The organism is Sphingomonas arabinosi, from assembly GCF_036663715.1.
Classification (GTDB): domain Bacteria; phylum Pseudomonadota; class Alphaproteobacteria; order Sphingomonadales; family Sphingomonadaceae; genus Sphingomonas.
Genome location: NZ_JAXOJN010000007.1, coordinates 1 through 57,671 on the forward strand (window position 1 = coordinate 1; position 57,671 = coordinate 57,671).

Sequence of the window (57,671 nt, forward strand, 5' to 3'; positions counted from 1 at the left end):
TCGCAGCTGATTGGCCAGCGGCGCGATGGGACGACCTCATGCCCTGGAACTGGGCCCAACAGCCTGCGAAGCCGGTAGCACAAGCTGCATAGTCCGCGGCCTGCCGGCCACGCTTACAGTTGCGCGACCTGCTGGCAGACGTGATAGCCTCTGCCATCAAGGGCGGGCGACTGGCACGGCAAAGCGGCATGCTCGTGCTCGGGTCTGCGAAGGCGGGGATTTGAGAGCGCTGAACTTGGCCTGCGTTGGGGACAGGCCATGGTAAATAGGACCGGAAGTTTCGCGCCCATCACGCCCATCTATCCAGTCAAGACGCTTAATCAGCTGGCCGAACGGTATTCGCAGATAACGAGCCGCTTTGAGGCAGTCGTTCCTTGTAACGCGTGGTCGAGCTGATCTTCGGATGCGTCAATTACCCGGATCGTCGACTGCCTCAGGTGTATCGGGATAACGGTGTTGCGCCGGCACGGCCTCTCCAATTGTTCGATTCCCCGGGGCCGAGACTTCCAGAACGCTCGCAATCGCCTCGGCTATCTGAGTGGCCAATAGCGGTGGAACTGCGTTTCCCACCTGTGTGTATTGTTGGGTCCGGTTTCCAAGAAAGAGATAGTCGTCGGGGAACGTCTGAAGCCGCGCGGCTTCTCGAACAGTCAGGCTTCGGCACTGAGCGGGATCGGGATGGATAAAATAGTGGCCATCCTTAGATATGTGGCTTGTTATGGTCGTCGCTGGCTCGTTCCACAGCTGCACACGAAATCGATCGTTGAACTTCCCAGAGGCCCAATTGCCGTGCGCCGGAGCAAGAGCGGCGGGAAAATCACGTGCCTTGGGGGTCCTGCCGAACGTTGCTGCATAGCAGGCCGCGAATCCGTAGCGTGAAAGGTCGGACGCCATGTGACCACGACTCTCATGGTTAGGTAAGGTCGTCATGCGCGGGTCGATCAGCCATGCCGACAGTCCCATGTCGTCAATGGGTGCGAGGCCGGTCGACGACCTTGGCGGTACCGGAGAAGAGGCAACAGCCGCCGCAGTTTCTCCAAGTTGAGCTGCAACGCTGTCCAAATCCTCGTCCTCCTCAGCGAACGCGGCATCGGCTGCGTCAAGAAGTGCCCTTGACACCGTATCGCGCCAAGTCACTCCATCGCCCAACGCTGCGCTAATTCCACTGCGGAGAGGCGGCATCTTGCCAATCGTTGTGCGCAGCGAGGGCACATCGCGAGGGACGAATGCACCAGTAAGCTGTTCCACCAAAATGGACTCGTCCGACACCAGGTCGCGTCGAAACCCGACAAGTATCACGCGATGGCGCCTCTGCGGCACGCCGTATCGTTCCGCGTGTACTATGTAGCGAGAGCCGCCCTTCCGGGTTTCCGGCGCAAGCGGCACGACGACGTAGTCAACTTCCCCACCGGTTAGATCCCGCAGGACCTGCTCAAAGATGAGTTCGCCCTCTATACTAGAGGAAAGGAAGCCTTTTACATTCTCCATCACGAATGCGGCTGGTCGCAGTCGGCCGAGGAGCCGTACGTACTCCCGGTAGAGGAAATGACGGTGGTCCTTTCCGGCAACGTAGTCCGCGTTCCCCCTGTTTCGTGCGCGACCCGCCAGCGAGTACGCTTGGCACGGCGGGCCTCCTATCATCACTACATGTCCGTTCGCCGATGCTCTCATCGCATCGACCAAGGGGTCAATGATGGCATCCGCACCCTCGACCGCCAGTTCCAAATGAAGCGTTTCCGCGCAAGCTGCCTCCCATTCCACCGGATAGCGGCAGGCGAGTTCCTCAACGGTTATGAGGCCAGCAAGCAGGTCATAATAGCTGTCGGGACTGCGGTCGAACCGCCGAAGGAAGCTGCGAAGCCGGAGGGTACTGAAGGCGGCCGCATCCTTCTCCACCGACAGCGCAACATCGAAAACGCGCCGCCCGTCGCGACGGACCGCCGCAAAGCCCTCTGCCAGCCCGCCTGGACCTGCAAAGACATCAAGAACCTTGTAAGGGCGGGTCATTTATTGGATCGTTTCATGTCTGATTGGGCCTTGCCAGGTCGGACCCGCTGAGGAAACACCTTTCGCATGGCTGATGTCGTCGATGTTGCCACGAGATCGCGAATGATGGCCGGTATTCGCGGACGCGACACTGCGCCGGAGGTTGCGTTGAGACGCGCGTTGCACCGCGCTGGCTTCCGCTTCAGGTTGCACGTCGCTGAGTTGCCTGGAAAGCCAGACGTCGTGCTGCCCCGATGGCGTGCTGCTGTACTGGTGCATGGCTGCTTCTGGCACCGGCACGTCGATTGCAGATACGCGACGAACCCGGGAACCCGGCCGGACTTCTGGGCTACAAAGTTCGCGGGCAACGTCGCGCGTGATAAGCGTAACCACGACGCCCTTCTCGATCTCGGCTGGCGGGCCGCAACTGTTTGGGAGTGTGCCCTGAAGAAGATAAAGGTGGACGACACCGTCGTCGAGTTGACCGAATGGCTGCGCTCAGACCGTGTCACCCTTGAGATCGGCTGATCAACAACCGATACCACTATGCTCGTCACAATGCCGTAACTGGAGCGCCCGCCTCGTCGAGCCGCTCGAACAGATTCTGGAGCGCCTTGCGCTCTGACGGGGAGATTGCGAACTGCGAGCGAGCGATCTTCTGTAACGCGCCACTGGACTTTGGCGATAGTAGCTGGCGCTTCGCCGCAACGGCACGAATTAGTTCTGCTTTCCCCGTCAGCTGGACGAGCAGGGTGTCGAAACCGACTTCGTAGTCGATCCGCTGCACGGCCGATGCCGCCTTTCCTTCCTCTCGCGCTTCTTCCTTGCCTAGCAATAGGTGCTCGGGCAGGTCAGGCACATCGAAATCGATCTTCGCTAATCGCTCCCAGCATATTTCCGATTTGCAGTATTCGCCGACATTGCGAGTGCTGGTTGGCGCGTCCCGTATTGCAAGAGCCACCTGTGGCGCCAATCGCTCAATTGCCTGTGCGAGTTCCTCGGGAACGTCTTGCGACGTCCATGCTGGGTGTAGGTTTAGACCTGCCCATCCTGCTTTGACCGCGCGTTCGACGAGCCAAGACAAAGTGTATGCCACCGTTTGCGACTTGTATCCGCGATCATCGGCGTACCACTGAGACGCACCAATGGAACGATCCGTCCAGCGGAACACGAGCGCTCGGGCGCAGGCATTGCGGTACCAGACCTCGTTATATCCCGCCTGTGCGATGCGCCAACGTTCCGCGGTCCTCGCCGCGAAGTGAATAAAACACTTTTGAGCTCCTCGGGAGACGATGTCCGGTCGCGGCTCGAAGGTTGTTTCAAACTTTGCTAGGTCGGTCTTGTCGATCAGCTGTGGGCGCGGGAACTCTAGTTCGTGTTTCCGCTTTTGTGCAGGCGTGGCGTAGGCGATGGCGTCTCGATACTGCCCGCGCGCGCGCTCGTAAAACCACTTCGATCCGGACAGCGCACCAGGCTTGGGCGGCGCGCCAAGCCGGCGTGAAATCTGCTCCATTGCGACATGAAATGGGTGGCTAGAAAAGAAGTCGGCTTCGCTGATGCGATTCTGTGTATTCGCATAACGGGATATTCTCGGAACCAGTTCCTCAACCAGCGCTGGATCGACCACCGACAGTTTCATTTGAACGTGGACGCCGGCGAGATCTGCTCGCGACCTATCTTTGGCGTATAGGATCGAGGCCGTGGTCTGCCCGCCATTCACGATTTGGAGATCGCGTACGCTAGAGATGGCGAGCTGCCCGTCCTCTCGGCGCGTCGTGGTAACCGCTGACGCGGTGGCGGTTAGGCCGTTGTTGAACGCAAAGAACATTTCAGGGCTGTCGCGCAAGGTGTCAATTATGCCACGATTAACTTTTGTCTTGGCTTGAAGGAAGGTGCGGACGTTCTGTTCAAGGAGCCGGGCCCCGTAGAGGCCATAGATGTCAGCGAGTAGCTGCCCCGGAAGTGCTACCAAGTAGGATACGTAGTCGTCTCCTAAGGATGCGAGAAGGCATGGTACCGGCTCCGCCCCGATCTCTAAGAAGTTGACTTCGATTGGCTGTGGCGCCGAGCGGGCGGAGGTCGCCTCCGCATAGCGGCCGAAATCGAATACGCTATAGGTGACCGGTCGCCCCATGATCTCCTCGGCCGCCTGTGGGGCCCGCTTCGTGGACATGCGAGCGTTCGAGAAAATTACGATGCGCACGCGCCTGATCGCGCCTGGCTGACTGAAAATGGGATAGGCAGCTCGGAATGCAGCTCCGGTATCCTCAAGCTCGTTGATGAAGGTGGGATCTGACGCCTGAACGATGAAGTTGCGCACGCGGCGCAAGATCGAATCAATTTGCCCCGCGTTCAGCGTCTGTAGTTTTGGATCAGAGCGGAAATCGCAGATAGCGACGTAGAGAGTGCCTCGATCGACGTCGATCGCGAAGCCATCGACCTGCCAAGCGTTGCGACCGCCTTCCCGCCTAGCGGGCGTGTGCTCAAGGTCGATCACTTCGCCGGCTTCGGATGCGACTGCGGCGTAAAGGTTGAAGAAGGCGTCCGCTTGCAAATCGCCAGAAGCGTCCGCCTCAAGCAGCAGCTCGTTGCGAAAGTCTTCAAAAATTTCGTCGAGCGAGCCCATTACGCGAACACCTCGGCCTCGTTGACGCTGAAGGGAAGACAGTCAGCAATCGACACTTGGTAGCGAACGCGTGACACGCCGGGTAGTAGGTCCGTGGGCACGATGCGCGGGAAGCCGTCGCTGATGCAGAAGAACGTCCGATCAGTGAGCGACCAGCACTGGTTGTATCCAGCTCCATCCGTCCATCCTGCCGCGTCGAGTCCTATGCGGAACCGAGCGTTAGCTGCCGGCAGGTCAGCTGTCGCGGTGAGGAACTGAAGAACTAATAGATCAAGACTTTCTCCAGCGCTTGCGGGTGCCATAGCGATGCGCTGGCGACATAAGAAGATCGGCCCGCTCGATGTGTCCAGCTGATCCTCTGAGGAGACCATTAAGCGGGCGTCGGAACTCGCGCCTTGGGTCTTAACTTCCACAATCGCTGACGGGAGTGCGAAGTCCTGCTCATCTCCGTACGGGCCGCGCCATGCGCCAATCGCTGTCGCGAGCCCCATTCGGATCAAAAGGACATCGCGTAGGAACAGTAGTTCGCCAAGCAGACCAATTTCCTCCTGCCGGGAGAGGCGCCCAGAGCGGCGTCGTGCCAATACCTGCTGCCAATGTCCGAGACGGCCGAGCAGCATCCGCATGGCTTTACCGGTCTCGTTAGCGCCGAGCGGGCGAGTCACTTCTAGCAGGTCACCGCACAGCACCCGGAAGATTGCGAAGTCCTCGGGAACGTGCAGAAGGAGTGTCAGTCGTAAAACCCCGTCATCTACTTCATCGAAAACGACGTCCATTCCTGCCGGGGACTCGACGCTACTGGCATCCGGTGCTGTGCCCTCGGCATCGAGCTGAAAGGCAAAGCGGCCTGCCGCATCACGTCCAATTCTGAAGTCCATCGGGTGTGTGGCGTCAGCCCGCAAGATATTGAGAATTGTAGAACCGCGCGGTGCGGGGATTGCCTCCCAGTTATCAAGCATTGTCGTCACCGTTGATTGCTTCGCCGTCGTCATCCTCCTCTGCCGCCTCTTGGGCGGCGAACAGTTCGAGCTGTCGCCGATAGACGGCGTTCACTTGATATACCCGGGTCTTAGCGGGCTGGGTTGAACCGGGTAGCGCTACGGAAATTGTAACGACCGGCGTTTTTATCTCCAGTGGGGCATCTGACTCGCTGTCGGTCGATAGCTCTGCGTTAAACATATGCACGAGGAGAAGCGGGCGAGACCGCGCGGCGCAAGTGGCGCGCTCGACGCCCATCTCGTCTTTAGCGACGATTTCGGGAACGCGTAGCCGCTCCTCGTCCGTCATGCCGAGCGAGGCGTCAGGTTTGTCGGCGACGCGGTTCTTCTGGCCGTTGACGCGATAGGTCCCGTTCTCAACACGCCCCGCACCTCGGTGCCGCAATCGCACTTGGACACCCGCCACCTTAGTTGGCAATCCGCTGCGCAATTGCGGGATCGCAACGTCCCATTCTGCAAGTTCACCGCGGAGGCGGTCCGAGAGGTAGTCGACAAGCAGCGAGGTGTCGCTAATTCGGCTGAGATCGGACTGTACGGGTGAGCACTCAAAGGCGCGCAGCAACTCCATAACAGGCGCTGCGGACACCTTGCTCCAGAGGAGGCCTCCTGGAACTGACTGCGGCTCCCCGATCGCATCGAAGAGCAATGCGGCAAGCTGCTCGTTACGAGAGTTAACCTCGGCGCTGTTGACCAGCGCATGTCCCTCGACGTGTCGCGCGCTGTAGTCCTGTGCAATCGTCATGACCGTTGCCGTGCGCATCTTGTTCGCCGCCGTTACGCGGATGGCAAGCTGGCTCTGTCTCACCTTGAGGCCAAAGTCGGCCGGGGTCATCCGCAGCCGCTCCATGCGTTTCACCTCGAGGCGAAGCTCCTCTGTTGCGGCGTCAACGTCCTCGTAGTGGTCAAGGGATACCTTAGGCAGGTAGAGTCGGCAGATCTCCTCGTAACCCGGGCGGTAGCCGAACCAGCGCGCCATCTGCATCAGTGTGTCGCTGGCGGCCGTGTTGCGCAAAATATACGACACCGTCAGCCCTTCGAGCGTCAGCCCGCGTGAAAGAGCTAGGCCGCCAACGGCGATCACGTGCAAGCCATGTTCGCGGTGCGCGGAGTAGTCGAGCAGACCGCCCCGCATGTTGATGACGCGGGTCTGGATGCTCGATACAGCCTCCAGTAGGACGGGCAGGACGTCGTCGTATTCTACATCTAAGCCTCCGAACTCTTCCTCGAACGTGTCGCGGAGTTCTTGCATAACCGGATCCGTTCCGCCGCCTGGCAGGCCGGCGTGAACCGTGACTGCCTCGCGAACCAACGTCAGATACTCGTAGAGGAGTCCGTGAACGACGTCTTGCACGGCGTTGAATCGGCTCACGTTCACCATCATCGAACAATGCTTGCTGCCCTGATCCCGGACGATGCGAACCGCGCGAGTCAGGCAGAACACCCGGGTGGCCTTCAGGAGCGAGGCAGGTAGAGTTGAGGGGAGTTCGTGAGCCTTATGGGCGAGCGGCAGAATAGAGCGGTAGTCATCAACTACCCTAACCATAGGCTGCCTTAGATCCCCCTGCTCCCAAAACACACGTCTAGAGCCGACGTAGTTCGTTGGCGGATCAAGCGCCTTAATGAAATGCCGAGGGAAGAGATCATCAGTCTCCATGTCGACCGGAGTGTCCGGATCAATGAATATGTTGGCAAAAGGTGTTGCAGTGTAGCCGACGTATGCCGAGCGCGGGAAGCGGCTCAAAATGTCACGGATAACACCGTTTATCGCCGTCGTCCGGCGTGGGTCCTTCGAAGTGTTGATCGAAGCATTGTCGGCCTCGTCGTCGATGAGTATTAGCGGAAAAGTAGCGGCATCCTCTTGGTCGCCAAGCCAGTCGCGAAGGCGCTCGAGAACTCCCTTATTCTTCTTCGTCACGAAGATGATCGGCTCGTTGTGCCCCGAAAGACTGAAAAACATACCGTCGCGCCCGCTTATGAAGTCGGCGTCGCGAGTCGTGCCGTAAGACGGTACGCGCCTTTTACTTGCGAAGTTCTGTATTGGCATTAACTCGGGCGCTACCGGTCCAAAAACGGACTTTTTACCAATGAAGGTCTCGTCAAGCCGTTCCTGAGTTTGCGTCCTTAGAGAATTAGTAATGCCGGCGAGAAGAATTATAACCTTGTAGCCCGCGTCGGCAGCCTTGCAGATTAGCGCCGAGTAGTTGGTGGTTTTGCCGGACTGAACGTGGCCCATGACCATGCCCCGGCGTGCGCCTGCTGGCGCCTCGGATGGGTCTCCACACTGATCAAGGACTTGATCTGTGTCGTGATCGAGCGTCGCAAGAACGTGAGCGGGAAGTACACCGGTCTCCATGTAGAAGCGGCGGAGGCGGCTCCAGTAGTAGAAGTCGATGTAAGGGCGTCGTGTTACCAGCCACGGCCTCGCGTTCGAGACGATAATGGATCCGCGCTTCTGTCGGGTTATGAAGGCGCCCTCTAGATCGCGGACAATGGTTGTCCTTGCCGCTTCGTCCAGATGCGAGAATGGGCCACCCTCCACGAGTTGACGGATGGCATCCTCGGGGAGGCCAACGCCTTGTGCCAAAGCCGTACCGTGCAACTCGTTGACGCGGCTTCGAAAGAACGCAAGCTCACTCTCGTACGGCATCTGTCCAGCCCTTTTTTCTAAGATGGTCACGAACCAGCGCACCGTGCGCCGACCACGGTTCGGTCACGACAAGCGCCTCACCAAGCTTCTTCATCGTGCCGGCCTGTGAGAGCAGAGCCGGCAATGCAGCATCAAACGTTTCCAAGAACGCGCGGGCGTCGAACTCGCCTTGGCTCATCGCGTCCGGCGTACTTACGACGTCTTCGCCGATCGTAACGGCGGGGAACTGCTGCTCGATTAGCGTGATCGCCGCGGCGGCCGCCCGGCCACGCTCTGCGTCGGGGTTTTGGAGCAGTGAAGCCACAAGCGGATGGTCGCGGTTGACGTAGTAGCGGATCCGGCCGCCCCTCGCATACTTGCTCCACACCGCGACGCTGCTCTTCGATGACAGCCTACCGCCGCGCGAGCGGAAGGCCTCAGCGGACCCGCGCCGCAACCCGGCAACCAGCGCGCGAAGACGGTCGCGAAGTAGTGAGGGTAGCTGCGCATCAGCTTTATCTACCGTGATCTTCCACATCGCATCGAGCGAGTTGGGGATGTCAATGGCGACACGGACGAGCTGTGAGAGCTCACCATGTCGGACCAGCCTGAACCAAGTGCCGTTGATGATTAGCCGGCCAGCGCGGTAGACGTAAAAACCCTGATTGCGCAGAAATCCTTCCTCGCCGCCGAGGCGATCGTAGTCCGACAATGCAAGCTTTGAAAAGTGCGGCAGTACGTAGCCGTGGATCCCGATCACAGACCCGTCGGGCAAATGGACCTCCTCCGGCGACAAAGCCTGTGTCGCGTTGTTCTCGCGGTGGAACGGGTCAAACGGCGCGATCGATTGGCCGTTCAAAAGAATTTTAAGCGAGCGGCCTCGAACATCCCCGGCCAAAAAACGATGGAACAGAAGAGAAAGGCGAGCCCGGGCATGCACCACGAGCGCGTTAAAGGCTTCTGAATTAAGCGTCCCGCCCTCGGACAGCCGGTCGCAGTGACGCCAGATCACCTCCGTGCCCGGTGCGGAAAAGATCAATGGATCGGCGACGTCCGCTAAGTCATCCTGTTCGAGAAGGGCCATGCTCCAACCCTCGATACGATCTAGATCCCATTCGGCGCCGGAAATGCCTTCCCCGGTGTTTGAGACGACGGTCAAGCGGCGGCACTGTGAGAAGGAAGCAGACTTGAGACCCCAGCCGAAGCGGCCAAGATCGTCTGGCGAGCGCTCATGTTCGGGATTAGCGCTTGCGGGCCGCATCGCCGCTGAGAGTTCGCTGGCGGACATGCCCTCGCCATCGTCACGGATTCTCACCTCGACAGACGTGTCCGACCGGACGCACGTTACATAGACGTTGTGGGCCCGAGCCTTGATGCTGTTGTCGATTAAATCTGCGAGGGCGCTGGGCAGGTCGTAATTGCCGAAGCTGCGCGCGGACATCATCAACGCCGCCGCGTCTGGCGGATTTGCCACGTATCTCAAGTTGCCCGCCCCTTTCCGAGCCCAAACTCGATTACCCGGTGCCTATCACGATCGCGTTAAACATGTCATCCGGGTATTCACCGGATATAAGTCGACAGGGGATTCAAACAGTGGCCACGTCCAACCATAGGACGATAGTTCGAGATGTCGATTCACAGCTGACGATCTATTTACATTGCGTGTATCGATTTCCGTTGCCGGCAAGCCTGCTTGGATGAACCTTCGCACGGCCGTCCGCCCGGAATGGCGCGGCGAGCCTGAGGCGCTGACCGGTCCAGGCATATACGGCGTGTTTCTAGATGGCAGCCTGTTCTACATTGGGCTCTATGCAGGCAAGGCATGCCGACCATTCGGCGGCTCTGTGCTGGAGCGCTGGAGCAAGCACGCGACCTATCACATCCTGCGGGCCCCCGAGGTCGTGTTTGCTAAAAGCCAGCTTGATAGGATCATTGCCGAATTGACGGGACCGGCAGCCGATATTGCCGCGTGCGTCGCCCAGGAAACGGATGCAGCGAAATCGCCGCTCCTCGAGAAGCATGGGGGCAGCTGTACCTTCAACAAGGCGCGCTTTGCCGCACGGCATTGGGAAACGCTTGGCCCGGGGAAGGAGGAGACGCTGCTCGCCCGCATCAGCTTCGTCTATCATCAACTGTCGCGCAGCTGGGCCACGCGCCGGGAAACGGTTGACGGCGAGGGCGGCAGCAGGTGGGTGAAGCGCCATTGGCTGCGTCCTGCGGAGAAAGCGTTGATCGAGGCTTTCAATCCCATCTGCAACGGTGAAACCACGCCTGGCAGCGAACGGGACGGGATTGGGCCTGACGAGGTCGAAAAGATGATGGCGGCGCTTTTCGGTGATGACGGGGACACCCGCCATGTCTCAGAAAATGACGGCGCTGACCTTGGGAATGAAGGTACATCCCTCGATACGTCGACGGCCAAGGACGACGACGATGCGACGGATGGCGAGCGTAAATTCCGCGCGCGCCTTTCGACCGATGGTGCGGCACTCGTCGAAGAATTGTCGACCCGTTGCCCACGAAGCATGACGATCGGTTTCACCGACACCCCGGACCTGCGAATCTACGTAAATCAGCCGCGCCGCCGTGTGTTGCTGACTATGAGCACGTGTGCCGATGGCCAGATCGCTTGCCACACATTAGCCAGCGTTGCCGTGTGTCGGGCGCTCGGCTTCGATGCCAAGGAAGAGCGTGGGGGCCCAATGAAGGCTGGCTTCACCCTTGATTCAAGGGCGGTCGATGTCACCGATCTGGTGGCCGTGGGCGGCGCCGCGGTGCAGCCTCTCGACGTCTGAATGTTTGAAGCCGGGACCATTCGCGAACGGTCCCAACTGCCCTTAAAGACTTCGATCGCGGTGGTTGAGCGCCGTCTAGCCGGGATGGACGTCGGTCTGGACCAGCTTGGCCGCTACGACCCGCATCGCCTCGACGTCGCGGCCGCAATAGATGCGCAATGCAGATGCCAAGGCGGCGCGACGCGCTGCTGTGCAATCGTCCGCTACCGCCGCGCGATACGCCTCGACGGCATCGCCGCCGTCCTTTACCTCGAGCGCACCATAATCGAGAAGTGACGCGATCGTCGGCAGCACCGCCTTAATCGACCAACTGCCACGCTGGTCGCGGTGGTACCAATGGTCTCGGGTGACGGGGAGTAGATCCACAACCCTGTCAGCCAGGGATCAAGCCCGGTTTGGCTGCGTGGATACGGAACGACGTTCGCAGTATTCGCAAAAGGGTAGAGCCCCCGATGCGATAGGGCAGGCGGCGTCAGCATCTGCTCATAGAACCAACCGGGGTCTGGTTCTATAAGGGTAAATTACTGGCTATGGTCGAATTGTGATCACAGCGGTGATCGTCGCTTGGCTGGTTCGCTCGAGGGCACGGCGAGGCGCAGCGGTGTCGAGGTGTGCCGCATCCTGGTATCGCGCTGGTATCGCAGGTGCGTCGATTTTGGCGTTTTGATGCCTATAACTAATGCTGACAATAACCCACGGTTTTCTGGAGTTTTTGCCAAAAGCTGTCGCATTCGTAATGCGGGGTAAGGTGATCGATTAGCCAAAGAGCCCAGCCCGGGATCTTTTGGGATGATCGGCTTGTGGGTGTAGTTTCGCTCATCGTTTCCTAATGCGCCAATGGAATACGGATAACGAAGGTAGTTATCTCGCTATTCAATATACTTAGACTGCCCCTTTGAACTTCAATCAGAGAACGGGATATTGCGAGCCCGAGGCCGGTCCCACCTGTATCTCGCTTCGTTGTGAAGAAAGGCTCGAACACCCGCCCTCGATCGGCGAGTGGAACGCCGGGCCCGTCGTCATTCACGCGAACTTCCAATTGCGTATCCGTGGTCGACAACTGGATCGTCACGGATTGGGCACCAGCCTGCCTACTGTTTTCCAGAAGTGTCGCGAGTACAGCTTCCAAAGTCGTTGCTGGTACAGTTACAATTGGCAGGATGGCCAAGCCCACGATTTCGATCGAGAAACGGGCCGTTCGCGAAGCATCTGCAACCCGCGTCACTACGTCGGCGGCGTCGGTTCTTTCTTCACCCGGCTCAGCCATGTCGGCGCGCGCGAGATCGAGCAAGCGCGTGACCAGCAACGTGAGACGGCGCGCGTCCGCATCGGCGTTGGCGAGAAAGCGACGTCGGTCTTCCGCTGCCATGTCCGGGTGATCCTGAAGCAATTCCACCGCGCCGCGGATGCCGGCGAGCGGGGTCTTGAACTCGTGGCTGACCGCGTGGGCGAAGTCGCGGAGATAGCGCGAACGACGCTCGATCGCCGCCGCCATCACCGCGAAATCGGCGTAGAGACCCTGGATCTCGATCGCCGCGGTCGGTGGCGGACCGGGGACGCGACCGCGTCCGCTCCCGACTGCACGCGTTGCTGCGCCGAGCTGTTCGATCGGGCGCGTGACGCCGCGGGAGATGAGGCCGCTGAGCACCACGAGCAACCCAAAGATCGCAGCGATCCCCAGCGCGATCTTGCCGCGGTCTTCATACAGTCCCCGGAACAGCGCACGGGCGGAACGCGACAGCAGGAGCACGCCAACCACGCGGTCGCCGACGATGATTGGACGCGTGTAATGGACGCGGATCGCGGCGGCTCGGGACAGCCATTCGAAGCGGTAGGTCGCGCGGTATGCTCCGTTGTGGCGGAGCACGGTCGTGGCGCTGCCGGCCAGTGCTGCGGCAACTTCGGGGAGAGCGACGTAGCTGCCGACGGCCGAACTCCCGGCGGCGATGCTGCCGTTGCGATCGAGGAGGATGATCGAGGCCAAAGTCGTGGCCCGCGTCGCGTCCATGATCGGCGAAAAACGCATGGCGGCGGCCACCGCATCGGGTGACGGTTTCGCGCCGGCCGCGACCGATGGCCGCTCCCCGCGGATCAGCGTCGTGCTGAGGTCGATACCGGAAGATGGCGCGTCTACGCTGTAAGGATGGTCCCCGCCTGAGACCTCGTGATGCGCAACCCGACCCGGCGGGGCGACAGGCCAGAGCGCTGCCGCGGTCGCGGACAACGCTGCTCCCTGCGCGACCAGTTCCGCCTCGGTCTGGCGGACGAGCGTGTTCTCGTAGACGCGCAGGAAGACCGCGCCGAACCCGGGTAGCGCGGCGACCAGGAACAATGTCGCAAACAGGATCGTCCGCAGTCGCAATCGGGGCCAATGGCGTTTCGCCCAGTCCTTAACCTTGCCGATCACGCGCCCGTGCACGATCCGAGGCGATAACCGATCCCTGCCCGCGTCTCGATCAGGTCGTCGGCACCGGCCTTCGCGAACTTGCCGCGTAGGTTGCGGATGTGGCTGTCGATTGTTCGGTCGGTGACCGCGAAACCGGGGCCGTGCAGCCGGTCTATGATCGCGTCGCGACTGAACACGCGGCCAGGCATCGACGCGAGCAGCCGGAGAATCTGGAACTCGGTCACGGTCAGCGCGATCTCGACCTCGCCCCAGAGCGCGCGCCAGCCTTCCAGGTCGAGCCGCAACCGACCGTGCGACAGGTCGCGCCCGTCCTCGGTGTTCGGTGCCCGCGCGGACGTGCGGCGCAGGATCGCCATGACCCGCGCCACCACCTCGCGCGGCGAAAACGGCTTCACCACATAGTCGTCGGCGCCGAGTTCGATGCCGAGCACCCGGTCGATCTCGTCGTCGCGGCTCGACAGAAAGAGGATCGGTATGTCCGCCCTGCCCTGTCCGCCACGGACGCGTCGACACACCTCCAGCCCGTCCATCCGCGGCATGTTGATGTCGAGCACCACAAGGTCGGGCGCATGCGCCTCGACGAGTGCCAGCGCGGCTTCGCCGTCCGCCGCCTCGATCGCCCCGAGCCCGGCCTTGTCGAACGCGAACACGAGCAGCTGGCGGATATGAGGATCGTCATCGACGACCAGGATAGTGCGGGGCATCGGGCACAGGATCATTGTTGCGCACCCGGCGTCAACGGCTTTGGTCCAAGCGTGGTAGGTACGGGCGTCTGTGGTGCTGGAGCGGACGGCGGTGCTGACGGAACCTCCACCATGAGGGCGGCAGAATCACCCCCTCGCAGCGCCGTCCGTCCGGTGCGGGCCGCAAACGCGGCGCCTTGGTGCCGAACATCCCGCGGACGGTCGCAAGCCGTCTCGCGTTGCGCGGGGTCCACAGACGCCAATCGGCCTGCGCATCTGCCGTTTCGGTCTGATTTTCCCACCGCAAATACGTCAGACGTTCGCGCAGCCGCGGCTCGCGTGCATGCTGCTCCAGCGTCGCCAGCGACACGAGTGACGACGGCCCCAGCCGCGCCATGTAGCACAGGTCGAGCGGCGGCCCCGCCCTACCCCTTGCGAGCCATGTCCGGACATTCCACGCCGCCGTGACTGCGCCGAGATCGACGACGCTCGCCGTCGCCAGCACCGTCGCAGCCGCCAGCGCATTGGCATTGATCAGCCACGCCGCCGACCTATCCGCAAGCAATCGCCAGCCGATCAGCGCCAGTCCCGTGGCGACCAGGCCCATCCATGCGAGCGCGGACAGTCGCAGCACCGTCATCCCGTAGGCATCGACATAATCGAGCGTTCGCAACGCACTCGACGCGACCAGCAGCAGGTTCTGGACTATCCAGACCGTCACCAGCTGCCGCACCAGCGGGCTCGCCGCGGCTGCGCTGCCCGGACGCAAAGCCAGCAGCACGAACGCCGCGGCGAGCAGTGCGGTCACGATCAACGAATACGCGCCACGATGCGCATAGTCCGCCATCGTCACGCCCGAGGGCAGTCCCGCGCCGCTCCAAAGGAACGCGATGTCGAGCGCATTTTCGATCGCGAAAATCGTATTGAACGTCACGAGCGAAAGAATCAGCGTCGCCATGCCCGGCTCGAACGCCGTGCCGATCGAGCGTTCGTTGATTCGCGATGCAAGCGTCGCGCGCGGACTTGGTCGCAAGCTTGTCCAGATCTTAACCAGCACACAGAGCCCGAACAGCGTCCGCCACGTTACCGCCCACGGATCCGGCAGCACGATCTGCGAAAACGCCCGGCCGATCAGCGGGTTGGCACTCGCAAACAGCGCGAGAAACACGACACCTCCCACCAAGGGCAACGCGACGACGGCCCCGATAGCGCGGAAGTCGCTCGAGGGCGGCCCTCGACGCTGGCGGACCAGCGACAGCCGCGCCGCATCCTTCAACGGCGCAATCACGGCGGACATCGCGTGCCAGCCAAGCCTGCGCGCCCAGGCGAGCGCATCGTCGAACCGGTGCCGCGGCAGGAGTGCGGCAAGCGAGACAGCCGTCCAGAACAGAACCCAGCCGAGGAAGCTTGGGTTGTCGACGAGCACCGCCGCCAATCCGGCGCCAGCAACCAACGCCAGTCGCGCCGATCCGTCGTTCCAGATCGCCCGTCGCGTCAGCAAAAGGGCGGTGATCCAGGCGAACGCGAACCCACCGACAACCGCGCCATTGCCGTCGTCGATCAATAACTCCGCCAGGACGATCAGCGCCAGAGCAGCGCCGATCTTGGCCATCAGTCTTCCATTACGGTTCATGTTTGCGCTCCCCGATTGTCGAGGACAGCTTTGTCGCGGTTCCGTGAGCGTCGGATCGCGAGGTCCGTGTGCGGTCCGTTCGCTTGTCGTGCAGGTCCTGTGCAGAGGATGAATCCAAACCCAGCCGGTTTCTCTCGACCGCGTTGCGAACGCCTCGGGGTAGGACTAGCCTCGGTCCGGGGGGTATCGACGCATGGAGTACAAAGACCGGATCGGCCGACGTTTCGTAACGAAGCGTTGTTGTCTGTCCGTTACCCGTTCGCCGATGCAGAACCAGAGTCCTCACCAGCGTCACGGCCCATGTTCGCGATCTTCCTGACGCCCGCCTACGCGCCGTTCGCGATCGCGTTCGTCATCATGATCGGGATTGGGCTGATCGAGGCGATCGGCCTTGGGCTCGGGCATCTCGATCTCCACGCAGACGTTCATGCCGAAGCGGATGGCGGCGGCGTGCTCGACTGGCTCGGGCTCGGCCATGAACTACCGATCCTGATCTGGCTGACCTCGCTGCTCGGCTGCTTCACGCTTTCGGGGATTGCCATTCAGCAGGGCGCGACCGCCTTTACCGGCGGCCCGCTGCACTGGAGCCTCGCCTCGGGTGGCGCATTGATCGCCGGCAGCCTGCTCAACACGCTTGCCGCCAACGGCCTCGCCCGGATCATGCCCGGCTTCGAAACCAGCGTGATCTCGACCGACGACTTCCTCCGCCGCCGCGGCACGATCCTCGAAGGCACCGCCCGCCGTGGATCGCCGGCCCGCGCAAAAATCGTCGACCAGCACGGCCAGGCGCATTTCATCATGGTTGAGCCGCACGACGACACCGACACGATCGCCGCCGGCGAGGTCGCACTGATCGTCCGCCGCGACGGCAAACTCTTCTACGCGCTGCCCGAAGCCAACGCGCTTCTGCGGTCGATCTAACCAACGCATAACCGGGGAGGGTTTCATGCCCGCACAGCTTCTGAACGTCCTGATCTACGCCGGCATCGTGCTGTTCGCACTAGTGGTGATCGGCATTATCCTGACCCGGCTCTACCGCCGCGCGACCAAGGACGTCGCGCTGATCCGCACCGGCTTCGGCGGTGAGAAGGTCGTGCTCAACGGCGGCATCATGGTCATCCCGGTGCTCCACGAACTGATGCAGGTCCGCCTGACTACGGTGAAGCTGGAGGTGTCGCGTCTCAACAAGGATGCGCTAATCACGCTCGACAAGCTGCGCGTCGACGTCGTCGGGCTGTTCCACATCAAGGTGAAGCCCGACGCGGAATCGATCGCCGCCGCCGCGCAGACGCTCGGCGATTCGGTCAACAGCCCCGACGCGGTGAAGTCGCTGCTCGACGGCAAGCTCGTCTCGGCACTGCGCTCGGTTGCTGCGACGATGACGATGGAGCACCTCCACGCCAACCGCGCCGACTTCATCCAGAAGGTGCAGGAGGCGCTCATGACCGATCTGGACATGAACGGTTTTCAGCTCGAATCCGTCAGCATCACGCATTTCGACCAGACCGCGTTCGAGCATTTCAACGAGAACAACGCGTTCGATGCCGAGGGGCTGACCGTGCTCACCCGGACGATCGAGGAGCGTAAGAAAATCCGCAACGACATCGTCGCTACCAACCGCGTCGAGATCGAGCAGCGTAACCTCGACGCCAACAACCAGTCGCTAGAGATCGCGCAGGCCGCGGAACAGGCGCGCTTGACGCAAGAACAGACGCTCTCCGCCCGCCGCGCCGAGCAGGCGACCGCGATCGCGACCGCCGAAGCCGAGCAGACCCGCCTCGCCGAGATCGCCCGCATCACCGCCAGCCAAGCGCAGACGGTTGCACAAACCGAGGCCGACAAGGTCATCCAGACCGCGACGATCGCCCGCGACGGCGCGATTCAGACGGCAACGATCGAGCGCGACCGCACCATCGAGATCGCGCGCATCACGACGGCGGTGCAGACCGCGCAGAAGTCCGAGGAGGAATCGACCGCCACCGCCGCCGCCAACGAGGCCCGTGCGCTTGCCGTCCGGGCGGAAGAAAGCGTTGCCACCGCCAAGGCGACCGAAATCGCCAACCGTAACAAGAACGTCGCGGTCATCGCCGCCACCCAGCGCGCACAGGAAGAGGCCGTCGGCATCACCGTCGCCGCGACCGCGGAGAAGGAAGCCGCAGAGGCACGCGCGAGTGCCCTGCGGACAGAAGCAACCGCCGAAGCCGATGCCGAAAAGGCTCGTGCCGAAGGTCGAGAGGCAGCGTTCAAGGTCGACGCGGCAGGTCAGGCATCGCTCAACGAGGCGACCAACCTGCTGAGCGACGCGCAGACAGCGCTGCTGATCCGCCGTGCGATGCTTGAAGCCCTGCCCGCGATCATCGCTGCGGCAAGCAAGCCGATGGAGAATATCGACAAGATCAGCATCCTCGATGCCCGAGGGCTGCACGGCGACGGCGGCAGCGATGGCGCGTCCGGCAGCGGTCAGGGCAATCTCGCCGATGCCGCAGTGGCGGCGGCGATGCGCTACCGCGTCGGCGGCCCGCTGATCGACGGACTGATGGCAGAACTCGGGATGACCGGCAGTTCGTTGAACGGCATGCTCGCCGGCAGCAGCGCTGATGCGGCGCCCGCCCGAACCTCCTCCACCGATGCCAATAAACAGCCCGCTGCACTCAACGGCGGATCGAGCAACCCGCCGGTCTGATCGAATGAACGCGAAGGCCCAGCCCTTGGAAATCGACCTGCACTTCGAGGAAGACGGCGCGCAGATGTTTGCCGGTGCCTTGGATACCGCCGCATGCCTTGCGATCGAACAGGCGATCGCAGACCTACCGAGCGACGTCCCAGGCGTGAGGATCGGGTCCGCCCCTGCCCTGCGCGCCATGCTCGCAGTGGACGGTCCCATCGGCAGCATCGCCGCATCGGCGTTGGGCCCCGAGGCGCGCGCCGTTCGAGCCGTGCTCTTCGACAAGACGGTAGCTCGGAACTGGGCGCTTGGCTGGCATCAGGATCGGACGATCGTCGTCGAGGAACGCGCGGACGCCGTCGGGTTCGGTCCCTGGACGGTCAAGGCCGGCCTGATCCAAGTCGAACCGCCCTTCGCGATTCTGGAGCGGATGGTGACGATCCGCGTCCACCTCGACCCGGTCGACGCGACGAATGCCCCGCTCCGCATCGTGCCCGGATCTCACAGGCTTGGTCGTCTGCCGGAAGCGAGTATCAAGCACGTCGTGGAAGACCGTGGCGAACGCGACTGCCTTGCGAACCGCGGCGATGTCTGGCTCTACGCGACGCCGATCATCCACGGTTCGCGCGCCGCCGATCCACCCCGTCGTCGACGCGTGCTCCAGATCGATTATGCAGCCGTCGACCTGCCCTCGCCACTTCGCTGGGGCGGGCTGTAAAGGTCCGCTCGGCCGGTCATTCTGGGCCGAATCCGCGTATCGCACGCGTATCGTAAACAGCGCTTTCCGCCCCTCGATCCGAGAATCGAAGGGCAGAAATCAACGGATTTCCGCCCTTTTTGAGTCACGCCCCTGCAATCGCACTGCAGAGGTCAGGGGTTCGATTCCCCTCGGCTCCACCAGCGCCAAAACCATGTAGAATTCGGTATGAGGCGGTTCGCCGCATCCGCACTCCGGTTAGTGCATCTCGGCCGTCCGACGTTCGAGGCTCCGCCCCGCGGAACCGAGTTATTTCGATGACAATTTTCCCAGGGCGGGGAAGTAGGATTGTGGTTCGACCGGGCGCAGCGGGGTGTTTTCGGCGTTGGCGTCGAACAGGTGGTCCAGCATCGCGGCCATCGCGGCCTGCCCCTTCGCCGTGATCCCGATATGGACGCGGCGGTGATCGGTCGGGTCGGGATGGCGAACCAGCAGCGCCGCCTCCTGGAGACGATCGATCCGTCGCATTGCGCTGGCGGCGCTCTCCCCCGACATCAGGATCAAGTCCTTGACGTGCAACCGCTCCCCCGTCGCGACCGCGATGAACAGGTCGATCATCATGTCCCAGGCGGGATCGACCAGCAGATCGCGCGGCAGGAATGCGCTCATCGTCGCGCGCAGCCGACGCGCCTGACGCGCCCGAGCCAGAAGCGCCGGCGAGACCGGGACGATGCCTGCCGCCCTGTCCCGCCGCGCCGCGAGATCGACCGCACCGTTGGAACGCGACGTGCTCATCGTTCCCTCAGCGCTTCCTGCGCGCGATTGAGCGGCTTGAGCAGATATTGGAGGACGGTCTTGCTGCCGGTGTGGATGTCGACGGTCGCGACCATGCCCGGTGTGATCGGGAACGTGCGCCCGGACTTGTTGGTCAGCGAGTCCGCCTTGGTCTGCACGAACACCCGGTAATAGAGGATGTCGGGCTTCACCTCATCCCGGATCGTGTCCGGCGAGATGCTCGTCACTGTCCCCTCTAGCCCGCCATAGACCGAATAGTCATAGGCGGTGACCTTCACGCTCGCATGCTGGCCGGGGCGGATGAAGGCGATGTCGCGCGGTTGGATCCGCGCCTCGATCAGCAGGCGTTCGTCGAGCGGGACGATCTCCATGATCTTGCCGTTCGGCGGCACGACGCCGCCGATCGTCGAGATCTCGATATTCTTCACCACCCCGCGCACCGGCGAGCGTAGTGTCAGGCGCTGGAACGTATCGGACCGGCCGCGCACGACCGGCGCCAGCGAGTCGACCTGCTCGGTGACCTTGGCGAGATCCTGTCGCGCCTCGACCATGTATTGCGACCGGAGATCGGCCTTTTTCAGTTCCAGGTCGGCGCGCTGGCGTTGCAGGCGCAGGACCTCGACGTTGCTGGCGGCCCCGACCGCGATCAGCGACTGGCCGATCGCGACCTCGCGGCCGATCAACTGGAGCGACTGGTCGATCAGGCCCAGCGACGACTGGAGGCTGCGGCGACGCGTGTCGTACAACCGGGTCTCCGCGGCCTTGAGGTCGGGATAGCGCGCCAATTCGCCCGGGAACTCCAGCGCGGTGCCGTTCGCCTCCGCGCGCAGCCGTGCCGCACTGGCGAGCGCGGCACGGTATTTCGCGGCGCTTTCGTCCATCGTCGAGCCCGCCTGGGTCGGGTCCAGCTGGGCGAGCAACTGCCCCGGCTTGACGATGTCGTCCTGCCGCACGAGCATCTTGGCGAGGATACCGCCCTCGAGCGATTGCAGAACCTGTTCGCGGCTGGTCGGCACGACGCGCGCCTCCCCGGTTGCCACCTCGTCGAGATCGGCGAGCCACGCCCAGATCAGCGCCGCTGCGAACATCGCCGCAAGGACCCACACGAGACGCGTGGCCGACGCCAGCCGCGCCTCGCCTTCGCCGCCGAACAGATGGTCGTCTTCGGCCGTGATGGTGGTCATGCCGCAGCACTCCGCGTTCCGCGCATCGTCGCGAGCACCTGATCCTTGGGCCCGTCGAGAATGATCCTGCCGTTGTCGATGACGATGATCCGGTCGACGATGTCGAGCATCCGCATCCGGTGCGTGGCGACGACGATCGTCCGAGTCCGGCTCCAGTGCCCTAGCCGCTCGATGAAGTGACGCTCGGCACCCTCGTCCATCGACGCAGTCGGCTCGTCGAGCAGAGCGACCATCGGTTGCCGGAGCAGCAACCGGGCAAGCAGCAACGCCTGGACCTGGCCACCCGACAGGCCGAGCCCGCCTTCCTGCACGACATGGCCGAGCCCGTCGCGCAGCCGGCGGACCATCCCCTCGGCGCCGACCATCGCGAGGATCTCGACGATCTCCGCATCGGACGCGGACGGTGCACCAAGCGTCAGGTTCTCGCGCAGCGTGCCGTGGAACAACCGGCTGTTCTGCGTCAGCAGGCCGATGTCGCGGCGCACGTCGGCCGGGTCGATCTGGTGCAGCGCGAGCCCGTCGAGAAGGACTTCGCCCGACACCGGCTGGAGCATGCCCGACAGGCCCTGCAACAGCGTCGACTTGCCCGCGCCGTTGCGCCCGAGCAGCGCGATGCGCTCACCCGCAGCGATGTCGAGCTTGGCGACCGACAGCGCCGGCGGGGCGTTGGGATCGGCATAGGTGAACACGCCGGACCGCATCGTGAAGTCGCCGGTCACGGCCGGTAAGGGAATACGGTGGTCGCCGTCCGCGCTGTCGACCGGCAGCGCCATGATCTGGTTGAGGCTGCCCATCGCGACGCGGGCATGCTGCAACCGGCCAAGCAGCTGCGTGACCTGCGCCATCGGTGCCATCATCCGCGAGCCGAGGATCGAGGTGGCGACGAGCACGCCGGTCGTGATGTCGCCGGCGATCACCAGCGGCGCACCGACGAAGATGATCGCGGCATAGACACCATTCTGCACGCTCTGCGTCCAGACCGAGAGGCCGTTGGTGACGCCGCGCAACCGTAGCTGCGCCTCGCCCGCGACCGCGTTGTAGTGGTTCCACTGATGGTGAAAGCGTTCCTCGGCCTGGAGCGCCTTGATATCCTCGATCCCCTGCACCGCCTCGACGAGCATCGCGTTGCGGAGCGAGGATTCGCGCATCGACTCGGTCGCGAGCACCCGCAGACGGCGTTGCGCGAGCAGCCCCGGCAGCAGCAGCAGGACCAGCGCGCCGAGCGGTACCAGTGCGAGCGCACCGCCGATGTACCAGAGCACGGCGAGGAACAGCAGGAAGAAGGGCATGTCCGCTACCGTCGCGACTGTGGTCGACGTCAGCATGTCGCGCACCTGATCCAGATCCCGGAGCTGCGAGATGAACGTGCCGGTCGACGCCGGCCGTGCGCGGTTGCGGACGCGCAAGGCATGCCCGAACACCCGGTCCGAGATGCGCAAGTCGGCGCGCTTGCCGAGCACGTCGACGATGTTGGTGCGCAGCCGTCGCAGCACGAAGTCGAAGCCGATCGCGATCAGCACGCCGACGAACAGGATGGTCAGCGTCGGGATCGACCCCGCCGGCACGACCCGGTCATAGACCTGCATCGAGAACAGCACGCCCGCGAGCCCGAGGCAGTTGGTCACCACCGACGCGACCATGACATGGCCGTAGGACGGTGCATCGCGCATCAGGATCTGCCGCAGCCAGTGATCCTGGAACGGACGGATATAGGTATCGACGCGCATGTCGGGCGCCGATCGCGACGGACGCGGGATGACGAACCCGGTCGCCGACTCCATCAGCTCGGCAAGCGTCAGCCGGGTCTGGCCGCCACGGTCGCCGGGCAGCGTCAGCCGGACCTGGTCGTCGGCATCGATCCCCTCTATCAGCGCGATCTCGCCATCGGCGAAGCGCACGATCGCGGGCAGTCGCCAGCTCGTCAGGCGCACCGCGCGCGGCGTATCGAACCGCACGGTCAGGCCGGTCGCGCGACCGAGCGTGCGGATGCGGGTCTCGTCGTCGCCGCCCAGATCCCATTGCACGGCCAAACGCGCGCGCTGTTCGGACACGGGCAGCCGGTAATGCCGCGCCACCCGCCCGAACAATTCCAGCCAGCTGTCGATCGCCATCACCGGCGACGGAGCGAGCACCGCGGTCACAGCGTCACCCCGCGCAGGGTGGTGCCCGAAAACCCGAAGGCATCGCGCATCCGCCCGGACAGGAACAGGCAGTCGACCTGAAGTCGCCGCACATCCTGCGTCGTGTTGATCGCCTCGAAGCGGACCTGCTGGAGTTCCTGTTCGGCGTTCAGCAGGTCGACCAGCGTCCGCGTCCCCATCTCCAGATACTGGATCCGGTAAAGGCGATTGGTCTCGCGCATGTTGCCCTGCCGAGAAACCAGCGTGTCGATCACACGCGTGAGACTGTCGATCTGCTGCTGCGCCTCCGCCATGCCCTGGCTGGTATCGAGCCGCGCGCGCCGCGCACTCGCCTCTGCCGCATCGCGTTCATACCCCGCGCCGCGCAACCGCGCCTTCGTGATGCCGCCAGAGAAGACGTTGCTCGAAACCCGCAGGCCGAAATTATAGATGCTGCGCTGGCCGAACGGCGACGCGATGTCGCTGGAGGCGTCGCCGCCGAGCGACACGGTCGGATAGCGATCGGCGCGGCTCCGTCGGACCGCGGCGTCGGCCCGGTCCACCAGCGCATCGGCGACCATCACCGACGGCACGGTGTTCCATTCCGGCATCGGCCTGGAGCAACTGCGCATCAACCAGTCCGGTACGTCGGGCGCGACCGCCGCCGGTGGCGTGTCGCGGTTGAGCAGATAGGCGAGGTTGCTGGTCCACCGCCGCTTCGACGCCTCGATCTGGGTCAGCGTGGCGCTCGCCGCCTCGACCCGCGCTTCCGCCTGGAGCGCGTCGGACTGAGTAGCCGCGCCCATCTTCGAACGCTGTCCGACCAGCGCGCTGATCTGTTCGATCCGCGACGCCTGGTCGAGCGCGACGGCGTGGAGTGCGGTGGCGCGCTGGAGCTCGATGACCGCATAGGCGCTTTCGCGGATCAGCGTATCGACCGCGAGGAGCAGTTCGGCTCGCCCGCCGCGGGTCCCTGCCCGTGCAGCCGCGACGTCGCTCGACACCTTGCCGAAATCATAGAGCATCTGGGATGCGCCGATCTGCGGTCTCGGACGCCATGTGCCCGAGACCCGGCTGTCATAGCCGCTGCCGAGGCCGGTGCTGACGGTCGGAAGATAGCCGGCGCGGGCCGCGTTGATCTCTTCGCCGCGAGCGCTCAGGACGCCCGCCGCCTCGGTGATCGACGGATGCCAGGTCAACGCTTCCTTGGCGGCTTCGGCGAGCGTCAGCGGGCGCGCCGGGTTCGCGGTCACGACAGGCGCCATATCCGACGCCGGGCCGGTCTGCGCATCTTCCGCCCTGCCGATACCGGCTAGGCCCATCGACATCACGCCGCCCAGTGCAAGTATCGATCGTACGTATCGTGCTCTGTAGTGCATGGGTACCGGGTCCTCTGCGTCGAACACACAGAAGACCCGGTACCTTTAACGAACTGTGTAAGACCAGCGCCTTTATGGCATTGATATCATTATATTAAATCCGTTCTGATTTCTTAATAAACAGGATTGGTATTGGTGCCATGCCGGTCCGGATCTTCCGGCGCGACGATATAGTCGAGCGGATCGGCGACTGCGGGCATCGCGACATCGATGGCGAAGGCCGGATGTCCCGCGTCTCCCACACCTTCCAACGCCGCGGGCTGTTCCGGCGGGAGGAAGTTCGCCAGGACGTTCTCCAACTCGCCCTGCCCTTCGAACACGTCGTAGATCGCGCGACCGATCGCATCGCTGTCGGGCGCGACGGTGACCGAAGCATCCGCGTCGATCGCACTCGTCACGAACGCATCCAGCGCGATCACGTCCGTTTCGATTCCGACGATCTGGCTCGAGACGCTTGCCGCCGCGATCGTGCCGTCAGCCGGTACGTCGATCGTCACGGTCAGCGTGGACGTCGCCGCGGTGCCGTTCGGCTGGATCACTTGGTAGGTGAACGTATCGAACAGATCGACCGTCGAGTAACCGAGCGTCGCGTTGGGGCTATAGAGGTAATCGCCCGTCTCGTTGACCGTCAGCGTCCCATACTGTCCGGTCAGCACCGCCGCGGTATCGCCGATCTCCGTGAAGCCGGCACCTGCATCGACACGGATCCCGGCAAACGGCGTGTTCGCGGTATCGTTGTCGAGCAGGTTGCCCTCCGCCGTCGCAGCACTCCCCAGCGTGAACTGGTCGAGGAACGTCGTCGTCGCGCCGACCGACACGGTGCTCACGAACGACCCTGCCGTCGCGCTGCTCGATATGGTGTACGAGTATCGCCCGACGGGGAGATCCTCGACCGTGAACACAGCGCCGGTACCGATCGGCAGTCCGACGACCGCAATCTGCGTTACCCGTTCGATCACGGTGCCCGCTTCGTTGCGCACGGTCAGCGTGTAGGTCGGCAAGACCGAAAGACCGGGTGCGCGGGCAACCGCGATGGACACGTCCGCCACGGTGTTCGCGGCCACGGTGAAGGTGCTACCGCCGGCTCCCGTCGAAAGAAGGCCCAATGGACCTGTCGAGTTGAACGAGAACGCCGTCGTCGGTGCCGTCGTTGCCACGACGTTGTCGTACGTCACCGCGGCGACCGCGACGTCGGCGGCGGCCACCGGCGCCCCGGCGATGTCCGGGCTGCCGATCGCGATCGACAGGACGGCGCTTTCGCGTTCGCCGTCGGTCGGATCGATCAACGTGTAGGTGAACGCATCGGTCTTGCCGATCGCCAGCGCGCTGGCATCCGGCGTGTAGGTATAGCTGCCGTTCAGGTTGATCGTCAGCGTGCCCCAGGCCCCATCGACGACCGTGCCGTTCGCCGCGACCGCAGTCGTCACGCCCCCGATCGTCACGCTATCGACCTGCGTGCCCGGTCCGACGATATCGACCGCGCCGCCTGCCCCTTGATCGGTGATGACGTTGCCGGATGTGGCAGCGGGAACCACAGCGGGGACGGCAGTGAAGTCCGAGTCCACGCCGACGACGGCGAGGTTACCGAACAGCGCCGCGCCCGCCGTGCCCGAGAAGGTCAGGAACGCACGGTACTCACCCGGTCCCAGCGTTTCGGTGGCGCTCAGATTGCCGTCGAACACGCGGATATCTAGCAGCGAGGCATTGCCCGATCCGTCGACCGCGACCCAGTTGGTCCCGTCGAAGCGCTGCACGACGACCGCGTAATCGCTGGCGACGCCGATATCGAGCAGGTCCGAGCCGTAGGAGAAGACCGCATCCAGGCTGTGCCCGGCCTCCACCGTGAACCGGACGTCGGGCACCGAAAGCACCTCGGCCTGGAGATTGACCAGGCCTAGCGAGAGGAGCACCGGATAGGTCGCATTGCCAAGATCCACGGACGACGTCGGCGGGACCAGGTCGATCGATGCCGTGTTGGCGTTGTCGAAGGCATCGATGTCGAACGGCGCGACGACGTTGCCCGGCAGCGATATGTTGCCTGCCGCGTCCTCCTGCGTCACCCCGAGAGTCGCCCCGCTGGTCTGGGCCGCCACGAGCGTGACGGTAAAGCTGCCGTCCGCGGCGACCACGCCATTCCCGATCACGGGACCGCTACCGACGCGCACTTCTACGCGCGCGCCCGGTTCGCCCGTGCCCGTGACCGTCGTCCCGTCGCCGGCGACCAGCAGCGCGGTCGGCGCTGCGGGTGGGGTCAGGTCGGGGGCGACCGCGCTAGCCGGATCGGAGGCGTTGTTGGCGCCATCGCGCTGCGTCGCGACCAGCGTCTCGCCGTTGCGTTGCGGTTCGTCGAGCGTGACCTGGTACGACCCGGTGCTCCCGACGACCGCCGTACCGATCGGCAGCCCGTTGCGGGTGATCGTCACGGTGGCGCCAGGCTCGCCCAGCCCTGTCACGATGTCGCCACCGGCACCGATATTGATGCTCGGCGCGCCCGGCGCGGTGAGGTCGGGTGCGATCGCGGGAACGGGTGGCGAAACGTTGCCCGCCGTGTCGGACTGGACGACGCTCAACACCTCGCCGTTGCGCTGTGCGGTATCGAGCGGCGCGACATAATTGCCGTTTGCGTCGACAATCGCGGTACCGATTTCCAGGCCGGCAGCATTGCTGACGGTGATCGTGGCGCCGGCGACACCGGCACCGACGACCGCGTCGCCCTCGGCCGAGACGGTGGCCGTCGGCGAGAACGGTGCCGTATCGTCGGGCGCGACGGCAATCGTCGGCAGCGACGGGTTGTTCGCACGGTCGGTCTGCGTGACCGTCAGCGACTGGCTGTCGGTCTGCGCAATCGACAGCGGCACCGCATAGGTGCCGTTTGCGGCCACGATCGCCGTCCCCAGCAGGCCACCGTCTGGGCCGGTGACCCGCACCGTCGCACCCGCCTCACCGGTACCGGTGACGAACCCGCCGTTCGCCGAAACGGCGGCGATCGGTGCGCTCGGTGCGGTAATATCGGGTGCCAGGACGGAGGACGCCGGCGACACGTTGCCGGCCGCATCCGCCTGCCGCACGATAAGCTGTTCCCCATTGGCCTGCGGAGTGCTCAGCGGCGTGGTGTAGATGCCGTCCGCGTTCACCGTCGCCGTTCCGATCGTATCGCCACCGGGGGCCGTGATCGTCACGATCGCGCCGGGTTCACCGGTGCCGGTCACGCTGGTGCCGTCTCCGGCGACCACCGCCGAGGGCGCGCCAGGCGCCGTCGTATCGGGGGCCGTGATGCCGGTCGGCAGGGAGCCATTCCCTGCCCGATCGGTCTGGACCACCGTCAGCGCCTGACCATTGGCCTGCACCGACGCCAACGGCACGGTAAAGCTGCCGTCGGCCGCGACGACTGCCGTTCCCAGCAGGCCGTTCGAACCGGATACGCGGACCGTTGCGCCGGCCTCGCCCGTCCCGGTCACACTGCCGCCGCCCGCAGCCAATATAGCCGCGGGAGCATCGGGTGCGGTCGTGTCCGGTGCCACTGCCGAGACCGGTGGCGAGACGTTGCCGACGCCGTCGGCCTGCGTCGCGGTGAACGCCTGGCCGTTCAGCTGTGCCGGGTTCAGGACGGTGCTGTAGCTGCCGTCTTGCGCAACCGTGATCGGCCCGATCGTAGCGCCGTCGGGTCCGACGATCGTGACGGTAGCGCCGGGCTCGCCGGTACCGCTTGCGATCTCACCGTCAGGTGCAATCACCAGCGTCGGGATTGTCGGTGCCGTCAGGTCCGGTGCCAGTGCCGTAGCCGGCGGCGAGACGTTGCCGCCGCCGTCGGTCTGCGTCGCGGACAGGACCTCGCCGTTCAGCTGTGGCGTACTGAGCGTCGTGGAGTATGTGCCGTCCCCACCGACGGTCGCGACACCGATCGCGGTGCCGGCCGGATCGGTCACGACGATCTGCGCGCCGGGTTCGCCCGTGCCGGTCACGATCGTACCATCGCCGGAGACGATCGCGGTCGGTGCCGCCGGCGTGACGAAGTCCGGGGCGATGGTGGACGCCGGGCCCGACACGTTGCCGGTCGGGTCCGCCTGCGTTGCGGTCAGCGTCTCGCCGTTGATCTGCGGATCGCCGAGCGTGATCGTGTACGTACCGTCTCCGGCGACCGGCACCGTGCCGATGGGCGTGCCGCCCGGCCCGGTGATCGTCACCGTCGCACCGGGCTCACCCGTACCGCTGACAACGGTGCCGTCCCCGTTGATCGCGATGGTCGGGGCAACCGGTGCCGTGAGGTCCGGTGCCAGCGCCGTAGCGGCGGGCGACGGGTTACCCGTCGGATCCGCCTGGACCACGCTCAGCGTCTCGCCATTGACCTGCGCAGGGGTCAGCGTCGCCGTATAGGCACCATCGGCGCCGACGATTGCCGTCGCCACGACTGCGCCGCCAGGCAAGGTGACCGTCACGGTCGCTCCCGCTTCGCCGGTCCCGGTGACCGCAGTGCCGGTGTCGTTGACGTCCGCCGTCGGAAGCGCGGGTGCGGTGAGGTCCGGTGCGGTTGCCGCAACGGGCAGCCCGGCATTGCCGTCCTGATCGACCTGCGTCGCGCTCAGGACTTCGCCATTGACCTGCGCCGTGGTCAGCGTGGCGACGTAGGTGCCGTCTGCGCCGACCACCGCATTCCCGATCGCGATCCCGGCGGGATCGCGGATCGTCACCGTCGCGCCGATCTCACCGGCGCCGGTGACGGTCGTGCCGTCAGCGGACACGTCCGCCGTCAGGCCTACGGGCGCATCGAAATTGGGCGCCGTCGCGGTGACGGGCGGCGAAGGGTTACCGGTCGGATCGTTCTGGATCGCGCTCAGCACCTCGCCGTCGATCCGCGCCGGATCGAGGACCAGCGTATAGCTGCCGTCGGCCGCGACGATTGTCGTGCCGATCGTGCTGCCATCCGGGTTGCGCACGGTCACGGTGGCGCCGGGCTCGCCGGTACCGTTCGCGGCCGTGCCGTCGAGCGTGATCGCCAGCGTCGGCGCGGCCGGTGCGGTGATGTCCGGCGCGGTCACCAGCGTCGGCGGCGAGGCGTTGCCCGATGCGTCCACCTGGATGGCCTCGAGCTGTTCGCCATTAGCCTGCGCGGGCGAGAGCGCCGCCACGAAGGTTCCATCGGCCGCGACGGTGGCGGTGGCGATGGTCGCCCCGGTAGGACCGTCGATCGAAACCGTCGCCCCCGGTTCGCCGGTACCGCTCGCCTGCGTGCCGTCAGCCGAGACCGTCACCACCGGCGCTGCAGGGCCGGTGATGTCGGGTGCGGTGATGGCGACCGGACCGGACGCATTGCCAGCCGCATCGGCCTGGGTCACCGTCAGCGCTTCGCCATTGGCCTGCGCCGGGGTCAGCGTGACGGAATAGCTGCCGTCGGCGGCAACGAGCGCGGTACCGATCACGGCACCGTTCGCGTTCGCCACGGACACCGTCGCACCCGCTTCGCCGACGCCGGTCACGACGCTGCCATCGGCCGCGATCGCCACCGTCGGCACGTCAGGCGCGGTGATATCGGGCGCCAACGCATTGGCGGGCGCCGAGACGTTGCCCGCCGCGTCGGTCAGCGTCACCGTCAGGGTCCCGCCATTATCCTGCGCATCCGCGAGCGGCACCGTGAAGCTGCCGTCGGGCGCGACGATCGCCGTGCCGATCACCACGCCGGCCGGATCGCGCACGGTCGCCGTGGTTCCCGCCTCGCCGGTGCCGGTCACTGCCGTGCCATCCGCGTTGACGCTTGCCATCGGTGCGGTGGGGACGACCAGATCCGACGCGGTCAGTGCGATCGGTGGCGAGACGTTGCCGGCACCGTCCGCCTGCGTGACGCTGATTACCTCGCCGTTGATCTGTGCCGTGCTCAGCGTCGCGGCATAGAAGCCGCCCGCGTTGACGAGCGCCGTACCGAGCGGCGTGCCGTCGGCCGCGCGCACGGTGATCGTCGCGCCGGCTTCACCCGTCCCGGTGACCACGTTACCCGTCGCATCGAGCGCCGCCGTCGGAGCGATCGGGGCGGTCAGGTCGGGTGCCACCGCGGTTGCCGGCGGCGAGACGTCGCCATCGACTTCGGTCTGCGTGACGCGGATGGTCTCGCCGTCGATCCGTGCCGGCGTAAGCGCGACACTGTAGCTGCCGTCTGCATTGGCGACGCCGTTCGCGATCACGGCACCGTCGGCATCGTACACCGTGATCGCAGCGCCGCCGATCGCGGTGCCGGCCACGGTCGTACCGTCGGCGCCTACCGCGGCGGTCGGGGCGTCGGGATCGGTGTCCGCGACCAGATCGGGTGCGGTCGTCGTGGCCGGCGGCGAGACGTTGCCCGCACCATCGGCCTGCCGGACGGTCAGCACTTCGCCATCGACCTGCGCCGGCGACAGCGCGGCCGTATAAGTGCCGTCGGCCGCGACGATGGCGTTGCCGATCACGGCACCCAGCGGATCGCGGATGACGATCGTCGCGCCGACCTCGCCGGTTCCGGTGACGCTGAGGCCATCCGCACCGATCGTCGCGACCGGCGCGTCGGGCGCGGTGAGATCGGACGCGGTCAGCGGCGTGGGAACTGAGGTATTGCCGGCCGCATCCGTCTGCACGACGGACAGAGACTGGCTGTCGACCTGCGGCGTGGCGAGGACGACCGTGTAGGTGCCCTGCGCGGTGACGATCGCAGTGCCGATCTCCGTCCCGCCCGCATCGCGGACCGAGACGGTCGCGCCGACTTCGCCGGTACCGGTCACGATCGTCCCCGAAGGATCGAGCGCGGCATCGGGCGCAGGCGGCGCCGTGATGTCGGGCGCCGTCAGCGCGAGCGGCGCAGAGGCGTTACCGGCCGCATCGGTCTGCACGACGCTCAACGCCTCGCCATTGGCCTGTGCAGGCGTGAGGGTGACGTCGAAGCTGCCATCGGCGGCGACGATCGCGGTACCGACCGTAGTACCCGCGGCATCGACGACGGCGATCCGTGCGCCGACCTCGCCGGTACCCGATACGAGCGTGCCGTCGCCGTTGATCGCGGCCTCGACGGGCGCGGGCGCGGTGAAGTCGGGCGCGATCGTCGTGGCGATGCCCGACACGTTGCCGGCGGCATCCGCCTGCGTTGCGGTCAGCGTCTCGCCATTGACCTGCGCCGTGCTCAGTTGCGCGGTATAGGTACCGCCGGCATCGACCAGCGCGGTGCCGATCGCGACGCCCGCGGGGTCGGTGATGGTCACGGTCGCGCCAGGTTCGCCGGTTCCCGTCACGGCCGTGCCGTCGCCGTTGACGACCACCGTCGGTGCGGCGGGTGCGGTCACGTCGGCCGCGACGACGCTGACGGGCGCGGAGGTGTTGCCGGCGGCATCGGCCTGGGTCACGACCAGCGTCTCGCCATTGGTCTGCGGCGCGGCGAGCGTGACGACATAGCTGCCGTCGGCGCCGACCGTCGCGGACCCGATGACCGCGCCACCGGGTACGGTAACGGTGACGACGGCACCAGGCTCGCCGGTGCCCGCCACCAGCCCGCCATCGCCGGACAAAGTCGCGGTGGGCGTGCCGGGTGCGGTGATGTCGGGCGCGACCGCATCGACGGACGGCGAGACGTTACCGGCCGTGTCGGTCAGCGTGACGGACACGGTCTCGCCATTGGCTTGCGGCGTGGCGAGCGGCGCCGAATACGTCCCGTCGCCAGCGACGATCGCGCTGCCGATCACGACGCCCGCAGTGTCGCGGACGGTGACGGTGGCGCCAGCCTCACCGGTGCCGGTGACGGCGCTACCGTCGAGCGCGACCGTAGCGACCGGTGCGTCGGGCGCGACGAAGTCGGGAGCTGCAAGGTTTGCTGGCGGCGAGACGTTGCCCGCCGCATCGGCCTGCGTCACCGCAATCGTGCCGCCGGCATCCTGTACCGTAGTCAGCGTGACGGCATAGTCGCCGTTGGCATTCGCGGTGGTGGTGCCCAGCACGGTGCCGTCGGCGGCACGCACGGTGATCGCCGCCCCTGCCTCGCCGCTGCCGGTGACCACGGCGCCGGTCGGATCGAGCGTTGCGACGGGGGCGTCGGGCGCGGTCAGATCGGGCGCGATGGCGGTGGCCGGAGGCGAGACGTCGCCGTCCGCATCGGCCTGCGTGACGCCGATCGTCTCGCCGTCGATGCGCGCCGGTGTCAGGGCTACGGAATAGCTGCCGTCGGTACCCGCGACGCCGGTGCCGATGATCGTTCCGTCGGCATCGTACAGCGTGATCGCGGCGCCGGCGACGGCAACACCGGTCACGGCCGTGCCATCGGCAGCGACCGTCGCGGTCGGTGCGTCAGGCCCATCGTCCAGGACCAGATCGGGTGCTGTGGCCGCAGCGGTCGGCGACACATTGCCGGCGGCGTCGGCCTGGCGCACCGTCAGCACCTCCCCGTCGACCTGCGCAGGCGTGAGCACCGCGGCATAGGTGCCGTCCGCGCCGACGACCGCGGTGGCGATGACCGCGCCGACCGGGCTGCGGATCGTCACGGTCGCGCCGACTTCGCCCGAGCCGCTGATGCTGCCGCCGTCGCCGGCGACGATGCCGGTCGGTGCGAGCGGCGCGGTCAGGTCGGGTGCGACCAGCGTGGCCGCGGGCGACACGTTCCCGGCCGCATCCGCCTGCGTGACGGACAGCGTCTCGCTATTGCCCTGCACGGTGGCGAGCGTCACCGCATAGTTACCCTGCGCGCCGACAATCGCCGTCCCGACAACGGCGCCGTTCGCGTCGCGCACCGTAACGGTCGCGCCGGCCTCTCCCGAACCGGTGACGATCGTGCCATTGGCATCGAGCATCGCGACGGGCGCGAGCGGCGCCGTCGCGTCGGGTGCGGTCAGCGACAGCGGTGGTGCCGCATTGCCCGCCGCATCCACCTGCGTCGCGGTCAGCTGTTCGCCATTCGCCTGCGCCGGCGTCAGCGCGGTGCTGTAGCTGCCGTCCGCCGCTACCGTCGCCGAGCCGATCACGGTCCCGCTTGCGTCCGCGAAGACGATGCGGGCACCCGGTTCGCCGGTCCCGGCAACGGACGTGCCGTCGGCGCTGATCGTCGCGGTCGGCTGAGCGGGTGCTGTGAAGTCGGGCGCAATCGTGCTGGCGGTCCCGGACGCGTTGCCGGCGGCATCGGTCTGGCGTGCGACGATCACCTCGCCGTCGACCTGCGGCGTCGAGAGGATCGCGGTATAGCTGCCGTCCGCGGCAACCGTCACCGTCGCAAGCGTCGTGCCTGCCGGATCAATGATGACGACCTGCGCGCCGTGCTCGCCGGTGCCGCTGACCTGCGTGCCGGTGGCGTCGATCGCGATCGTCGGCGGCGCGGGCGCGGTAAGATCGGGCGTTCCGAGATCGACCGCGGGCGAGACGTTGCCGGACGGATCGGTCTGGACGACGGACAGCGTCGTGCCGTCGACCTGCGCCGGCACGAGCGGCGCCGAATAGTTGCCGTCGGCGCCTACGACGACGGTCGCGATGACCGCGCCGGTCGCATCGCGGATCGTGACGGTCGCGCCCGGCTCGCCTTGGCCGGTGACCTGCGATCCATCACCCGAGATCGCCGCCGTCGGAGCAGCCGGCGCGGTCAGGTCTGGCGTGGCGATCGTGACGGGAGCCGAGACGTTGCCGGCGGCGTCGGTCTGCACGATCGTGAGGTCGGTGCCGTCGACACGCGGGGTCGGCAGCGTCAGCGTATAGGTCCCGTCGGCAGCCACGACCGTCGTACCGACGACCGCGCCGGTCGAGTCGGTGACGGTCACGGTGGCGCCGGGCTCGCCGCGGCCGGTGACGATCGTTCCGGTCTCATCGACGGTCGCGCTCGGAGCAGCGGGTGCCGTCAGGTCGGGGGTCGCGGCGGTCGTTCCGGGGGAGACGTTGCCCGCCGGATCGGTCTGCGTGACGACGACCGGATCGCCCTTGATCTGGGGTGACGTCAGCGTGACCGAATAAGTGCCGTCGGCACCGACGACGCCGGTGCCGATCACCGTGCCGCTGGCGTCGCGAACCTGGATCGTCGCGCCGGCCTCGCCGGTGCCGGTCAGCACGGCCCCATCGCCGCGGACGGTTGCAGTCGGCGACGACGGAGCGGTCGTATCGGGCGTCACGCCGGTGCCGGGCCCGGGATTGGGCTGCGTGGGCTGATCGTCGTCGTCACCACCGCCACCACCGGCGGCGACCGCGGCCAGTCCCGCCACCCCGGCGACGCCTGCCAGGATCGCCGGCAGCGCAAGGGACGAACCGCCGCCAGACGCTACGACCGCGAGATCTTCGAGATCCTCGATTTGCGTGAACGTGACCGGCGTATTCGTCGTGCGGGCGTGCCACAGGGTTCCATCGGGTTCGCGCAGGACGAGATCGTTGGAAACGGCGGCGTCGGCGGAATAGAAATCGACGACCCGGACCTGCTCGCCGTTCGCCAACCTGATGACGAGATCCTCGCCCTGCCGTTCGATCCCGGCGAGGTCCGCCCGAGCGATGTCGAGCCGGACGATGCTGGGTGCGTCGAGATCGATCGTACCGGTCGAAACCTGGCTGACTGCGCCGTTAGCCTTCGAGATCACGTCCACGTTCATTGCCGCTTCCTCCTGGTATCACGCTTGTAAAATCGCCCCCCGATCACCCCCGGCGATCGAAAACGGCAAATTCCCGCGATGAGTGAACGGCGCACCGAGTTGCAGCGGTGCAACGATTCCGTTTTCGGAACCAATTCTGATTAGGGGTTGCGAGCGTCGGTCGATGACGCGTCGCCGGCGTCGTGCTGGACGCGGGTTCTTCGCGTGTGAACGCTCTTCTGCCGCACCCCGCGCACAGCGCTAAAGGGCTTGGGGGCTTACAAGGATTCCCCTCCCTGGAAGGGAGGGGTTAGGGGTGGGTCGGCCAATTGACTGACGCAGCATCAGCCTCAAGCCTACCCACCCCCAGCCCCTCCCTTCCAGGGAGGGGAGCAGGTCAGTTAGTCATACTCTTGATTTGTGCAGCGCAGCAAAGCGTCGCAGCATGGAACCGCAACGCTTGATGGGGAATCGATTGTTCCGATGGGGAAACAAGCGTTCAGCATGCGGCATGCGGCATGCGGCATGCGGCAAGCGGCAAGCGGCAAGCGGGCTTCAAGAGTTGGAACTAGTCACCCGGAACAACGTCACGCGACGCCGTTCCGGGCCGCCGTGTCGGTCTTCACCGACACGGCATCGCATCACCAGATGTGGACGCGCTGCGCCGGTGCCAGATACAGTGCATTATCGGGCTTCACGTCGAACGCGGTGTACCAGGCGTCGACGTTACGGACGATGCCGTTGACGCGGTAGAACGGTGGCGAGTGCGGATCGGTCAACAGTCGCGCCCGCGCCGCACCCTCGCGCAACTTGGCCTGCCACGCCTGCGCATAGGACAGGAAGAAGCGCTGGTCGCCGGTCAGCCCGTCGATCACCGGTGCCTTGCCGTGGACGGCCTGATACTTTTGATACGCGGCATAGGCCGTCTCGACACCGCCGAGATCGCCGATGTTCTCGCCGAGCGTCAGCGCACCCTTCACACGCACGCCGGGGATCGGCTCATACGCATCATATTGCTTCGACAGCGCGGCGGTACGCTGCGTGAAGGCGGTGCGAGCCTCCGGCGTCCACCAGTTCTCGAACTTGCCCGATGCGCTGAACTGGCTGCCCTGATCGTCGAAACCGTGGCCCATTTCGTGACCGATGATAGCGCCGATCGCCCCGTAATTCACCGCGGCATCCGCCTTCGGATCGAAATAGGGCGGCTGCAGGATCGCGGCCGGGAACGTGATCTGGTTGTTGAGCGGATCGTAATAGGCGTTCACCGTCTGCGGCGTCATGCCCCACAGCGTGCGGTCCACCGGCTTGCCGAGCCGCGACAGTTCGAGCTGATGCTGGAACTCGCCCGAACGGATCGCATTGCCAAGCGGATCGCCGCGCACGACCTTCAGCGACGCATAATCGATATACTTCACCGGATGACCGATCCGCGGATCGAACGCGGCGAGCTTTGCCAGCGCCTGCGTCTTGGTCGCCGGGTCCATCCAGCCGTTCGCGCCGATCCGCTCCTTGTACGCAGCACGCAGATTGGCGATCAGCTCACCCATCTTCGCTTCGCTCTCGGGCGGATAATGGCGCTTTACATAGACCTCGCCGACGGCCTCGCCCATCGTGCCGTTGACCATCGCGATGCCGCGCTTCCACCGTGCGCGCTGTTGCGGCTGATCGGCGAGCGTCTTGCCGTAGAAGTCGAAGCTCGCCTGATCGAACGCCTTGGGCAGCACGTTCGCGCTGGACGAGGCGAGGCGGAACTTCATCCAGTCCTGCCATGTCGAGACGGGCGTGGTCGCGTACAGCTTGCCGATTTCGGTCAGCGCAGTGGAATTGGTCATGTAGACGATCGGGAACTGGCTGTAGCCCGCGGTCGACAGCAGCAACGGCCAGTCGAAGTCCGGCGCGAGCGCCTTGCGACCGGCGGCATCCATCGGCTTCAGCATCGCCTTCAGATCGCGCGACTGGACGGGCGACCACTGAACCTTGGCCATCGCGGTTTCGAGCGCGACGATCCGGTCCGCCTTGGCCGACGCATCCGGTATGCCCGACAGAGTCAGGATCTTCTCGACATACGCGCGGTACGCGGTGCGGAAGGTGTCGTACTTCGGCCCCTGCTCCAGATAGTAATCGCGCCCTCCCATGCCGAGCGAGCCCTGCCCCGCGGCGACCGCATAGCGCTTCGGATCGGCGGGATCGGGCAACTGACCGACCTCGACCGGCGCGGCATAACCGACCGTCGAGAACAGGACTTGCAGCTTCTGCTTGTCGGTCGCGGCGTCGATCTTCGCGAAATAGGGCTTCAGCGGTGCGGCACCTGCGCGCTCGATCGCCGCCTCGTCCATGAAGCTCGCATACAGGTCACCGAACTGCTTGGCACCGGGGCCGACCGCCGCCGGATCGCGTGCCGCGTCGTCCAGGATCGTGCGGACCTGTTGCTCGGCCTGATCCGCGAGAATGACACTGCCGCCGGCGGACGTGCGATCCGCGGCGATCTCGGTACGCTTGTTCCAGCTGCCGTTCGCATAGGTCCAGAAATCGTCACCCGGCTTCACCGACTTGTCGGCGGCGGTGAGATCGATCCCGAAACTGCCATAGCGAGTCCCGGCGGGAGCGGCGGTCTGTGCGAAGGCCGACGTCGACAACGTGAGCGTCGCGGCGCTCAGCAACAGCCGCGAGATAGGATATGACGGCATCGTAACTCCATGATCGAAGGACGGTTCGAACCGGGATTGGAACAGGTCGGATCCGAAAAATCCAGACCGATCTTACGGTTCGAGGGCGGATGCCGAACAATATGCGTCCGTTTCCGACGCATCGGGTCGGGCAAGGCTGGCCGCGGCTTTCGATCGGCACGATCCAGCCTATTTCTGTGGTATGGACGAATTGACGCTCAGCGTGGTCGGCATCGACTTTCCCAACGCGGACAAGAGCAAGAGCAACCGGCGTATGGAACTGCTGCTGTGCGTTCCGGGCGAGTCGGTCGAACTGCGGCGCGAACCGAAGAACCCGCATGATGCCAACGCGGTCGCGGTATTCAGCCTGCGCGGCGTACAGATGGGCTATCTATCGGCCGAGCGCGCACCCTTTATCGGCCGGCGCATGCAGCAAGAGGACTACGCGGTCGTCTTCCAGGCGCTCGCCGGCAGCATGGGCTACGTCCGCATCCGCTTCGCCGGCGGTGCGCCGACCTTGCCGGAACCGGTCGAGTCCGCGCCGCGCTCACGCTCCGCACAATACGATCCCGACATTTTCTATCCCGATCCCGACGGCCCCGAATGGGGTGCCTGAGCCGCGTCAGATACCCTGAGCGGTAACGATCCGACCCGTCGCCTCAAGATCCCGCGTCAGGTCCGCCAGACACCGATCGACCAACGCCTCGTCCGAACTCCGCACCACGAAGTTCGCACCCGTCTTCCCATCGCGAAAGAACGGGTAGCTGCCGATCGCGACACCCTCATGCGTCTTCTCCGCATCGCGCAACAGGTCCGCGACCTCGCTCTCCGCGACCCAGCAGCCGATCGTTTTCGACACCACCGGCCGCCCGCCCTCGAGCGTCCCCGTCAGTGCGTCGAGCATCCCAGCCGTAATATGCGGCACGCCCGCCATGATGAAGATGTTGCCGATCTTGATCCCCGGCGCGCCCGACACCTTGTTGTCGATCAGGTCCGCCCCGACCGGCACCCGCGCCATCCTTGCGCGCGCATCGGTAAGTCCGCCGCGCGTCGCGTAATACGCCTCCAGCACCGCCATCGCGCGCGGATGATGCTCGACCGCGACGCCCAGCGCCTCGGCGATCGCATCGACGGTGATGTCGTCGTGAGTCGGCCCGATTCCGCCGGTCGTGAACAGGTAATCGTTGCGTGCGCGGAGGATGTTGACCGCCTCGACGATCGCCTCGGTCTTGTCTGCGACCACGCGCACTTCGGCGAGGCGGATGCCCTGCACGTTGAGCCAGGCCGCGATCTGCGCGACGTTCTTGTCCTGCGTGCGGCCCGACAGAATCTCGTCGCCGATGATCGTCAGCGCGGCCGTCCAGATGCGTTCCTCTACCATGCCCCTCGCATAGCCTCGCAAAACCGCGCCCGCCACGCTATATCGCGCGTCATGACCGAATATGTAACCGTCACATCGGACCAGCCCGACGCGCGCACCGGCGCCATCAAGCTCCACGGCCCCGCCGCGTTCGAAGGCATGATGAAGGCGGGCAGGCTCGCCGCCGAGACGCTCGACATGATCGTGCCGCACATGGTGCCCGGCGTGACCACCGCCGAGATCGACCGGCTGATCTACGACTTCATCATAGCCGGCGGCGGCGTCCCCGCGACGCTCGGCTATCGCGGTTACACGCACAGCGTCTGCATCTCGATCAACCACGTCGTCTGCCACGGCATCCCGAGCGAGAAGACGCTGAAATCGGGCGACATCGTCAATGTCGACGTGACGCCTTTGCTGGACGGCTGGCACGGCGATACGAGCCGGATGTACCTGATCGGCGACGTGCCCATCAAGGCGCGCCGCCTCGTCGAAGTCACCTATGAATGCCTGATGATCGGCATCGAGCAGGCGAAACCCGGCAACCGCATGGGCGACGTCGCCAACGCGATTCAGCGCCATGCCGAGAAGCATCGCTACGGCGTGGTCCGCGATTTCTGCGGCCACGGCGTCGGCCGGCTGTTCCACGACGCCCCCGAAGTCGTCCATGTCGGCAAGCCCGGCACCGGCCCCGAACTGCGCCCCGGCATGATCTTCACGATCGAGCCGATGATCAATATCGGCCGTCCCGACGTGAAGCTGCTCGACGACGGCTGGACGGCGGTCACGCGCGATCGCTCGCTCTCTGCGCAGTTCGAGCATTCGATCGGGATTACCGAGACCGGCTGCGACATCTTCACGCTCAGCCCCAAGGGCTACACGCAACCGCCATACGTCTGAGCGGTTTGACGCACCGCTTGGCATTTCGGCTATGGCTGCGGTGACAACACCGGAGCATTCGCGCCCTGCGGGGTACGGGCCTGCGGGGTACGGGATCGTACGAGAAAACGACCCAAGATTTTACGGTCGGCATCCGACAATTGAAATGCGTCGGCGATCATTCGATTCTGCTCGTTAAGTTCCACCCTGGCCCTCTCCGCCGCATAAGCTTTGGCGAGAGCTGCCAACTTCGTTTTGTCCGGTGTATCGAGCGCGAGCTGTTCGCCGATTTCGCGGTCGATCCGGTCGAACGCTGACAAATCCTGCTTTCCTCCGCGTGCGACGGATAGCCGGGCCCACGTCTCCGTCCCCGCCGGAGACATCCCTACGAGGCGGGTCATGCCTCGCGACGCCTCCAGTATCGTCTCGGGCGAGAGTTGCACGGCACATGCCGTCCCCGTGACGGCGACGATCCCGGCAATGGCGAAGGTGAGCGCTTTGATCCGCATCGTCGCAGGCTAGGTCGACGTCGGTGCGCGAGCAAGCTCATCGAATGAAAACGATGCGTCCTCCCTACGTGACGAACGCGTCACACCCCGCTAAAGCCCGCCCCATGACCGAGATCACACCGCAGATCGTCGCCGACCACGGCCTGTCCCCCGAAGAATATGAGCGCGTCCTGCGCGCCATCGGCCGCGAGCCGAACATGGTCGAGCTCGGCATCTTCTCGGTCATGTGGTCCGAGCATTGCAGCTACAAATCCAGCAAGATCCACCTGATGAAGCTCCCCACCAAGGGACCCCGCGTCATCTGTGGCCCGGGTGAGAACGCCGGCGTCGTCGATATCGGCGACAACCAGGCGGCGATCTTCAAGATGGAGAGCCACAACCACCCCTCGTACATCGAGCCGTACCAGGGCGCCGCGACTGGCGTCGGCGGCATCCTGCGCGACGTCTTCACGATGGGCGCGCGGCCGATCGCCAACCTCAACGCGCTACGCTTCGGCCGCCCCGATCACCCCAAGATGCGCCACCTGATCTCGGGTGTGGTCCACGGCATCGGCGGCTATGGCAATTGCGTCGGCGTGCCGACCGTCGGCGGCGAAGTGAACTTCCATTCGGCCTATGACGGCAACATCCTGGTCAATGCGATGACCGTCGGGATCGCCGACCAAGACAAGATCTTCTATTCGGCCGCCAGCGGCATCGGCAATCCGATCGTCTATGTCGGCAGCAAGACCGGCCGCGACGGCATTCACGGCGCGACGATGGCGAGCGCGGACTTCGGCGAGGATTCGGACGCCAAGCGCCCGACCGTCCAGGTCGGCGATCCGTTCACGGAGAAGTTGCTGATCGAGGCCTGCCTCGAACTCATGGCGACCGACGTCATCGTCGCGATCCAGGACATGGGCGCCGCCGGCCTCACCTCTTCGGCGGTGGAGATGGCGTCGAAGGGCGGCGTCGGCATCGAACTCGTGATGGACGACGTGCCGCAGCGCGAGACCGGCATGACGCCGTACGAGATGATGCTCTCGGAATCGCAGGAGCGCATGCTGATGGTCCTCAAGCCCGGCCGCGAAGCCGAGGCCGAGGCGATCTTCAAGAAGTGGGAGCTCGATTTCGCGGTCATCGGCCGCGTCACCGACACCGGCCGCATGGTGCTGACGTTCAAGGGCGAGACCGTCTGCGACATCCCGCTCGGGCCCTTGGCCGACGAAGCACCGCTCTACGATCGCCCGCACGTGCCAACGCCCAAGCCCGCGCCGCTCGAAAACGCGCCGCATAGCAACGACATCGCCGCCGATCTGCTCACGCTGATGGGCTCGCCCGATATCGCCTCGCGCCGCTGGATCTGGGAGCAATACGACCACATGGTCGGCGCCGACACCGTGCAGCGCCCCGGTGGCGACGCCGCGGTCGTCCGCGTCCACGGCACGCAGAAGGCGCTGGCGATGACCACCGACTGCACGCCGCGCTATTGCTTCGCCGACCCGGTCGAAGGCGGCAAGCAGGCAGTCGCCGAAGCGTGGCGCAACCTGACCGCGGTAGGCGCGCTGCCTTTGGCCGTGACCAACTGCCTCAACTTCGCCAACCCGCAGCGCCCAGAGATCATGGGCCAGATCGTCGGCTGCCTCGAAGGGATGAGCGATGCCTGCATCGCGCTCGACTTCCCGATCGTGTCGGGCAACGTCTCACTCTACAATGAATCGAAGGCCACGGGCGGTGGCTCGGCGATCCTGCCGACGCCCGCGATCGGCGCGATCGGTTTGCTGGCGGACTGGCAGAAGAATGCGACGATCGCGTTCAAGGGCTCGGGCGACATCATCCTCGCAGTCGGCACGCGCGGCGGCCATCTCGGCCAGTCCTTGTGGCTGCGCGAATGCCACGGTCGCGAACAGCTCGACGCCGGCCCGCCCCCGCCCGTCGATCTCGCCGCCGAGCGCCGCGTCGGCGACTTGATCCGCGAAGCGATCGCGTTGGGCCAGCTAACGGCAGTCCACGACGTCTCCGACGGCGGCATCGCGGTAACACTCGCCGAGATGGCGCTCGCGGGCGGCATCGGCGCGATGATCGACCGCAAACAGCCGTTCGACTGCGCCCGCGCGTTCTTCGCCGAGGACCAGGGCGTCTACATCGTGACGGTCGAGGATCATGCGCTACTCGACTTCCTCGGCGCAGCCCACGCCGCCGACGTCGAAGCCGAACCGCTCGGCCGCACCGGCGGCAAGCGCCTGATCTTCGAACGCCCCGACCGCGACGACGTGATCGCGCTGGACGCGCTGCGCACCGCGCACGAGGGGTTCTTCCCGAAGCTGATGGGGGTTGATGCGGCGTTGGCATGATAGGGGCGGCGGCGTACCGTCGTTAGAGTGCTTCAGCCGTCCCAACGCAAAGCAAAGCAAAGCAAAGCAACCACCCCGGCGAAGGCCGGGGCCCAACTGGGATAGCCACGGTAACGAAGCGCTGCCCTTCGCCATAACCGTCCCCCAATTGGGCCCCGGCCTACGCCGGGGTGGTTCCTATTTGGGAGCAAGCAAACAGTCCCAAACCGCACCATGTGTCCCCGCGAAGGCGGGGACCCAGTCTGGACTCCCGCCTTCGCGGGAGAACAAGGAGGCAGGAGACGCCGTCCGAATGATACCCCAGCTTCCGCCAGGGCGACGGGCCGAGCGCAGTAATCCCACCGCATACTCTATCACACCCGCCTCTAACACCGACCTGTCCTACACCACCACGATATGCCAGCGTCGGACCATGACCGAAGCATTCCCAGCCGACAGCACCACCAAGACAGGCCGACCGAGCCCAAGCGTACACTCAGTATCGCCCGCATCCGTCCGGCACACCCAAGGCCGTCACGCCCGCGTTGCAGCCAAGCAAAACCATGCCGCACTGCCCCCCCCACAACCCGACGAAATTGCTGCGCGAGCGTCTATACTTCCTATACTTCACTTTTCCCGCATGACCCCCGCCCCCACCGGAATCGCCAAATTCAGCCTCATCAGAGGCACTCCCATCATCGGCATTCCCCAGGTCAATATCCCCGCATTCCACCCCCTACGACGGTCCCACGAAATGCTGCGCGAGCGTCTATACTTTCTATACTTCACTCTGCCCGCATGACCCCCACCCCCGCCAGAATCGCCACGCTCGACCTCATCCGCGGCGTTGCCGTCATGGGCATCCTGGCCGCCAATATCGCCGCGTTCGGCTTCCCCGAATTCGCCTACATGACCCCCGCCTCGATGGGCTGGCCAAGCACGCCCGACCTGATCGCATGGACCACGACCTTCATCGTCATCGACGGCAAGATGCGCGGGTTGTTCTCGTTTCTGTTCGGCGCGTCGATGCTGCTGGTGATCGGCCGTGCGGAGCTGAGTGGCGAGGACCCGGCGACCGTCCACCTGCGCCGAATGGCATGGCTGTTCGTATTCGGCATCGCGCACCTGTACCTGCTGTGGTGGGGCGACATCCTCGCGCATTACGCGCTGGTCGGCGCGATCGCGTACATGTTCGCACGGTTGCCGGTTCGCTGGCTGGTCGTCGTCGGACTGGCCTGCATCGCGCTCCAGACGGTCGAACTCGCGACGCTCAGCGCGTACACGTTCGACCTGCAAGCCTCCGCGCACAGGCCCGATGCGACCGCGCGCGCGATAGCGAACTGGCAGTCGCTGGCGGATCAGTTCGGCCAACCCTCCCGTACCTCCATCGCGCGAGGACTTGCCATCGGAGGTGGCGGATGGCGGGAACTGGTCGCGTGGCGTTGGACGCACGCGGTCGGGCCGATCACGTCCCTGACCGCCACCGGCCCGGAGACGCTCGGGTTCATGCTGTTCGGCATGGCGGGCCTGCGATCGGGATTCCTCACCGGCGAATGGTCGAAGCGACATTATGCCGCGATCGCCGTCGCCGGAGTCGGAATTGGCTGGCTCGCCTATGCGGGCATAGCGACGTTCGACATCGCCCACGGGTTCGACGCGCGGTATGTCGCGCTGTCTTGGCTGGCCCTGGCCACGCCGTTCCGGCCCCTCACGATCATGGGCTACGCCGCGGCGATCATCCTGCTCGCTCGCCCCGGCGGCTGGTTGACGACCCGCGTCTCGGCAGCAGGCAGGATGGCGTTCTCCAACTATCTCGGGACGACCGTGATCTGCACGACGCTGTTCTACGGTTACGGGTTCGGACTGTACGGCGCATTGTCGCGCGCACAGCTCTATCTGGTGGTCGTGCCGATCTGGCTCCTGATGCTCCTCTGGTCGAAACCGTGGCTCGATCGATTCCGCTACGGTCCGCTCGAATGGCTCTGGCGCAGCCTGTCTCGGTTCGAATGCCAGCCGATGCGCGGTTCGGCGTTCGCGACCAGCCGATGATGCTATTTGCGAACAAGACGCAAAAGGGCTTGCGAGTGGTTCGCATTATCCGTATCCCCGGCTTACAGCTAGGGAGATCCCATGGTCGTCTGCGTTTGCAATGCCATACGAGAATCCGACGTTCGCAACTGCGCACGCGGCGGTTGCACCACACCCTGCCAAGCCTTTCGTTCGATGGGCCGGAAACCCAAATGCGGCCAGTGCGCGTCGATAGCGCGAGCGATTATCGACGAGGAACGCGCCGCTGCATAAGCGTCGCAACAGCTAAGAAACCGCAGAAATCCGCCGTTTTCGGGTTGCGGTTACAGTGACGCCAGCGCTACATGTTCGTCAGAGGTGACGGAGATATGGCCATGCGCGGCGACCCCCAAGTAATCGAATATCTGAACGAGGCGCTCAAGAACGAGCTGACCGCGGTCAATCAATATTGGCTCCATTACCGGATGCTCGAGCATTGGGGCGTCTACAAGCTCGCCCAGTACGAGCGGATGGAATCCATCGACGAGATGAAGCATGCCGACTGGCTGTCGGAGCGCATCCTGTTCCTCGATGGCCTGCCGAACTTTCAGCTGCTCGGCCGCCTCCGCATCGGCGAAACCGTCGAGGAAGTCCTGAAGTCGGATCTGGCGCTCGAAGTCGAGGCGACGGTCCAGCTAAAGGGCGCGATCTCGTACTGCGAAGAGGTCAAGGATTACATCAGCCGCGACCTGTTCGCCCGCATCCTCGCCAGCGAGGAAGAGCATGTCGACACGATCGAGCGCCAGTTCGAGATGATCGCGCGGATGGGTATCCACAACTACATCCAGCTCAACTCGATCTCGGAACATGATTCGCCCAAGGCCGGCGCCGCGCCCAATCTCAAGGGCTGATCCGCCCCCCGTCATCCTGACGAAAGTCAGGATCCAGAGCCATATAAGACGACGTCCTTGGCTCTGGATCCCAACGTTCGCCGGGATGACGGACGTATTTAAGGCGGAGAGACACTCGGCGGCGTATCAGTCCCCGCCGAACCCCGTCGGCACAGCACGACGACCGAAGCCGCCGCTGGCGGCCGGCTTGCGGACGACGACCGGATTGGCCTCGCGCTCCAGCAACGTCAGTGTCTCGACAAACAATGGCCGCAACCGGACGATATGCTCCAGCGCCTCGTCCGGCGTATCCTGCATCTCCAGGCAGTCGCGCGCGATGACTTCAATCGCTTCGGCCAGATCGGCCAGCGGTTCGGCCCCAAACTGCCGCGCCTCGACCTTCAGCGTGTGCGCAGGAATCACCATTGCCGCCGCGTTCAAGCCGCGCATCGCCGCTTCGATCCCAGCAACTGACTTGACGCCGTCCTCGCGAAAATACCCGAGGATGCGGCCAAATTCCGCACCCAACTCGGTGCGGGCCTGCACGAACGCCGGCCAATTTAGCAGGGTGCTTCCCTCAAACGACACCGTCGCCTTCTCCCCGTTAAGCAAATAGCGTCATGAAGATGTAGGCTGAACCATACCCTATCCGGGTAAACACAGTCTTGTCATACTAAACACAAGTTATGACAAAGGTTTGAGAAGACTCATCCGAAACGATCTCTATCGTCGCATTGGCCGAGGCCGCGACGGCCGCGAGTTCGGTTGGCGCCTGCGGGTCGTCGGCGATGATCGCGACCGAGCGCTCGCCGCTACGAAGAGCCTTGGCTAGCCGCACGGCGGGCCAAGGGCAGCGCATGCCCCTGGCATCGATACGAACCACGCCGGACACCGGCGCCTAGTTGCCGCCGCCACCCCTGCCATTATCGTCATACGGGTTCTTTGGCGCACGGAACATCAGGCGGACCGGTACCGCGCCGAAGCCCAAGTCCTTGCGCATCGAGTTGACCAGATACCGCTCATAGCTCGCCGGTAGCTGATCGACGCGAGTGCCGAAGATGACGAAGCTGGGCGGACGCGTCTTGACCTGCGTGACGTAGCGCATCTTGATACGCTTGCCGCCTGGGGCCGGCGGCGGCGTCGCCTCGATGGCGCGCTCGAACCAGCGGTTGAGCTCGCCGGTGCCGACCCGCTTCGACCACGCGTCGCGGGTGTCGAAACAGGCCTGCAGCAACTGGTCGATGCCCTTGCCGGTCGCGCCGGACACGGTCATCACCGTGACGCCCTTGACCTGGCTCAGGCCGTCTTCGAGCGCGCGCTTGACGCCGTTGAACAGCGACGAGGCGCTCTCGGCGATATCCCATTTGTTGAGCGCGATGACGAGTGCACGGCCCTCCTGCAGCACCTTGTCGGCAATGCGGAGATCCTGAGCCTCAAGGCCCAGCGTGGCGTCGAGCAGCAGCACGACGACCTCGGCGAAGTCGACTGCATGGAGCGCGTCCTCGACCGACATCTTCTCAAGCTTGTCCTGCACCTTGGCGCGCTTGCGCATGCCCGCGGTGTCGATCAGGCGAACCTTGCGCGCTTCGCCACCGGTCGGGTGCCAGTCATAGTCGACGCTGATCGAATCGCGCGTTATGCCGGCTTCGGGGCCGGTGATCATGCGGTCTTCGCCGAGGATACGGTTGACGAGCGTCGACTTGCCCGCGTTCGGACGGCCGACGATCGCGAGCTTCAGCGGGCCTTCATATTCGTTGTCGGGCTCTTCCTGGGGCAGCTCTTCCTTGCCTTCGAGCAGCGGGAGCAGGCCTTCGAACAGGTCACCCATGCCTTCGCCGTGCTCCGCCGAGAGCTGGACCGGGTCGCCGAAGCCGAGCGCGAGCGATTCGAGGATGCCGTCTTCGCCCGCGCGGCCCTCGGCCTTGTTGGCGACGAGGATGACGGGGACATCGGCGGTGCGGAGCCAGCGGGCGATCTCCTCGTCGAGCGGCACGATGCCGGCGCGCGCGTCGAACAGGAACAGCGCGACGTCGGCCTGCGCGACGGCCGCCTCGGTCTGCTGACGCATCCGGCCTGGGAGCGTCTGCGCGTCGTGATCTTCGTAGCCGGCGGTATCGATGATGCGGAATTCGAGGCCGATCAGCGACGCGTCGCCCTCGCGCCGATCACGCGTGACGCCGGGCCGGTCGTCGACCAGCGCGAGCTTCTTGCCGACGAGGCGGTTGAACAGGGTCGACTTGCCGACATTTGGGCGGCCGACGATCGCGACCACGGGGAGTTTGGACATGGCAGGCCCTTAGCGCGTGTCGCGGCAAAGGTCACCTATGTCCCTCGCCCCTCTGGGGAGAGGGAAGAAGGAGCCGCAGGCGACGGAAGTGTGAGGGGCGTTGTGGTGAGCTTTTCGAGCCTCACTCCCCTCACCCTTCCCCGCGCAAGTGCGCCGGGCCCCTTCCCTCTCCCCGGCGGGGAGAGGGAGTCGACGTCACCTGTAGGCGGTGACCTTGCCCTTCTGGTCGAGCGTGTAGAGCGTCGAGTTCGCGACGATCGGGGGCAGCGAGAACGGCGTCTTCGTCTCGATCGTCGAACTCACCGTGCCATCGGTCGGCGAGACGAAATTGATCTCGCCGCGCGAATTGGTGAGGACCAGACGGTTGCCTGCCAGGATCGGACCGAACCAGGTGATCGCATTGCTGCGCTTCTTCTCATTCTGGAAGCGCTTCAGCTGCGCGATCCAGCGCGCTTTGCCGTTCGAACGGGACAGGCAGACGAGGCGTGCGTCGTCGGTGACCACGAACAACCATTCGCCCGCGATCCACGGCGTCGAGATGCCGGCGAAGTTCTGCTCCCACAGGCGCTGACCGGTCGACAGCTCAAGCGCGACCATGCGGCCGCCCTGCCCGACCGCGTAGACGCGGCCGCCGTCGATCACAGGTGCCGCGTCGATGTCCGACAGGCTCGATACCGACGTGGTGACCGACGTCCGCGACAGTGCATCCTGCCAGAGGATGCGGCCGTTCTCGTAGCGATAGGCGCTGAGTTCGCCGCTAGAGAAGCCCGCAACGACGGTGCCCTGGCTTACCGCTGGCGCCGCGACGCCGAACACGCCCTGTGTCTCCAGCGTCCCCGACTGGACCCACTGGACCTTGCCGTCGGCCTGGTTGAGCGAGAAGACCTGGTTGTCCTGCGTCAGGACGTATACCGTGCCGTTAGCGACGGTCGGCGAACCACGCAGCGGCGCACCGGGCTTGGCACGCCACAGGATCGCGCCGTCGGCGGCGTTCATAGCAACGACATCACCCACGCCGTCGGTGGCGTAGAGCTTGCCGTCGTCATAGCTCACGCCGCCGCCGAAGCGTGCGGCCCTGTTGAGCTTGCCCTCGGTGATGCCCGCGCTCCACAGTACCGCGCCGGTATCGGCCATGAATGCGTGAACGGTTGCAGTGACATCGGTGACGAACAGCTTGCCGTCAGCCACGACCGGAGCTGCGCCCAGCCGCTCACGGTTCGAGCCACCATCGATCCCGGCCTGCCAAAGCCGCTTCGGCTGGTCGCCGAGCGCGAGCTGGCCCATCGACTTGGCGGGGTTGCCGCCGGGCTGAGCCCAGGCGTCATTGACCGCGGGAGCCGGCAACAGGACCTGAACGTCGGCAATCGTCTTGTCGGTCTCGACCTCGTTTTCGGAAACCAAGATCGAAACGCGGTCGCCGACGGTCGGCGTCTTCTTGTTGCCGCCGCCCTTGAAGATCCCACAACCGCTAAGCGCCATCAGCGCGGCGACGGCGACCGTCACCCGATATGTCTTCATCATTGCGCCTTGGTATCCTCGTTTGATGCAGCCGGAGTGATCACCCTGGCAGTAGCTCCAGTGCTGGCAACAGCGTCCACACCCAGTACACCGGCCATCTGAACCGCGCGTTGACGGATCGTCTCCGGCACGCCGGTATCGCGCGCGATCTGGCCGAACAAAGTCCCCGCCTGCTGACGCTGGTTCATGCGGAGATAGGAGATTGCGACCATTTCGCCCGCGCTGCCGAGCCACGGACCGCCGGGAACAGCGAGCGGACGAAGCCGCTCGACGATGACCTGTGGCTTCAGCGTGTCGAACTCGGCCGAGGTCTGGCGAACGAGTGCGAGATCGCGGAACGGCTTGGCCAGCGACGTGTCCGCGGCGATCGCACCGAGCTTGGCGGCCGCGCCCTTCAGGTCGTCCTTCTGAAGCAGGACGTCGGCCTGCGTGAACAGCGCGAGCGCCCGGTAGCCGTCGCGGTTCGACTTGGCCAGTTCGGCAAGCGGCTTGGCCGCAGCCGCAGCGTTGTTGGCGCCGAGCGAGTCGTAGGCGGCCTGAAGCTGCTCACCCTCGACGCCGGCAGCCTCGCCATTGTGATGCTGCCAGTAGAGGAAGCCAGCGAGTGCGGCGAGCGCCGCAACGACGGCGACCCCGACCCAGATGCCCCAGTTCGTCCAGAACCCGGCGAGCTTGTCACGTCGCAGTTCTTCGTCGACCTCACGCAGGAATGCTTGATCGGTTTTCGGCGGGAGGGCCAAGGAATGCTCCGGAAATAGTGAGGGGGTGGCGGCGCGGACCTTAGCCGCGCCGGAACCGAAACGGAAGCGGATCAATCCTTGGAGGCGTAGACCTGCTCCGCGCCCGGAAACGCGCGCGATCGGACGTCCTCTGCATAGGTGTGCGTCGCGGACGAGATTGTATCGGCTATGTCGGCGAACCGCTTCACGAACTTCGCGGTGCGGTCGAACATGCCGAGCATGTCTTCGGTCACCAGCACCTGGCCGTCGCATTGGGCCGACGCGCCGATGCCGATCGTCGGGCAGGCGATCGTGTTGGTGATGTCGATCGCGATCGGCTCGACCACGCCTTCGATCACGAGTGAAAAAGCGCCGGCCTCGGCGATGCTCTGCGCGTCGGCGACGATCTTGGCAGCCTCCTCCGGCGTGCGGCCGCGGGCGCCGTAGCCGCCGAGGACATTCACCGCTTGCGGGGTAAGACCAACATGGCCCATCACTGGGATACCGCGCTCGGTGAGGAACTTGACGGTCGGCGCCATCGCGGTGCCGCCCTCGAGCTTCACCGCAGCAGCGCCGGTCTGCTTGAGCAAGAACGCCGCGCTCTCGAACGCCTTTTCGGGCGATGCCTCGTAGCTGCCGAACGGCATGTCGATGACGACGACCGCGTGATAGCTGCCCCGCACCACCGCCGCGCCGTGGGCGGCCATCATATCCAGCGTAACGGGGACGGTCGACGGCAGGCCGTAGATCACCTGGCCAAGGCTGTCGCCGACCAGCAGCATGTCGCAGTGCGGATCGAGAAGCTGCGCTGTGCGGACCGTGTAGGCGGTGAGCATGACGAGCGGCGTCTTGCCCTTCTGGCGACGGATCGCGGGGATCGTCAGGCGTTTGAGCGGTGCCGGCGTCGGCGTGGCGCGACTCGTCGCCGTATCGAGGGTATAGGTCGTGGACATGGAAGCGTCAGTAGCGCCTGGCTTGGCACTCGCCCAGTGCCACGCGGGTCAAACCGCCCAGCCCTTCGACCGGGCATGGCCGACGAGCCAGAGCGTGAACGCCGCGACCATAACGACGAGTAAGGGTAGTCCAAGCGTTTCGCCGGCACCTTTGTGCCCGACGATGTCCGTCGAGGCGAACAGCCAACCGAACTGCGCGACCGTCGCGACTAGCGACGCGATCAGGAACGGTCGGGCATTCGCACGGCGCATGAACAGAAGGACCGCGCCGGCGAGGCCGGTCAGTACCGCGACGGCAAACAGCGGATCATACCAGCCCGGCAACGTGGCATGGAGCGCCCGGTCATAAGCGCTCGCCTGCCCCATCGCATCGGCACCAAGCCGAATCTGTTGCAGGCACATGAAACATCCGATCACCCCCCAGAGAACGAGGACGCCCGTCGTCATGCGAAACCACAAGGGTCCCTGTCGTACGAAGAACATGTCGCCGCCCCTGCCTGTTTTCTGGCAATAGACTGCGCTCAGCAGAGCGTGGAGGCAAGAGGCGCCGATCGCGGCGATATGTCGTGGATCCGGAACCGGAGGGACATCGGAAGCTTCCAACTGCGACGTCCCTCCGGGCCGTATCCAACGTCTATCGCACCCAACCTGAATGCGTCGTGACGATAAAGCCTGACGATCAGAACGACCGCGAGACGGTCAGGCCATAGGTGCGCGGATCACCGGGCTGGCCGACGATCAGGCCGGTGCTGCCCGACTGGAGCGCGAGCACTTCGTAATAGTTCTCGTCGAACGCGTTGCGGAGCCAGCCGAAGACGTTCCAGCTGTCCTTCGCCTTGAACCCGAGGCGGAAGTTGCTGAGCGCATAGCCGTTGATGTCGGTATAGGCCGAGCGTGAGGGGTTGGACGAGAAGGTCGACCGGTAGCTGCCGTCATAACCAAGATAGACTTGGCCATCGAGACCGGCGAGCGTTGCCGGCAGGTCGTATTCCGCCCCGTAGGAAAACGCCCATTTCGACACGCCGGGCAGGCGCTGACCGGAGATGTCGCAGTTCTGCGGGCTGATCCCGCCGGCGGTGCCGGGTCCGCTCGGCGTCTGGCCGGCGGTCGCGGTGGTGCCGCCGGACAGTTCGGGCGGGCATGGCGCATCGACGAACTTCACGTATTTCGCGTCGGTATAGGCGCCGTTCGCGTAGAAACTGAACCGGTCGGTGGGGCGGAACGCCGAGTCGAATTCGAGACCGCGGGTGCGGACCTTGCCGGCATTGGCGAGATAGCCGCGCAGCACGCCGAGCTGGCCGTTGGTAACGGTCGCCTGGTAATCGCTGATCTCGGTCCAGAAGCCGGCGAGGTTCAGCGTCAGCCGGCGGTCCAGGAACTGGGTTTTCAGGCCAAGCTCGAAATGGTTCACTTTTTCGGGCTTTACCGTCGCGGCCGAGAGGATCGGGTTGTTGCTGGCGTCGAGCGGCAGGCCGGACAGGTTGATCCCGCCGGACTTATAGCTGCGTGCGTAGGTCGCATAGGCGTGGATGTCTGACGTCACGGTGTAGGCAGCGGTGATATCCCCCGACAGGTTCCAGTTGTCGAAATCGGGCTGATAGCTCTGCGGCGCGAGCACGCCGCGCTGGTCCGCGGTCAGCGCCGTGCCGGTGCCGTTGGTTACGACCGAGACATAATCACCCTTCTTCTTGTCGTAGTTCAAACGCAGGCCCGGCGCGATCTGGAACCGATCGTTGACGTTCCAGGTCAGCTTGCCGAACAGCGCCGCGCTGGTGTTCTTGAAGCCGATCGTGTTGCGTGCGGTCAGGCCGTTCAACGTCGCCGGATTGCGCCCGCCCGCGCTGGTAGGGTTGAGCAGGAACGCACTGGCCGCCGGACCCTGCACCTGAAGCCCTTGGGTATCGATCGTCTGGTAGAAGTAGAACGCGCCGAACACGTAATCGAGCGTGTGCTTGCCGTTCGAGGCGATCCGGAGCTCCTGGCTATACTGGGTCTGCTGCGACGGGTTGGCCGACACGGTCGTGATCGGCAGGCCGATGAAATCGCGATCGTTCGACGGATCCCATTTCCAGAACCGCCATGCGCTGACCGAGGTGATCGTCGATGCGCCAAGATCGAGATTGCCGAGCAGCGACACGCCGCCCAGCTCCTGTTTCGCGCGCAATGGCGTATCGACGTCGGTCACACGGTCGAACGCGTTGGTGGACGGCACGACATAGCCCTGCGCAGCGGCGAGGGCTGCGTATTGCCGGTTGAGCGGCCGCTGGGTCGCGCCGGTGCGCGCGTAATATTGCACGCAGCAATTCGGGTTCTGCTGGCCATAATCGCCCGACAGAGCGAGATCGAGATTGTCGGTCGGCTTCCAGTAGAGCTGCCCGCGGACGCTCTTATTGTCCTGCGCATTCAGATCCTTGCCGGTCACGACGTTGTGGATCGTGCCGTTGCGCTCGGTCACCGACGCAGACAGCCGGATCGCAAGCTTGTCGGGGATCAGGGGGCCGGACACCGACGCCTTGGCCTGGACGAACTGGTAGTTGCCGGTGGTGAGTTCGATCCTTGCCTCGGGCGTGAAGCTGGGCTTGCGCGTCGTGATGTTGATCGCGCCGGCGGTGGTATTCTTGCCGTAGAGCGTGCCCTGGGGCCCGCGGAGAACTTCGATCCGCTCGGTATCGGTGAAGTCGAACGTCGCCGAGGCGATCCGGCTGTAATAGACTTGGTCGACATAGATGCCGACGCCCTGCTCGATCCCGTCGTTGGTCAGCCCGAACGGTGCGCCGAGGCCGCGGATATTGGCGGCGGAATTGCGTGGGTTGGTGGAGTAGAATTGCAGCGTCGGCTGGAGTTGCGTGAGGCGGCTGACATTGTACGCGCCGGTCTCCGCCAGCGCGGTGCCGCCGATGACGGACATCGCGATCGGGACGGTCTGGATGGTCTCGGCACGGCGGCGTGCGGTGACGACGATGTCGCCGCCGCCCTGTTGCTGGTTGCCGAGACGACCATTGGCCGGCTCGTTCGTCTGATCCGCGGCGGGCGCCTGGGGGGTGACCGGTGGCGGCGTGGCGGTAGCGGCCTGACCGGCGAACAACAGCGCGAGCGTAAGCGACATGAATTTTTCCCCTGAACCTCGGCGCGCAAAGTCTACCGATTTGGGGGATATTCAATGCAAACTTGTCTTTGGGGGTGGAAAGCGCGGCTTGTTACTCGCCCGCACCGCCATTTTGCATGAGACGAAGCTGGGCGATCCTCCCCGGACTTTTTCCGGGTTCCACCGGGGATTGCTACAAACGCCGGCCACGGTCCTCCCCCGCCAGGGGTAGGTGGCACCGAAGGTGCCGGAGGGGGGGACACGGAACGAAGGTGGCGCTTACCTCCCCCTCCGTCTGGCAAAGGCCAGACACCTCCCCCTGGCGGGGGAGGATCGAAGGTTAGACCAGGCGGCTCTGCTTGACCGCGGCTTCGATGAAGCTCGCGAACAGCGGGTGCGGGTCGAAGGGCTTGGACTTCAGTTCGGGGTGGAACTGTACGCCGACGAACCAGGGGTGGTCGGGGCGTTCGACGATCTCGGGGAGCGTGCCGTCGGGGGACATGCCGGAGAAGACCAGGCCGCCCTGCTCGAGCGCTTCCTTATACCCGGTGTTGACCTCGTAGCGGTGACGATGGCGCTCCGAAATGTCGGTGCCGCCGTAGATCGAGGCCACCACGCTGTTGCCGGTGAGCTTCGCGTCATACGCTCCGAGCCGCATCGTGCCGCCCATGTCGCCCTCGGCCGCGCGCGTTTCGAGGCCCTCGCGGCCCATCCACTCGGTGATCATGCCTACCACCGGCTCGTCGGTCGGGCCGAACTCGGTCGACGACGCATTGGGGATGCCGCCGAGATCGCGCGCACCCTCGACGCAGGCCATCTGCATGCCGAAGCAGATCCCAAAATACGGAATCTTCCGCTCGCGCGCGAACTTCACGGACGCGATCTTGCCCTCTGCGCCACGCTCGCCGAACGCGCCGGGAACCAGGATCGCGTCGCACGGCTCGAGCTGCCCGGCGATGTCGCTTTCGGCGTTCTCGAACAGCTCGGCGTCGATCCAGCGGACGTTGACCTTCACGCGATTCGCGATGCCGCCGTGGACCAGCGCCTCGTTGAGCGACTTGTACGCGTCCTGGAGGCCGACATATTTGCCAACCACGCCGATCGTGACTTCGCCCTGCGGGTTGGTCAGTCGGTCCATGATCTCGGTCCAGCGCGACAGGTCGGGCGCTTCGGCGGGTTCAATTCCGAACGCGCGGAGCACTTCGATGTCGAGGCCTTCGCCGTGATACTGGAGCGGCACCGCGTAGATGCTCTTCGCGTCGAGCGCGGGAATGACCGCACTGGCGGGGACGTTGCAGAACAGCGCGATCTTGGCGCGCTCCGACGGCGGGAGCGGGTGTTCGCAACGGCAGACCAGAACGTCCGGCTGGACGCCGAGCGCGGCGAGTTCGCGGACCGAATGCTGGGTCGGCTTGGTCTTCAGCTCGCCGGCGGCGGCGATGTAAGGGACCAGCGTGACGTGGATGCTGATCGCGTTGCCGCGACCTTCCTCGTTCTTGAGCTGGCGAATCGCCTCGATGAACGGCAGCGATTCGATATCGCCGACGGTCCCGCCGATCTCGCAGAGGATGAAATCGATGCCGTCGGTCTCGGCGCGGGCGAACGCCTTGATCGCGTCGGTGACGTGCGGGATGACCTGCACGGTGGCGCCGAGATAATCGCCGCGACGCTCGCGGGTGATGATCTGCTGGTAGATGCGCCCCGAGGTGACGTTGTCCGACTGGCGCGAGGGAACGCCGGTGAAGCGCTCGTAATGGCCGAGGTCGAGATCGGTCTCGGCACCGTCGTCGGTGACGTAGACCTCGCCGTGCTGATACGGCGACATCGTGCCCGGATCGACGTTCAGATACGGATCGAACTTCCGAATCCTGACGGTATATCCGCGTGCCTGGAGGAGAGCGGCAAGCGATGCCGCCATGAGACCTTTACCGAGCGACGAAACCACGCCCCCGGTGATGAAAATGTACCGAGCCATGGGAAGAGTCTCGTAGCGTGTGTTGGGGACGAACGACAAGCGCCCGCGGATCACGCGGGGCGCATTTATCGGCGAATGGAGTGTTTAGTTGGCTAGCGGGACCGCGCCGTTATCGGCCGGCGTGGTCGTGCCGGCGGGGACCCCGGCATTCTCGGCGCCACCGGCGAACGGTGCAGCGTCACCCTTGGGCTGGGCGGTCGGGACGGCCGTTGCCGCCGCCGGGGTGCGGGCGAGCGACGTGTCGATCGTGGTGGTGCGGTGATTCGCCGCGAGGACCGCGAGCAGGATCGAGAACAGCACGAACATCGTCGCCAGGACGCCGGTCGCGCGGGTCAGGAAATCGGCCGCGCCGCGTGCCGACATGAGACCCGACGGGCTACCACCCATGCCCAGACCGCCGCCTTCCGACCGCTGCATGAGGATCACCGTGACGAGGGCGGCCGCGATGATCGCGTGGATGACGAGCAGGAAGGCGAACATTGCGCGGAAAACCCCGGAACTTTTGCGAAGGCGCGCACATAGGCGACACCGCGGCTTCGATCAACCGGGCGATCAACCGGATCGGGGGCACGGCATATCGCATGCCGCGTGCGAAACTACGGAAACAAGCCGTGCGGGCGGGCGTTGTGAACCCGTAATGACGCTCATGACTGGGTATCGTGCATATAAATTCAGATGGCGGATCAACGCTGTGGCATCAATGGCAGCCAATACCTTATCGACCTGGATGACCGCTCTGGTGGATTATGTCCGCTCGGGCGAACCCGATCTGACCAATCGTCAGATGGCATTGCTCCTGCTCGTTTACCTTAAACCCGGGCCGCATACGGTGCGCGGCCTCGCCCGTGCGCTGAACGTATCGAAGCCGGTCGTAACGCGCGCCTTGAACAGATTGGGTGCCCTCGGCTATCTGCGCCGGCAACGCGACGACAGCGACAAGCGCAACATCTTCGTCGCGCGCACGACCGAAGGGGCAGATTTTCTTGAAGAGTTCGGGCAATTCATCGGCGACGGCCCCGCCCCCAACGATGCTGGCGCCGGCTCAAACGGCCGTACCCCCGCTCACGCTTGAGCCATTCGACGACAAGGCCCGTACGAGTTTCTCGCTGACGGGCCGTTCGGTGGATCTGGACCCGCGCACGCATGCGGTTCGGCGCGATATCGCCGACATTCGGTTGGCCGAATACGTATTCGCTCCACACTATGCCGTGCCGATGATACGGGCCGTCGCGCGCACAGCTTTGTTGCGCAGTGGACGAGACGAAGCGAGCGATACGATGGTCGACCTCAAGCCTGGCGACAGTTTCGAAGTGTTGGAGATTGCTGGCGTTTCCGCATGGGGCGTCGCGCGGCCAAGCGGTCTGGTCGGCTATGTCGAG

The 57,671-nt window shown here is 65.0% G+C and carries 40 protein-coding genes (1 of these 40 running past the window's edge); 13 read left to right on the forward strand and 27 right to left on the reverse strand.

The window, feature by feature from the left end; all coding sequences use genetic code 11:
- Positions 1-408 precede the first annotated feature (408 nt).
- Positions 409-2,007: a DNA cytosine methyltransferase gene (locus U1708_RS12675; RefSeq protein ID WP_332746232.1), complete on the reverse strand. Its 1,599-nt coding sequence runs from the start codon at positions 2,005-2,007 to the stop codon at positions 409-411.
- Between the two features lie 66 nt (positions 2,008-2,073).
- Between U1708_RS12675 and U1708_RS12680 the strand changes: the two genes are divergently transcribed.
- The gene (locus U1708_RS12680; RefSeq protein WP_332746233.1) at positions 2,074-2,514 is read left to right on the forward strand and encodes a very short patch repair endonuclease; all 441 of its coding nucleotides are present in this window, start codon (positions 2,074-2,076) and stop codon (positions 2,512-2,514) included.
- 25 nt (positions 2,515-2,539) lie between these two features.
- On the opposite strand, the gene U1708_RS12685 is transcribed toward U1708_RS12680, so the two are convergent.
- Genes U1708_RS12685 through U1708_RS12700 form a run of 4 tightly spaced genes read right to left on the reverse strand, consistent with a single transcriptional unit; the run spans position 2,540 to position 9,680 of the window.
- Positions 2,540-4,612, reverse strand: coding sequence for an AIPR family protein (locus U1708_RS12685; protein WP_332746234.1), 2,073 nt, complete (start codon positions 4,610-4,612; stop codon positions 2,540-2,542).
- Entirely contained in the window at positions 4,612-5,604 is a 993-nt protein-coding gene (locus tag U1708_RS12690) for a PD-(D/E)XK motif protein (RefSeq protein WP_332746235.1), read from the reverse strand. The genes U1708_RS12685 and U1708_RS12690 overlap by 1 nt, the downstream gene beginning before the upstream one ends.
- Entirely contained in the window at positions 5,564-8,287 is a 2,724-nt protein-coding gene (locus U1708_RS12695) for a Z1 domain-containing protein (protein WP_332746236.1), read from the reverse strand. The genes U1708_RS12690 and U1708_RS12695 overlap by 41 nt, the downstream gene beginning before the upstream one ends.
- Entirely contained in the window at positions 8,241-9,680 is a 1,440-nt protein-coding gene (locus U1708_RS12700) for an ATP-binding protein (protein WP_332746237.1), read from the reverse strand. Before U1708_RS12700 ends, U1708_RS12695 begins: the two co-directional genes overlap by 47 nt.
- Before the next feature lie 253 nt (positions 9,681-9,933).
- Between U1708_RS12700 and U1708_RS12705 the strand changes: the two genes are divergently transcribed.
- Positions 9,934-11,031, forward strand: a complete 1,098-nt coding sequence (locus U1708_RS12705; protein WP_332746238.1) for a hypothetical protein — start codon at positions 9,934-9,936, stop codon at positions 11,029-11,031.
- 75 nt (positions 11,032-11,106) lie between these two features.
- Here the strand turns inward: U1708_RS12705 and U1708_RS12710 are convergent, their stop codons facing one another.
- The 4 genes from U1708_RS12710 to U1708_RS12725 all read right to left on the reverse strand — a co-directional run bounded on the left by U1708_RS12710 (position 11,107) and on the right by U1708_RS12725 (position 15,754).
- Positions 11,107-11,397: a hypothetical protein gene (locus U1708_RS12710; RefSeq protein ID WP_332746239.1), complete on the reverse strand. Its 291-nt coding sequence runs from the start codon at positions 11,395-11,397 to the stop codon at positions 11,107-11,109.
- Positions 11,398-11,857: 460 nt separating this feature from the next.
- Entirely contained in the window at positions 11,858-13,438 is a 1,581-nt protein-coding gene (locus U1708_RS12715) for a sensor histidine kinase (protein ID WP_332746240.1), read from the reverse strand.
- Complete coding sequence (locus tag U1708_RS12720; RefSeq protein WP_332746241.1) at positions 13,435-14,142, reverse strand: response regulator transcription factor; 708 nt, start codon at positions 14,140-14,142, stop codon at positions 13,435-13,437. The genes U1708_RS12715 and U1708_RS12720 overlap by 4 nt, the downstream gene beginning before the upstream one ends.
- A gap of 31 nt (positions 14,143-14,173) precedes the next feature.
- Positions 14,174-15,754: a DUF4153 domain-containing protein gene (locus U1708_RS12725; protein WP_332746242.1), complete on the reverse strand. Its 1,581-nt coding sequence runs from the start codon at positions 15,752-15,754 to the stop codon at positions 14,174-14,176.
- 300 nt (positions 15,755-16,054) lie between these two features.
- Between U1708_RS12725 and U1708_RS12730 the strand changes: the two genes are divergently transcribed.
- Genes U1708_RS12730 through U1708_RS12740 form a run of 3 tightly spaced genes read left to right on the forward strand, consistent with a single transcriptional unit; the run spans position 16,055 to position 19,137 of the window.
- Positions 16,055-16,675 (forward strand): OB-fold-containig protein, encoded by a 621-nt coding sequence (locus U1708_RS12730; protein ID WP_332746243.1) that lies wholly within the window; start codon positions 16,055-16,057, stop codon positions 16,673-16,675.
- A 25-nt stretch (positions 16,676-16,700) separates the two neighbouring features.
- Positions 16,701-18,437 (forward strand): flotillin family protein, encoded by a 1,737-nt coding sequence (locus U1708_RS12735; RefSeq protein ID WP_332746244.1) that lies wholly within the window; start codon positions 16,701-16,703, stop codon positions 18,435-18,437.
- Positions 18,438-18,441: 4 nt separating this feature from the next.
- Positions 18,442-19,137: a phytanoyl-CoA dioxygenase family protein gene (locus U1708_RS12740; RefSeq protein ID WP_332746245.1), complete on the forward strand. Its 696-nt coding sequence runs from the start codon at positions 18,442-18,444 to the stop codon at positions 19,135-19,137.
- 288 nt (positions 19,138-19,425) lie between these two features.
- On the opposite strand, the gene U1708_RS12745 is transcribed toward U1708_RS12740, so the two are convergent.
- The 6 genes from U1708_RS12745 to U1708_RS12770 all read right to left on the reverse strand — a co-directional run bounded on the left by U1708_RS12745 (position 19,426) and on the right by U1708_RS12770 (position 37,819).
- Complete coding sequence (locus tag U1708_RS12745) at positions 19,426-19,911, reverse strand: MarR family winged helix-turn-helix transcriptional regulator (protein WP_332746246.1); 486 nt, start codon at positions 19,909-19,911, stop codon at positions 19,426-19,428.
- Complete coding sequence (locus U1708_RS12750) at positions 19,908-21,095, reverse strand: HlyD family type I secretion periplasmic adaptor subunit (RefSeq protein WP_332746247.1); 1,188 nt, start codon at positions 21,093-21,095, stop codon at positions 19,908-19,910. The genes U1708_RS12745 and U1708_RS12750 overlap by 4 nt, the downstream gene beginning before the upstream one ends.
- On the reverse strand, positions 21,092-23,236 hold the full coding sequence (locus U1708_RS12755; protein WP_332746248.1) for a type I secretion system permease/ATPase: 2,145 nt from the start codon (positions 23,234-23,236) through the stop codon (positions 21,092-21,094). The genes U1708_RS12750 and U1708_RS12755 overlap by 4 nt, the downstream gene beginning before the upstream one ends.
- A complete protein-coding gene (locus U1708_RS12760; RefSeq protein ID WP_332746249.1) occupies positions 23,233-24,594 on the reverse strand; it encodes a TolC family protein in 1,362 nt (453 codons plus the stop codon). The genes U1708_RS12755 and U1708_RS12760 overlap by 4 nt, the downstream gene beginning before the upstream one ends.
- 113 nt (positions 24,595-24,707) lie before the next feature.
- Positions 24,708-35,153, reverse strand: a complete 10,446-nt coding sequence (locus U1708_RS12765; RefSeq protein WP_332746250.1) for a BapA/Bap/LapF family large adhesin — start codon at positions 35,151-35,153, stop codon at positions 24,708-24,710.
- Between the two features lie 620 nt (positions 35,154-35,773).
- The gene (locus tag U1708_RS12770) at positions 35,774-37,819 is read right to left on the reverse strand and encodes a M13 family metallopeptidase (protein ID WP_332746251.1); all 2,046 of its coding nucleotides are present in this window, start codon (positions 37,817-37,819) and stop codon (positions 35,774-35,776) included.
- Between the two features lie 181 nt (positions 37,820-38,000).
- Between U1708_RS12770 and U1708_RS12775 the strand changes: the two genes are divergently transcribed.
- Positions 38,001-38,414, forward strand: a complete 414-nt coding sequence (locus U1708_RS12775; RefSeq protein ID WP_332746252.1) for an HIRAN domain-containing protein — start codon at positions 38,001-38,003, stop codon at positions 38,412-38,414.
- 6 nt (positions 38,415-38,420) lie between these two features.
- Here U1708_RS12775 and U1708_RS12780 read toward each other — a convergent pair whose 3' ends face one another.
- A complete protein-coding gene (locus U1708_RS12780; RefSeq protein ID WP_332746253.1) occupies positions 38,421-39,179 on the reverse strand; it encodes a competence/damage-inducible protein A in 759 nt (252 codons plus the stop codon).
- Between the two features lie 51 nt (positions 39,180-39,230).
- Here U1708_RS12780 and map point away from each other — a divergent pair, with 51 nt between their 5' ends.
- Entirely contained in the window at positions 39,231-40,058 is an 828-nt protein-coding gene (gene map / locus U1708_RS12785) for a type I methionyl aminopeptidase (RefSeq protein WP_332746254.1), read from the forward strand.
- 29 nt (positions 40,059-40,087) lie between these two features.
- Here map and U1708_RS12790 read toward each other — a convergent pair whose 3' ends face one another.
- On the reverse strand, positions 40,088-40,546 hold the full coding sequence (locus U1708_RS12790) for a hypothetical protein (RefSeq protein WP_332746255.1): 459 nt from the start codon (positions 40,544-40,546) through the stop codon (positions 40,088-40,090).
- 104 nt (positions 40,547-40,650) lie between these two features.
- On the opposite strand from U1708_RS12790, the gene purL reads away from it, so the two are divergent.
- From purL to bfr, 4 genes are all read left to right on the forward strand, one after another.
- Positions 40,651-42,879: a phosphoribosylformylglycinamidine synthase subunit PurL gene (gene purL / locus U1708_RS12795; RefSeq protein ID WP_332746256.1), complete on the forward strand. Its 2,229-nt coding sequence runs from the start codon at positions 40,651-40,653 to the stop codon at positions 42,877-42,879.
- 777 nt (positions 42,880-43,656) lie between these two features.
- Positions 43,657-44,907: a DUF418 domain-containing protein gene (locus U1708_RS12800; RefSeq protein WP_332746257.1), complete on the forward strand. Its 1,251-nt coding sequence runs from the start codon at positions 43,657-43,659 to the stop codon at positions 44,905-44,907.
- Positions 44,908-44,988: 81 nt separating this feature from the next.
- Positions 44,989-45,159 (forward strand): (2Fe-2S)-binding protein, encoded by a 171-nt coding sequence (locus U1708_RS12805; RefSeq protein WP_307084162.1) that lies wholly within the window; start codon positions 44,989-44,991, stop codon positions 45,157-45,159.
- Positions 45,160-45,260: 101 nt separating this feature from the next.
- Complete coding sequence (bfr, locus tag U1708_RS12810; protein ID WP_332746258.1) at positions 45,261-45,776, forward strand: bacterioferritin; 516 nt, start codon at positions 45,261-45,263, stop codon at positions 45,774-45,776.
- 126 nt (positions 45,777-45,902) lie between these two features.
- Here bfr and U1708_RS12815 read toward each other — a convergent pair whose 3' ends face one another.
- The 10 genes from U1708_RS12815 to secG form a co-directional block, all read right to left on the reverse strand.
- Positions 45,903-46,343 carry an Hpt domain-containing protein gene (locus tag U1708_RS12815; protein ID WP_332746259.1) on the reverse strand — a complete coding sequence of 147 codons (441 nt, stop codon included), beginning with the start codon at positions 46,341-46,343 and terminating at the stop codon, positions 45,903-45,905.
- Positions 46,344-46,428: 85 nt separating this feature from the next.
- A complete protein-coding gene (locus U1708_RS12820; protein ID WP_332746260.1) occupies positions 46,429-46,638 on the reverse strand; it encodes a sulfurtransferase TusA family protein in 210 nt (69 codons plus the stop codon).
- Between the two features lie 15 nt (positions 46,639-46,653).
- On the reverse strand, positions 46,654-48,042 hold the full coding sequence (gene der / locus U1708_RS12825) for a ribosome biogenesis GTPase Der (protein WP_332746261.1): 1,389 nt from the start codon (positions 48,040-48,042) through the stop codon (positions 46,654-46,656).
- 195 nt (positions 48,043-48,237) lie between these two features.
- Positions 48,238-49,563, reverse strand: coding sequence for an outer membrane protein assembly factor BamB family protein (locus tag U1708_RS12830; RefSeq protein ID WP_332746262.1), 1,326 nt, complete (start codon positions 49,561-49,563; stop codon positions 48,238-48,240).
- Complete coding sequence (locus tag U1708_RS12835) at positions 49,560-50,300, reverse strand: tetratricopeptide repeat protein (protein WP_332746263.1); 741 nt, start codon at positions 50,298-50,300, stop codon at positions 49,560-49,562. Before U1708_RS12835 ends, U1708_RS12830 begins: the two co-directional genes overlap by 4 nt.
- 71 nt (positions 50,301-50,371) lie before the next feature.
- Positions 50,372-51,232 carry a 3-methyl-2-oxobutanoate hydroxymethyltransferase gene (panB, locus tag U1708_RS12840; protein ID WP_332746264.1) on the reverse strand — a complete coding sequence of 287 codons (861 nt, stop codon included), beginning with the start codon at positions 51,230-51,232 and terminating at the stop codon, positions 50,372-50,374.
- Between the two features lie 48 nt (positions 51,233-51,280).
- Positions 51,281-51,679, reverse strand: a complete 399-nt coding sequence (locus tag U1708_RS12845; RefSeq protein WP_332746265.1) for a hypothetical protein — start codon at positions 51,677-51,679, stop codon at positions 51,281-51,283.
- A gap of 232 nt (positions 51,680-51,911) precedes the next feature.
- Positions 51,912-54,338 (reverse strand): TonB-dependent receptor, encoded by a 2,427-nt coding sequence (locus U1708_RS12850; RefSeq protein ID WP_332746266.1) that lies wholly within the window; start codon positions 54,336-54,338, stop codon positions 51,912-51,914.
- 319 nt (positions 54,339-54,657) lie between these two features.
- Positions 54,658-56,292 (reverse strand): CTP synthase, encoded by a 1,635-nt coding sequence (gene pyrG / locus U1708_RS12855; protein WP_332746267.1) that lies wholly within the window; start codon positions 56,290-56,292, stop codon positions 54,658-54,660.
- Positions 56,293-56,376: 84 nt separating this feature from the next.
- Positions 56,377-56,772: a preprotein translocase subunit SecG gene (gene secG / locus U1708_RS12860; protein WP_332746268.1), complete on the reverse strand. Its 396-nt coding sequence runs from the start codon at positions 56,770-56,772 to the stop codon at positions 56,377-56,379.
- Between the two features lie 247 nt (positions 56,773-57,019).
- Here secG and U1708_RS12865 point away from each other — a divergent pair, with 247 nt between their 5' ends.
- Both U1708_RS12865 and U1708_RS12870 read left to right on the forward strand, forming a co-directional pair.
- Positions 57,020-57,364, forward strand: coding sequence for a MarR family transcriptional regulator (locus U1708_RS12865; protein WP_254686617.1), 345 nt, complete (start codon positions 57,020-57,022; stop codon positions 57,362-57,364).
- Positions 57,321-57,671: the 5' portion of an SH3 domain-containing protein gene (locus U1708_RS12870; RefSeq protein ID WP_332746269.1), read on the forward strand. It continues 39 nt past the right edge of the window; the window shows 351 of its 390 coding nt (coding positions 1-351); its start codon is at positions 57,321-57,323; the stop codon falls past the right edge of the window. The genes U1708_RS12865 and U1708_RS12870 overlap by 44 nt, the downstream gene beginning before the upstream one ends.

Bases quoted from the DNA above. Each gene is read 5' to 3' on its own strand.
- U1708_RS12675 (WP_332746232.1), bottom strand. From the start codon at position 2,007: ATGACCCGCCCTTACAAGGTTCTTGATGTCTTTGCAGGTCCAGGCGGG.
- U1708_RS12680 (WP_332746233.1), top strand. From the start codon at position 2,074: ATGGCTGATGTCGTCGATGTTGCCACGAGATCGCGAATGATGGCCGGT.
- U1708_RS12685 (WP_332746234.1), bottom strand. From the start codon at position 4,612: ATGGGCTCGCTCGACGAAATTTTTGAAGACTTTCGCAACGAGCTGCTG.
- U1708_RS12690 (WP_332746235.1), bottom strand. From the start codon at position 5,604: ATGACGACGGCGAAGCAATCAACGGTGACGACAATGCTTGATAACTGG.
- U1708_RS12700 (WP_332746237.1), bottom strand. From the start codon at position 9,680: ATGATGTCCGCGCGCAGCTTCGGCAATTACGACCTGCCCAGCGCCCTC.
- U1708_RS12705 (WP_332746238.1), top strand. From the start codon at position 9,934: ATGAACCTTCGCACGGCCGTCCGCCCGGAATGGCGCGGCGAGCCTGAG.
- U1708_RS12720 (WP_332746241.1), bottom strand. From the start codon at position 14,142: ATGCCCCGCACTATCCTGGTCGTCGATGACGATCCTCATATCCGCCAG.
- U1708_RS12725 (WP_332746242.1), bottom strand. From the start codon at position 15,754: ATGAACCGTAATGGAAGACTGATGGCCAAGATCGGCGCTGCTCTGGCG.
- U1708_RS12730 (WP_332746243.1), top strand. From the start codon at position 16,055: ATGTTCGCGATCTTCCTGACGCCCGCCTACGCGCCGTTCGCGATCGCG.
- U1708_RS12735 (WP_332746244.1), top strand. From the start codon at position 16,701: ATGCCCGCACAGCTTCTGAACGTCCTGATCTACGCCGGCATCGTGCTG.
- U1708_RS12740 (WP_332746245.1), top strand. From the start codon at position 18,442: ATGAACGCGAAGGCCCAGCCCTTGGAAATCGACCTGCACTTCGAGGAA.
- U1708_RS12745 (WP_332746246.1), bottom strand. From the start codon at position 19,911: ATGAGCACGTCGCGTTCCAACGGTGCGGTCGATCTCGCGGCGCGGCGG.
- U1708_RS12750 (WP_332746247.1), bottom strand. From the start codon at position 21,095: ATGACCACCATCACGGCCGAAGACGACCATCTGTTCGGCGGCGAAGGC.
- U1708_RS12760 (WP_332746249.1), bottom strand. From the start codon at position 24,594: ATGCACTACAGAGCACGATACGTACGATCGATACTTGCACTGGGCGGC.
- U1708_RS12765 (WP_332746250.1), bottom strand. From the start codon at position 35,153: ATGAACGTGGACGTGATCTCGAAGGCTAACGGCGCAGTCAGCCAGGTT.
- U1708_RS12770 (WP_332746251.1), bottom strand. From the start codon at position 37,819: ATGCCGTCATATCCTATCTCGCGGCTGTTGCTGAGCGCCGCGACGCTC.
- U1708_RS12775 (WP_332746252.1), top strand. From the start codon at position 38,001: ATGGACGAATTGACGCTCAGCGTGGTCGGCATCGACTTTCCCAACGCG.
- U1708_RS12780 (WP_332746253.1), bottom strand. From the start codon at position 39,179: ATGGTAGAGGAACGCATCTGGACGGCCGCGCTGACGATCATCGGCGAC.
- map (WP_332746254.1), top strand. From the start codon at position 39,231: ATGACCGAATATGTAACCGTCACATCGGACCAGCCCGACGCGCGCACC.
- U1708_RS12790 (WP_332746255.1), bottom strand. From the start codon at position 40,546: ATGCGGATCAAAGCGCTCACCTTCGCCATTGCCGGGATCGTCGCCGTC.
- purL (WP_332746256.1), top strand. From the start codon at position 40,651: ATGACCGAGATCACACCGCAGATCGTCGCCGACCACGGCCTGTCCCCC.
- U1708_RS12800 (WP_332746257.1), top strand. From the start codon at position 43,657: ATGACCCCCACCCCCGCCAGAATCGCCACGCTCGACCTCATCCGCGGC.
- U1708_RS12805 (WP_307084162.1), top strand. From the start codon at position 44,989: ATGGTCGTCTGCGTTTGCAATGCCATACGAGAATCCGACGTTCGCAAC.
- bfr (WP_332746258.1), top strand. From the start codon at position 45,261: ATGCGCGGCGACCCCCAAGTAATCGAATATCTGAACGAGGCGCTCAAG.
- der (WP_332746261.1), bottom strand. From the start codon at position 48,042: ATGTCCAAACTCCCCGTGGTCGCGATCGTCGGCCGCCCAAATGTCGGC.
- U1708_RS12830 (WP_332746262.1), bottom strand. From the start codon at position 49,563: ATGATGAAGACATATCGGGTGACGGTCGCCGTCGCCGCGCTGATGGCG.
- panB (WP_332746264.1), bottom strand. From the start codon at position 51,232: ATGTCCACGACCTATACCCTCGATACGGCGACGAGTCGCGCCACGCCG.
- U1708_RS12845 (WP_332746265.1), bottom strand. From the start codon at position 51,679: ATGACGACGGGCGTCCTCGTTCTCTGGGGGGTGATCGGATGTTTCATG.
- U1708_RS12850 (WP_332746266.1), bottom strand. From the start codon at position 54,338: ATGTCGCTTACGCTCGCGCTGTTGTTCGCCGGTCAGGCCGCTACCGCC.
- pyrG (WP_332746267.1), bottom strand. From the start codon at position 56,292: ATGGCTCGGTACATTTTCATCACCGGGGGCGTGGTTTCGTCGCTCGGT.
- secG (WP_332746268.1), bottom strand. From the start codon at position 56,772: ATGTTCGCCTTCCTGCTCGTCATCCACGCGATCATCGCGGCCGCCCTC.
- U1708_RS12865 (WP_254686617.1), top strand. From the start codon at position 57,020: ATGACCGCTCTGGTGGATTATGTCCGCTCGGGCGAACCCGATCTGACC.